Below are 43,254 nucleotides of genomic sequence, written 5' to 3'. Positions count from 1 at the left end.
GTCCTGGTTACGGTAGGTCGCGACGCCGTTAGCACGTTGCTGCAGGAAGTTGTCAGCGCCGTAGGTATCGCCGCCAAATTCTGGCAGAACGTCAGTCCAGGAAGTTACGTCGTAGATTACGCCGTAGTTACGACCGTAATCAAAGGAGCCAGCTTCAGCAAACTTCAGACCTGCAAACGCAACACGGGTCCAGGACTTGTTGTCGCCTTCTTCCTGGTTGCCCTGAATCTGGTATTCCCACTGGCCGTAGCCGGACAGCTGATCGTTAACCTGGGTTTCACCCTTGAAGCCGATACGCATGTAGGTTTTATCGCCATCTGCGCCTGCGTCATCAGAGAAATAGTGCAGACCTGTTACTTTACCGTACAGATCCAGCTTGTTACCGTCTTTGTTGTAAATTTCGGCAGCGTTAACAACGCCTGCTGCCAGCATGGAAGTGACTGCCACTGCAACTAATTTAAGTTTCATCTTAAATGTTCCTTATAATTTTTTTCAGTATTTCCTGAACCACTGTGAACGATTTCTAAACGAGGCTGCTCGTCAATGGCATGCTATTTTTAAAAATCTCGTAGTCTTATTTCAATAATAAGTTTCAAATTATTAAAGGTAATTTCAATTAGTGTGATCTCGATCGTGTGAAAAGGCGATTATTCAAACAAAGCGCCCGAATTTTATACGATTATTAATTATGTTATCTGCGGGACTATTGCCATCGCTATAATTTCTGTGAGTTTTAGTATATTAAGTTAGATTTCGGTATTCCCGATGTGTTGAGGGGGTGCCATTAGTTTTTGGGCTTAATAACAGTGAGTTAGGGGAGGGTTTAAACGTATATTGCGAATATTTGCATGGATGTGTCAGAATTGAATTATTACATTCAACGCTATCCATAGTGTTAATATTCATGGTTGACTAGTTTCATGTCGTTGTCAGTTTGTGTCAATTATCTTGTTGAGCGTTTACAGAAGGTGCCAAATATAAACCGAAATTAAACAGACATCCTATTATTAGGATAAATATTCTGAGGTGCGATCACACTTTAAATTTATGTTAATTATGTTGCCGGGTTGAAATTTACCCGGCCGTGCGAGAAAGCATTATTTTCTTGTTGCGTACCAGCAGAGTAACGACCCGGCGCAGACCATCAGGGCGCCTTGCCAGAACGAGAATGAGAGGGGGGAACTCAGCACTGCGGCGGCAAGCGCGGCTGAAAGGACCGGGGTAAAATAGGATACGGCAGCCAGAACCGTGACGTTACCGTGCAGGATGCCAATATTCCATGTGGCGTACCCAAACCCAAGGGCAATGCCGCACATGACGAGTTTCACCACCACCGGAAGCGTGAACACCATCTCTGGCTGATCGCTCAGGGTATATTTCACCCACAGACTCAGCGCGGTCAGTAAAACAAACAGGGTGATGCCGTTTTGTCCTTTCGCAAATTTGCTGGTGACCGTGCAGTAGGCGGCCCAGATAAAGGCCCCGGCAAACGCCAGCGCGTAGCTCAGCGGGCTGGAAACGATATTGCGGGTTATTTCATCAAGATGTAAACCCTGTTCACCGCCCAATACCCAGCAGACGCCCAGCAGCGAAATGACCAGGCCGGGGATCACCCACAGGGTAGATTTCTGTCCGTTGAACAAAATGGCAAACACAATGGTCAGGCTTGGCCAAAGGTAATTCACCATACCGACTTCAATCGCCTGCGATCGCGTTGCGGCATAGCCCAGCGACAGCGCCAGGCATATTTCGTAGCTGACAAATAAAACGCTGCCCGCAATAAGATATCGCGGTGAAAACCGTCTGATATCAGGAAATCCTACCGTCACCAGACACAGTAATCCGCTGAGGGTGTAGATCATCGCCGCACCGCCTACCGGCCCCAGTCCCTCACTCACGCTGCGAATAAGGCCGACCATGGTGCTCCATAACAGTATTGCCGCCAGCCCAATAAGCGTTGCCTTTTTTCTGTCCATTACTTCGCCATTGCAATAAAAATCAAAGGAAAAATGTATCGCATTACGCCTGTCGCTGTCGTGAATTATTCTCTTAAGCCTTTAATCAAAAAGGGGTAATGAAATGTACCGGGGGTGACTATTAAGGGGGGGAAGACAGATGACCTTGATTTGACGCAAAAAAATCAGGGGCTTTGCTGTTAGTTTGCGGCGCGAAATGTTTTCAGATAACGAGGACAACAATGGACGTCAGCCGCAGACAATTTTTTAAAATCTGCGCGGGCGGTATGGCCGGAACAACGGCAGCCATGCTGGGATTTGCTCCCAAAATGGCGCTGGCTCAGGCACGCAACTATAAGCTGCTGCGCGCGAAAGAGATCCGTAACACCTGCACATACTGCTCCGTAGGTTGTGGGCTTTTGATGTATAGCCTGGGCGATGGCGCAAAGAACGCCAGAGAAGCGATTTACCATATTGAAGGGGATCCGGATCATCCGGTGAGCCGCGGGGCGCTTTGCCCGAAAGGGGCGGGGCTGCTGGACTATGTTCACAGCGAAAATCGCCTGCGTTACCCGGAATACCGCGCGCCGGGTTCTGATAAATGGCAGCGTATCTCCTGGGATGAGGCCTTCTCCCGTATTGCCAAATTAATGAAAGCCGACCGCGACGCCAACTTTATAGAAAAGAACGCGCAGGGCGTAACGGTTAACCGCTGGCTTTCCACCGGGATGCTGTGCGCGTCTGCGGCAAGTAATGAAACCGGCATGCTGACGCAAAAATTTGTGCGCTCTCTCGGCATGCTGGCGGTAGACAACCAGGCGCGCGTCTGACACGGACCAACGGTAGCAAGTCTTGCTCCAACATTTGGTCGCGGTGCGATGACCAACCACTGGGTTGATATCAAAAACGCGAACGTCGTGGTGGTGATGGGCGGTAACGCCGCTGAAGCCCATCCGGTGGGGTTCCGCTGGGCGATGGAGGCGAAAAACAACAACGATGCGACGCTTATCGTCGTCGATCCGCGCTTTACGCGCACGGCATCGGTGGCCGATATCTATGCGCCAATTCGCTCCGGTACGGACATTACGTTCCTGTCCGGCGTGCTGCTGTACCTGATCGAAAACAACAACATTAACGCGGAATACGTTAAGCACTACACCAACGCGAACCTGTTGGTGCGGGATGACTTTGCCTTCGATGACGGACTGTTTAGCGGCTATGACGCCGAAAAACGGCAGTACGACAAAGCGTCCTGGAACTATCAGTTCGATGATAACGGCTATGCGATGCGGGATGAAACCCTGACGCATCCGCGCTGCGTGTGGAACCTGTTGAAGCAGCACGTTTCCCGCTATACGCCGGACGTGGTGGAAAACATCTGCGGCACGCCGAAAGCGGATTTCCTGAAGGTGTGTGAAGTGCTGGCCTCAACCAGCGCCGCCGACAGAACCACCACGTTCCTGTACGCGCTGGGCTGGACGCAGCATACCGTTGGCGCGCAGAACATCCGCACCATGGCGATGATCCAGCTGCTGCTCGGCAACATGGGCATGGCGGGTGGCGGCGTGAACGCGCTGCGCGGTCACTCCAACATCCAGGGGCTGACCGACCTCGGTCTGCTCTCGACCAGCCTGCCGGGCTACCTGACGCTGCCGTCTGAAAAGCAGACGGATCTGCAAAGTTATCTGGCGGCGAATACGCCAAAAGCGACGCTGCCGGACCAGGTGAACTACTGGAGCAACTATCCGAAGTTCTACGTCAGCCTGATGAAATCCTTCTACGGCGACGCGGCGCAGAAAGAGAACGACTGGGGCTATGAGTGGCTGCCGAAGTGGGACCAGGCTTACGATGTCATCAAGTATTTCAACATGATGGATAAGGGCAACGTCACGGGCTACATCTGCCAGGGCTTTAACCCGGTGGCCTCCTTCCCGGACAAAAACAAGGTTGTGCGTAGCCTCAGCAAGCTGAAGTACATGGTGGTGATCGATCCGCTGGTGACCGAGACCTCCACCTTCTGGCAGAACCACGGGGAATCGAACGATGTCGACCCGGCATCGATTCAGACCGAAGTGTTCCGCCTGCCGTCCACCTGTTTTGCGGAAGAGGACGGCTCGATAGCCAACTCCGGCCGTTGGCTGCAGTGGCACTGGAAAGGCCAGGACGCCCCGGGCGAAGCGCGTAACGATGGCGAAATCCTTGCCGGGATTTACCATCGCCTGCGCGAGATGTACCGCACCGAAGGCGGTAAAGGCGCTGAGCCGCTGCTGAAGATGAGCTGGAGCTACAAGCAGCCGGATCGTCCCGAGTCTGAAGAAGTCGCGAAAGAGAACAACGGCATGGCGCTGGCGGATCTCTATGATGCTAACGGCAATCTGGTGGCGAAGAAAGGCCAGCTGCTGAACAGCTTCGCGCTGCTGCGCGACGACGGCACGACGGCGTCGTCCTGCTGGATCTACACCGGCAGCTGGACGGAGCAGGGTAACCAGATGGCCAACCGTGACAACGCTGACCCTTCCGGGTTGGGCAATACGCTGGGCTGGGCATGGGCGTGGCCGCTGAACCGTCGCGTGCTGTACAACCGCGCGTCTGCAGACGTAAACGGCAAGCCGTGGGATCCGAAGCGCATGCTGATCCAGTGGAACGGGGCGAAATGGACGGGGAACGATATCCCGGACTACAACACCGCCGCGCCGGGCAGCAACACCGGGCCGTTTATCATGCAGCCGGAAGGGCTGGGGCGCCTGTTTGCGCTCAACAAGCTGGCGGAAGGGCCGTTCCCGGAGCACTACGAGCCGATGGAGACGCCGCTGGGCACCAACCCGCTGCACCCGAACGTGGTCTCCAGCCCGGTGGTGCGTATCTACGAAGACGACGCGCTGCGTCTGGGCAAAAAGGACAAATTCCCGTACGTGGGGACGACCTATCGCCTGACCGAGCATTTCCACACCTGGACCAAGCACGCGCGGCTGAACGCCATCGCGCAGCCGGAGCAGTTTGTGGAGATCAGCGAGACGCTGGCGAAGGCGAAAGGCATTGCCAACGGCGACCGCGTGAAGGTCAGCAGCAAGCGCGGCTTTATTCGCGCGGTGGCGGTGGTGACCCGTCGTTTGCAAAGTCTGAACGTGTACGGGCAGCAGGTGGAAACCGTCGGTATCCCGCTGCACTGGGGCTTTGAAGGTGTGGCGCAGAAAGGCTACATCGCTAACACCCTGACGCCAAACGTCGGCGATTCCAACTCGCAAACGCCGGAATACAAAGCGTTTCTGGTCAACATCGAGAAAGCGTAAGGAGCGATTCAATGGCAATGGAAACACAAGACATTATCAAACGCTCCGCGACTAACCCGATAACGCCCGCGCCTCGCGCGCGGGACTACAAGGCAGAAGTCGCCAAGCTTATCGACGTCTCCTCCTGCGTGGGCTGCAAGGCCTGCCAGGTAGCGTGCTCAGAGTGGAACGATATCCGCGATGAGGTCGGGCACTGCGTGGGTGTCTACGACAATCCGGCGGATCTGAGCGCCAAATCCTGGACGGTGATGCGTTTTAGCGAAACCGACCAGAACGGCAGGCTGGAGTGGCTGATCCGCAAAGATGGTTGCATGCACTGTGAAGATCCGGGCTGCCTGAAGGCGTGCCCTTCAGCGGGCGCGATTATTCAGTACGCCAACGGGATCGTCGACTTCCAGCAGGACAACTGCATCGGCTGTGGGTACTGCATCGCGGGCTGTCCGTTTAATATTCCGCGCCTCAATAAAGAGGATAACCGGGTATACAAATGCACCCTGTGCGTGGACCGCGTCAGCGTCGGGCAGGAGCCTGCGTGCGTGAAGACATGTCCCACCGGGGCGATCCACTTCGGCACCAAAAAAGAGATGCTGGACGTGGCGCAGCAGCGCGTCGATAAGCTCAAAGCACGGGGCTACGACAACGCGGGCATTTACAACCCGCAGGGCGTGGGCGGTACCCACGTGATGTATGTGCTGCACCATAGCGACCAGCCGGAGCTGTACCACAATCTGCCGAAGGATCCGGCGATCGACACCTCCATTAACCTGTGGAAAGGGGCGCTTAAACCGCTCTCGGCGGCGGGCTTTATCGCGACCTTTGCGGGGCTGATTTATCACTACATCGGTATTGGGCCAAACAAAGAGGTGGATGACGACGAGGAGGAGCATCATGAGTAAGTCGAAAATGATAGTGCGCACGAAGTTTGTCGATCGCGCCTGTCACTGGACGGTGGTGATCTGCTTCTTCCTGGTGGCGGTGTCGGGGATTTCGTTCTTCTTCCCGACGCTGCAGTGGCTGACCGAAACCTTCGGTACGCCGCAGATGGGGCGCATTCTGCACCCATTCTTCGGCGTGCTGATCTTTGTGGTGCTGATGTTTATGTTCGTGCGTTTTGTTCATCACAACATCCCGGACAAGCAGGATATCCCGTGGGTGAAAGGGATTGTTGAAGTCCTGAAAGGTCACGAGCATAAAGTGGCGAAGGTGGGGAAATACAACGCCGGCCAGAAGATGATGTTCTGGACCATCATGAGCATGATTTTTGTGCTGCTGGTGACCGGAGTCATTATCTGGCGTCCGTACTTTGCCCACTACTTCCCGATTCAGGTGGTGCGTTACGCGCTGCTTATCCACGCCACGTCGGCCATCATCCTGATCCACGCCATCCTGATCCATATGTATATGGCCTTCTGGGTGAAAGGCTCGATTAAAGGGATGATTGAAGGGAAGGTGAGCCGCCGCTGGGCGCAGAAGCATCATCCGCGCTGGTATCGTGATGTGGAGCGTCTGGAAGCGAAACAGGAAAGTACGGAAGGATTGAAGTAAACCCTGCGCCGTCGGCTCTGCCCGGCGGCGCTGCGCTTGCGCGGGCCTACTCTTCAAATCAAAACCGCTCTTCCACATACCGGAATGGGTATTTTGTGGGTTTGACTTTGCCGATTTTGCGTTTCGGTAAATCCACCTTGTCGACGTGTATTTCTTTATACGGGATCTGCGAAAGCAGGTGCGAAATAATATTCAGTCGCACGCGTTTTTTATCTTCTGAACGTGCCACAAACCACGGCGCCCAGGCGGTATCGGTGGCTTCAAACATGGCGTCGCGCGCGAGGGTATACTCGTCCCACAGGTTAAAGGATTTAATATCCATCGGCGATAGCTTCCAGATCTTACGACCATCGTTAATACGGTCGCGCAGGCGACGCTCTTGCTCTTTAGGCGTCACCTCCAGCCAGTACTTCAGCAGGATAATCCCGGCATCGACCATCGCTTTTTCCATCACCGGTGCGCCATCCAAAAATTTCTCCACCTGTTCCTCCGTGCAGAACCCCATAACCCGCTCAACGCCCGCGCGGTTATACCAGCTGCGATCGAATATCACGATCTCGCCTGCCGAAGGCAGGTGCGGCACATAGCGCTGGAAGTAGAGCTGGCTTTTTTCTTTTTCAGTTGGGGCAGGGAGCGCAACAACGCGAAACACGCGAGGGCTGACTCGCTCGGTGATCGCTTTGATGGTGCCGCCTTTACCGGCACCGTCGCGTCCTTCAAAAACAATACACACTTTGAGTCCTTTAGCGACGACCCACTGCTGGAGCTTAACCAGTTCAACGTGCAGGCGACGAAGCTCTTTTTCGTACTCTTTGGTCTTAAGCGGTGCATTCGTTACGACATCTACAGCGACATTGGTTTTCTTTTTGCTTCCCATGATTGTCATCCTCAGGTTGTCCGGCGCGGAAAAAGCGAGGCCGCACCATGAAGTGTAATCCACCTGATATTAAACGTATTGTTTTTAGGTAATTAATTTCACGACACTTTTTTAAGCCGATAATGAGGTATTCACGAAGGTGCTAAGCACCTATTCCCCTATTAGAAAGCAGCGGATGCAATAAAATCAGCATTTTTAATCCCTTTCTCTATTCATGGTTAATGTAATAATTGATTTTTATTTACTTACTTAAAGGAACTAAGAATGAGTTGGAATAAAGAAACTGCGGTTTCGTATCTACGTTCACACGCTCTGGGGCGCTCTCATAGTGAATGTGCTAAGTTTACCCGCCTGGCCATTCTGGCTGGCGGTGTTAAGGTAGCAAACACAGATTATGCAAAAGATTATGGGGCGGAATTATTACGTGCTGGATTCAGTGAGCTGCCGCCCGGTTCAACGTTAATTTCTGGCGATGTGGCTGTGATACAGCCATACCCTGGTGGAAATGGCATAGGTCACATGACTATGTATGACGGTAAGCAGTGGATTTCTGATTTTGTTCAAAAAAGCATGTATCCAGGGCCAGGTTACCGCAAAATGCAACCATCCTTTAAAATTTACAGGATGCATTGATGAAAAGAATATTTCTATCATTCGTTATATTGCTGGTGGGGTGTAGTTCGGCTGCCAATCAAGATCATAGCGCGCAAGACGTTACCGAATCATTTTATAAATCCTATCTTTCCGTATTCGGCAGCGATGAAGCCAGGCCTTATCCTGTCGACGAACTGCGTAAATATGTTTCTGCTGATACTATTGCTCGCATTAATGTCATTCAGGAAATCTCAGAACAAGAGTTAATAGAGTCTGACTATTTTACGTATACCCAGGATTACTCTCGCGAATGGATACCTTCGTTACGAGTTGAAAACGCCAGGCCATTTTTAAACGGTGAAGTAGTCCAGGTCATTGAGGGCGCGGGTAACGGGAGAAGCATCCACCTTGAGGTTTTTCTTCGTCGTGAAGATGATGCATGGAAAATCTACCGCGTCCGAGACATAACGAACAATCACGAGCACCCTATTTTCAGCGCTGGTGCTATTACACGCGCTAAAGCAACGGCAGAAAGCGCACTGTAAAAGCTACACCTCAAATCCTTTCAAGCCCTGACACATGCCGGGGCTTTTTGTTTTCCATTCCCACGGCGTAGCAGTTGGAGAAAATTCCTGAATCAATGGATGAACCTGTCAGCCAGCTGATTTGAACTGGCTCACCATACAAGATTATTCAATAATGCCCGCTGCGAGTGATTAACCCGTGGTTGAGGTATGAAAAAGACAATATTATCGTTGGCGCTTGGCACATTTGGCCTGGGCATGGCCGAATTTGGCATTATGGGCGTGTTAACCGAGCTGGCGCATGACACCGGTATTTCGATTCCCTCCGCCGGGAATATGATCTCGTTTTATGCCTTCGGCGTGGTGATTGGCGCCCCGATTATGGCGCTGTTCTCAGGCAAGTTCTCGTTAAAAACGACGCTGCTGTTTCTGGTTGCCCTGTGCGCGGTGGGGAACGCCCTGTTTACCTTTTCGTCATCATATTTCTGGCTGGCGACGGGACGCTTAATTTCCGGTTTTCCGCACGGCGCGATTTTCGGCGTCGGGGCGATTATCCTCTCTAAAATTGCGCCGCCGGGGAAGGTGACGGTCGCAGTGGCGGGAATGATCGCCGGGATGACCGTGGCCAACCTGGTAGGCGTCCCGCTCGGCACCTGGCTGGGGCACCAGTTCAGCTGGCGTTATACCTTTTTCCTGATTGCGGTGTTCGACGCGCTGGTGATCCTCTCGGTTCTGCTCTGGGTGCCGGACATCCACGACACATCAGAAATCAAATTGACCGAGCAGTTCCACTTTCTGAAAAAACCAGAACCCTGGCTGATTTTTGCCGCCACCATGTTTGGCAACGCCGGGGTGTTCGCGTGGTTCAGCTTCGTTAAACCGTTTATGGTCAACGTTTCAGGCTTCACCGAAGGCGTGATGACGATCATCATGATGCTGATGGGGCTTGGCATGGTGCTGGGCAACCTGTTGAGCGGCAAACTCTCGGGGCGTTTTAGCCCGCTGCGCATTGCGGCGACCACCGACATGGTGATTGTCGCCTCGCTGCTGCTGCTTTTCGCCTGTGGTGAACTCAAAACGGCCTCGCTGATCATGGGCTTTATCTGCTGTGCCGGGCTGTTCGCGCTCTCTGCGCCGCTGCAGATCCTGCTTCTGCAAAATGCGAAGGGCGGCGAAATGCTGGGGGCGGCAGGGGGGCAGATGGCGTTTAATCTCGGCAGCGCGATCGGGGCGTACTTTGGCGGGATGATGATTACCCTCGGCTTTAGCTGGCGCTACGTCACGCTGCCTGCGGCGATACTCTCGTTCTCGGCCATGAGCGCGCTGTTGATCTACGGTTACCTGCGGGCCAGACGGGCTCAGGCTAACGCGCGTGCGCTAGCCTGATTGAATTCAGGCAAGCCAGGGCTCACCCAGGGTCAGCATCAGGCGGTTGGCCCAGGCGAAGAATGCGGCGGACTGCACCAGATCAAGCTGGGCTAAGGTGTCCAGCCCCTCTTTTTCCAGCGCGGCAAGGTGCAGCGGCGTGGCGGCAGGCGGGGTAACCGACAGCGCCGCTGCAAAATCGATTTCTGACTGCCAGCGCGCAGATTGTCCCTCGCTCAGGGATTGTCCCGGACGCACGGCCAGCAGGGCCTCTACCGCCGGGTCATCCTTTGACAGCTGGCTGGCTTTCCGCGCATGGACAGATGCGCAGTAGATGCAGCCGTTAATTTTACTGGTGACCGTTGCCGCCAGCTCGCGCTCGGCGCGCGGCAATCCCCCCGGCGTATAAAAAATCCCTTTATCCGTTAGCGTACGCTGTTCAAGCACCGGCAGGTTGCGCCCCAGCAGGCGGAAATAGTCGGAATCGGTATGGCCAAATTTTGCAAGGATGGCAACCTCATCGTCACGAAAATCCGCCAGCGGTTTTGCTGCTATCCATGGCTCCCATCCCAGCTCCTGCTGGGTAAACGCGACGGGAGCCGCCTTCCCGGTGGCCGTGGTTGCGGTCGTGTGCCAGACGCCTGCCGCCACCGGCGCTTCGCTTTTGGCGACGGGTTTGTCGTTCAGCAGCCGCAGCCCGGCAATCAGTCGGCTCTGGAAGCTGACAAACGCGATAAGCTGCGCCAGGGTCACGATACCTTCCTTGCTCCATCCCGCCTGGGTCAGCGCCCTTAACGATGTCGGCGTGGCTTCGACGGGGGAGAAGGTCAGCAGGCGCGCGAAATTGAGCGCCGGGGTCAGACGTTCAGAGGTGGGGTCGGCCAGACCAAACCCCGCATAGTGTGCGGCCAGCGCCTCCGCGCCGTGCCACCTGGCGACTTTTGCCGCCACGGCGAAGCGCTCGTCGAGTGCAATATCATCATCCTGCTGGCTAAACAGGATTTCGTAGCTGCCCTGCGCGTGGCGAGTGGCGGCATCACGCGTGGCGCGCGCCTCTGCCAGAGGGGAACCGGGTTTAATTTCCGCCAGCTCGGCGAGAATGTCGTGACTTAATGACATAGGTATCTCCTCAACGTATATGGGGGGCAATATGTTCAGCGATCAGTTCGATGGAGCGCAGGGTGTCGCGATGGGTGGGCTCGACCGAATGGACCTGGAATGAGATGTCCGTGGCGCGCCGGAGAACGGAATCGGCCTGCAGCGAGCGCAGCACCGTCTCGGGCGAACCGATATGGGCGTCGAACTGGTGACGAAAATCGGTGACGGTGTCACCTTTAACCGCGTGCCCGGCGGCGCGATGCTGCTGGGCTTGTTTCGTCAGACCCGGTGTGGCGACCTTGAGCGCATAGTCGTCGCTGTCGGCGACGAATGCCGTACGGGAAGCCAGAATGCGCGGTGCGATGCCCGCGGGCAGCGCCTCAAGGTAGGCATCCACAATAGGGTTCTGGATCGCGTCGAGCGTTAAATCCAACTGGTCTGCCGGGCGCGGCTGCGTGCGGGAGAGCATTAAACCGTGTCCGGCCCGCGCGGCGCGAACGGCACCGTCGACCGAAAAGGTGGCAATCCAGATACGGTCGGCCAGCTGTGGCGCTGGCGGGTAAAGGTGGTTATCCGGATGGGTGAGCGAATCCCCGCGCCAGGCGCTCTGGATCACATGCAGATGGTCGGCAAAGGCCGCGCCACGCGCCTCAAACGTCAGGCCGAACGGCAGAAATGAGGTCGGCGTGCCGCCCGAACCAAAACCGACTTCAAGACGGCCATTGGCGAGTAAATCGAGCACGGCGGCATCTTCTGCGACGCGGAGCGGGTTTTCCATCGGCAGGGTAATGATGGCCGTACCCAGGCGGATGGTTTCGGTATGTGCGGCTACGTGCGCCAGAAACAGCAGCGGCGACGGCAGTCCGCCTTCAGTTTCGTGGAAGTGGTGCTGCGCAATCCAGGCGCTGTCAAAACCGTGGCGTTCGGCGTGGCGGATCTGTTCAGTTGCCAGACGATAGCGCTCCTTCGGCGTAGCGTCGTCAAGCAGGCGGGTGAAAAATCCCAGGCGTTTTCGCGTCATGCGAACTCCTCCGTAGCGGGTGAAAAATGGGGAATGGCGTCAATCAGCTCGCGGGTATAATCGTTCTGCGGCGATGCGAATAAGGTTCCGACGTCGCCCTGTTCGACCACCTGACCGCTGCGCAGCACCGTGACGCTGTGGGCGATCCGGCGGACGGTAGACAGATCGTGCGTGATAAAGAGGTAGGTCAAACCCAGCTGCTGCTGCAGCTGCTGAAGCAGAGCCAGAATCTGCGCCTGCACGGTGACGTCCAGCGCGGAGGTGGCTTCGTCCAGCACCAGAATGGTCGGCTCCAGGATCAGCGCCCGGGCGATGGCCACGCGCTGACGCTGTCCGCCTGAAAGTTCCCGGGCGGTGCGGCCCAGGAGTTCGACGGGCAGGGCAACCCGCTGGGCCACGGTCTCCACCCGAACCTTTCGCTCAGCCTTACCGAGGCGAGAAAAGTTCTTCAGGGGCTCTTCGATGATGTCAAACAGCGTCTGACGCGGGTCGAGAGAGGCAAACGGGTTCTGGTAGACAAACTGGATCTTCTGGCGCAGCTGACGACGGGCCTCGCGGCTGAGTGTGGTGGCATCGATATCGTCAATGATGACCTGTCCGCTGTCGGCCTGTTCAAAACCCAGCAAAATACGGGCGAGGGTGGTCTTCCCGGAGCCGGATTCACCGACCAGCGCATGCGTACTGCCGCGCCTGACGTCAAACGTCACCCGATCCAGCGCCTGAAGCTGATGACCTTTGCCCAGCGAAAATTGTTTGCTGATGGCGCGAGCGCGAATGGCCGGTGACGCGAGCGGAAGACCTGATACCGGGGCAATGGTCAGGCGCTGGCCCTGGAGATCGCTCAGCAGCTGACGGGTGTAGGCGTGCTGCGGCGTACGGACAATATCGACGGTGCTGCCTTGCTCCTGAATTTCGCCATCGCGAAAAACCAGCAGCCTGTCCGCGCGCTGGGCGGCCAGGGCCAGATCGTGGGTGACAAACAGAACGGCAGTGCCCGATTCCCGCCGCAGGATATCCAGCAGATCGAGAATGCGTTTTTGCACCGTCACGTCCAGCGCGCTGGTGGGCTCATCGGCAACGATTACGTCCGGGCGCAGGGCAATGGCGATGGCAATCAACACGCGCTGTTTCATACCGCCGGAGAGCTGATGGGGATACTGCGTCATGCGCTGTTCGGGGTGGCTCAGTCCGACCTTTATCAGCAGGGCGAGCACCTGCTCGTCGCGCTCGGCGCGGGCCACTTTCTGGTGTAGCTGAATAATCTCCCCGACCTGCGCGCCGATGGTCTTCACCGGGTTGAGTGAATTACCCGGATCCTGCGGAACCAGGCTAATTCGCGCCCCGCGAAGGGTATCGAGACGCTTAGCGGACCACCGGCTAATCTCCTCGCCGTTGAGCACGATTTTTCCCGCATCACGGCGGGCGTTATCGGCCAGCAGACCAATGATCGCCTGTGCCGTGGTCGTTTTACCGGATCCGGATTCACCGACAAACGCCAGCATTTCCCCTCGCCCGAGCGTGAAGCTGACGTTATGCACCACCTCTCTCCACTGGCGTGCGGTGCGGTAGCTGATCGTCAAATTTTCCACTGAGAGAACGGTCATTAGCGACCTCCGCTGAACTGTTGGCTGATACGGTTGGTGGCCAGCACCACGGCGATGACGACGACGCCGGGGAAGGTGGTTAACCACCAGGCGGTAGAGAGATAGTTACGGCCTTCGGCAATCAATAAGCCCCATTCCGGCACGGGCGGCGGGGTACCGTAACCGAGAAAACTCAGCGTGGAGAGCGCCAGGATGGCCTGACCAAACTGCAGCGTGGCAAAGGCGAGGACGGCGGTTAACGCGTTGGGCAGGATGTGTCGCCACAGCACGGCGAAAAACGTCCCACCGCTGCCAAACGCCGCCTCGACATAATCCGTGTGCCGGATGCGCACGACTTCACCGCGCGCGAGGCGGGCGAAGCTGGCAATGGAGGCAACGCCCACGGCAATCGCGGCGTTAACGGTGCCAAACCCGAGCAGAATAATGACCGTCAGCGAGAGCAGCAGAGACGGGATGGACAACAGCACGTCGACAAAACGCATCAGCAGAGACTCGACGCGTCCGGCGAACGCCCCGGCGATGACCCCCAGGCCGGTGCCTACCACCAGCCCCATCGTGACGGCAGCGAGCGCCGCGCTCAGGGAGTGGGACGCACCGTAGACAATACGGGTGTAAACATCGCGGCCAAGCTGATCGGTGCCGAGCCAGTGGCCCGCCTGAGGCGCCAGGCGCTGTGCGCCGGCGATGCCCTCAATCGGGCTGTAGTGGGTTAACAGGCCGGGCGCCACGGCGGCAAAAAGAGCGATAATAATCACCGCCCATGCCAGCCACAGTCCGGGCTGCCATTCCACTCCCTGCCACGCTGGAACGCGTTTTCGCGCGGCGGCAGCGTAATCGACCAGACTCATGATGCACCTCCGGTAACGGTTTGCAGGCGGGGATCCAACAGAGGCATCAGCAGATCCACCAGCAGATTGATCAGGACAAAACCGAGGGCGGAAATCATCACGACCGCCTGAAGCACGGCGATATCCTGGTTATTCACCGCCTGCTGGGTCAGCTGCCCGAGCCCGCTGCGGCCAAAAACGGTTTCCGTGATCAGCGCCCCGGCAATCAGCTCGCCCAGCAGCAATCCGGCAATATTCAGGACCGGCAGCAGGGCGTTGCCGGTAACGTGACGCCACAGGACGGCGGTTTCACTCAGCCCTTTGGCCCGGGCGACGGCGACAAACGGCTGCGTCGCCACCTGGTCCAGGCTGCGCATCAGAATTTGCGCCAGCGGGGCGGAAATCGGGATCGCGACGGTCACAATCGGCAGGATCAGCCCCTGCAGCGGCGTCGGGTTAATCACCGGAATCAGCCGCAGCTGGAAAGAAAAGAGCTGGATGAGGGCAATCCCCAGCCAGAACGTCGGTAAAGAGATAAACAGGACCGGCAGCGACTGCAGGGTATTACTCAGCCAGCGCAGACCCGGCAGGCGCGATGCAAAGGCCAGCGCAAACGCCAGCAGGACCGCCAGTACAAACGCAGGCAGGGCGAGGCTCAGGGTATCTGGCAGATTGCTGGCAATCAGCTCGCTGACCGGCACCCCGGCCTGTAACGAATAGCCGAAATCCCCGCGCAGCATCGCCAGCAACGTATGGCCGTATTGCTGCCACAGCGGGCTGTCCGCGCCGTAGGCCACGCGCATCTCCTCGATTTGCGCCGGGCTCAAGCCCAGGTCCGGGTTCTGAAATTTAATCAGCACCGCGTCGCCCGGCAGCACCTGGAGCAACACGAACGAGAGGGTAAAGGCGGCCCACAGTACCAGCAGCCCGTGCACAAAGCGTTGAAGAAGTGCGTGGCGCATCGTCAGCTCCTCAGTGTTTCTCAATCCACGCGCCGTAGAACGACGGGCGGCCGACCGCTTCAAAATTGACGCCTTTCAGCCACGGCGCACCGGCAAAGACCTGCGGCTCTTCGAAAATTGGAATGACGTAGGCGTTATCCAGCAGGTAGCGCTGGGCATCGCCGGTCAGCTGCAGGCGTTTTTTCGGATCGACTTCAGCAGAAATGTTCACCAGCAGTTCATTCAGCTTGTCGTCACGGAAGCTTTTGACCTTGTCGCTGGAGCCGCCTTTTTGCAGCAGCGCGTCGCGGTTAGCGGGGTAGAACATGCTTTTCACCACGTCCGGATCGGCGCGGCCAACTTCGGAGACGGTTAACGGGGTTTTCAGCGGATCAAGGTTATCCAGCGTGCGGCTGCCTGCGTCACCGGCTTTAACGCTCAGCGCCACGCCCACCTGTCGCCACTGCTGGGCAACCAGCTGCAGCACCTCTTTATTTTGTGGCTGCGGCAGGGATTCATACACCGTCAGCGCCAGCCGCTGGCCGTCTTTGGCGCGGATCCCGTCGCCACCCGCTTTCCAGCCCGCCTCGTCCAGCAGCTGGTTGGCTTTAGCCGGGTCAAAGGTCAATTTATCGCTGAGATCGACAAAGCCAGCGGCGGAATCGGCAATCACCGACTTCGCCTGCGGATAGTTGGCCGAGAAGAGGGTCTCGACCACCTGCTTTGCATTGGTGGCATGCAGCAGCGCCTGGCGTACGCGAATATCAGAGACCAGCGGGTTATCCGGGCGGAAGCTGATGCTGTCATTCACCCCGCGCGTCGGGGCGGCGTAGATTTTATAGCCCTGGTCTGTCGCCTGCTTTTCGTCATACGCCTGCACCTGGCGAATAAAGTCGGCCTGACCGGCCAGCAGGGCGCCGACGCGCACGCTGTCTTCCTGAGTCACGATAAACTTGATGCCGTCAAGATTGGCTGGCCCCTGCTGCGCCAGATTTTTCGGCCCCCACTGGTAGTCCTTACGCGCTTCCAGCGTCACTTCGCGACCCAGCTTCTCGTCCTTCACCACAAACGGGCCAGAGCCAATGATATGCCGGGCGTCACCCAGCTCTTCAAAGTTGCGCTTCAGCGTGCTGAGCGAGACCAGGCCCGACCCGATTGTGGCGGTGCCCTGCAGGAACCCAGGCGACGGTTTTTTGAAGTAGAACTTCACGGTCAGCGGATCGACCACTTCGCTGCGATCGTAGTTATTGATCACTTCTGACACCGGCAGTCGCTGCGCCTTGTTACCTAAGCCGTAGGTATCAAAGTTTTTTGCTACGGCGTTGGCGTCCAGCGGCGTGCCGTCGGAGAAGGTGATGCCGGGGCGAATTTTAAAGGTGTATTCGGTTTTATCGGCGTTGGTGGTCCAGCTTTCGGCTACCCACGGTTCCACCTGCAGCGTCTTTGGGTTCTGCCACGTCAGTTTGTCGGTGATCTGGTTCAGAATGCCGCCGTTCGGGTAAAAGCCACCGGCAGGCGGATAGAGGTTGGTGTGCGCCTGTTGCTCCAGATAAATCAGCGTGCCGCCTTTGACGGGCGCATCCGCGGACCAGGCTGCGGTTGTCGTCAGAATCAGCGCCGTCAGCAGCGGCAGACGAAATGGGGTTTGCATGGTGAATTCCTTTGTTATCTTCTTGTTAGCGTCGGATTCATCATCGGGCGCGGGGGAAAACAAGGGAACAAAGGAATTAAGATAAGGATTGCCGGAAAATGGCTATAAAAAAACCGCCCCTGTCAGGAGCGGTAATTGAACGGTGGGTGATTATGAACGCAGGTCAATCACCATACGGCCGCGGATCTGGCCCTGTTCCATCTCTTTAAAGATGGCGTTGATGTCCTCGATCGGGCGCATCGTGACTTTCGGCACGACCTTGCCTTCAGCGGCGAACTGGAAGGCTTCCTGCAGATCCTGACGGGTGCCAACCAGCGAACCCACTACCTGAATGCCGTCCAGCACCAGGCGCGGAATGTCGAGGCTCATGGCTTCCGGCGGCAGGCCAACGGCGACCACGCGGCCACCGGCACGCACGGCATCAACGGCTGAGTTGAAGGCGGCTTTTGCGACGGCAGTGACAACTGCGGCATGCGCGCCGCCGGTTTTCTCCTGCACAATTTTAGCGGCATCTTCGCTGCGGGAGTTGATGGTGAGATCCGCACCCATGCTGGCCGCCAGCTTCAGCTGTTCGTCGTTAACGTCAAGGGCGATGACTTTGGCGTTAAAGACGTTTTTGGCGTACTGCAGCGCGAGGTTGCCCAGCCCGCCCAGCCCGTAAATCGCAATCCACTGGCCCGGTTTAATACCCGACACCTTCACTGCTTTATAGGTGGTGACGCCAGCGCAGGTGATGCTGCTGGCCGCCGCCGAATCCAGACCGTCCGGTACTTTTACCGCGTAATCTGCGGTGACGATGCACTCTTCCGCCATCCCGCCGTCAACGGAGTAACCGGCGTTTTTCACGTCACGGCACAGGGTTTCGTTGCCGGTATTACAGTATTCGCAGTGGCCACAGCCTTCAAAGAACCAGGCCACGCTTGCGCGGTCGCCGACTTTCAGCGACTTCACGCCAGGGCCGACTTCTTTTACGATACCAATCCCTTCATGGCCCAGGATAACCCCGGTTTTATCGCCGAAATCACCGTTCTTCACGTGGAGGTCGGTATGGCATACGCCACAGCACTCCATCTTCAGCAGGGCTTCCCCGTGCTTTAGCGGGCGTAAGGTTTTTTCGGTAACGTTGACCTGGTGATCCTGAGTGACAACAGCAGCCTTCATGTGTATCTCCTTGTTCATGATAAGAATCTGCATAGCAGGTGTAGTACCTCTTAAGGATTAATACATTAGCCTGGTAATGCAAGGCTGCGGCAACATAATGTCATCATTTGATTCGATTTCAGATTAAGAATACGGCGTTCCTCTAATAATTAAGGGGGAAAATTCTGGCCCGGCGAGATGATCGCCGGGCGCAGACTTACAGCTGTGCTTCTATCTCCTCTATCTCTTTACGCCATTGCGCCTGTAGCTGCGGCTTTTGATGCTTCGGCTTACGCGCCAGATCGTCTTCCAGCAGCGTTTCCAGCGCGACCAGCCGCTCCAGCAGATCGTCATACGGCGAGGATTGAATCGTCGCGGCGACAGCGGGCGCAGCGGATGTCATAAGCCCCGCGCTTTCACGCAGACGCTCAAACACCGCTTCTGCATCGTGCCACTCGCTCAGCTTTCCCTCTTCAATCAGCCAGAAACGGTTGCAGCTTTGGCTAATTAATTGACGATCGTGGCTGACCAGCAGGACGCCGCCTTCGAACTGCTGAAGAGTGTGCGCCAGCGCCTCTTTGCCTTCCATGTCGAGGTGGTTGGTCGGCTCATCCAGCATCAGCAGGCTATAGCGGGCGAGCGTCAGGCCAACGAACAGCAGGCGCGAACGTTCACCACCGCTGAGCGTGCTGACCGTTTGCCCGTGACGCGCCCACGGGAAACCGGCGCTTATCAGGGCCATTTTGCGGTTCTGCGGATCCGGCGCGAAAGGTTCCAGCGCGTCGAGCAGCGTGGCGTCATCCGGCAGCTGATGAAGCGTCTGGTCGTAATAGCCTGGCGACACGCGCGGATGGATTTTCAACCCGCTGTCTGCGGACTCATCAGCAAATTGTTGCCAGATAAGCCTCATCAGCGACGATTTGCCGCAGCCGTTACGCCCGACAATCGCTACGCGATCGCCGCTTTTCAGCCGCGCCATGTCGATGTTAAACAGCGGCGGTAGCCCGGGCGCAGGCGGGACGCTGAGATTTTCCATCTCCAGCAGACGGTCAGCCCGCAGCGCGTCGCCGCGCAGAGTTAACGTCCACGGGCTGCCTGCCGTGAGCGCCGTCTGGCTCTCCTTCAGCCGTTCGACCTGTTTTTCCATCTGTTTGGCTTTGCGGGCCAGGTCTTCGTTGTCGTAAACCTTGCCCCAGGTCGCCAGCCGCTTCGCGCTGGCGGTCACGCGATCGATCTCCTTTTGCTCGGCCTTGTGGCGCTGGGCATCGCTTTCATCCTTTGCTTCAAGCGCCTTGCGGGCGGCCGTGCAGGGAAGGGCAAAGTAGTGCAGCGTTTTATCGCGCAGGATCCAGCTGCCGTTGGTGACGGCATCCAGCAGCTGTCTGTCATGCGAGACCAGCACAAAGCTGCCCGACCAGTTCTGTAGGAAGTGTTCCAGCCAGAGCATGGTCGGGAGGTCCAGGTGGTTGCTGGGTTCATCCAGCAGGAGCAGGTCCGGCTCGTGAATCAGTGCCCGTGCCAGCAGCAGGCGGGTGTGCTGTCCGCCGCTCAGCGTGGCGGATTGCAGCATCATATCCTGCGGCGTGAAGCCCATGCTTGCCAGCAGCGTTTCGGCTTTCCAGCGCAGACTGTCCCGTTCAGTTGAGGGCAACTGGGCCAGGACGGCATCCAGCATGGTCAGCGGAAAAATAGCGTCCGGGAGATGTTGCTCCACGCGCGCCATCAGGCAGTGCCCGGCCAGTGCTACCGTTCCGGCGGCAGGGGAATCCGTGCCGTCCAGCACCTTCAGCAGCGTACTTTTGCCGCAGCCGTTGTCGCCCAGCAGGCCAATGCGGTCGCCTTTTTTCAGCGTAAAGGAGAGTGAGTCGAAGAGCGTGCCAAACGCCGTATCAACGCGTAAAGATTGTGCAGTGAGTAAAGTGCTCATTGTTGCTTACCCAAGAGTTACAGGCATGTTTATGCCTCGTCAAACATCGCTGACGATAACTCAGTAAGCCCGAGAGAAGGGATTTCAGGGGTTGGTGTCTTCGCTCAAGCAGAAGTTATCGCAGCACGATACCGATAACGCTTGAGCTGGTGCGATCACCAAATGTATGTGAAACATTGAAAATTTCACAGTACAGCATAATTGGCCTCCTTATATATTCAGTGGGTTGATGGATGAAGGGAGTGTAGCGGGGGAAAAGGGGTTTGGCTAGTGGGTATTCGATGGTGCGGTCTGGTGCCCTCACCCTGACCCTCTCCGGTGGGGAGAGGGTTAGGGTGGTGCGGATTAAATCGACGTACGGCGATAGCTACGGTATTCAGGCTTCCAGAAGTTGTCGTCGATGGCCTGCTGCAGCGCGTCGGCAGAGGTTTTCACCGCCACGCCCTGCTGCTGCGCCATTTTACCTACCGCAAACGCGATGGCGCGGGACACCTTGTGAATGTCTTTCAGTTCCGGCAGCACCAGCCCTTCTCCGTCATTGACCAGCGGAGAGTAACCCGCAAGGGTTTCGCTCGCCGACATCAGCATTTCGTCGGTAATGCGGGACGCGCCGGATGCGATCACCCCCAGACCAATGCCCGGGAAGATGTACGAGTTGTTGCACTGGGCAATCGGATAGGTTTTATCCTTCCACACCACCGGATCGAACGGACTGCCAGTCGCGACCAGCGCGTTACCTTCGGTCCAGGCGATGATGTCCTGCGGCGTCGCTTCCACGCGGGAAGTCGGGTTAGACAGCGGCATCACGATAGGGCGCTCACAGTGCTTGTGCATCTCGCGAATGATCTCTTCGGTAAAGAGACCGGTTTGCCCGGAAACGCCGATCAGAATATCCGGCTTCACGTTGCGCACTACGTCCAGCAGGGAAAGGACTTCGTTGTCGGTATCCCAGTTTTTCAGGTTTTCGCGCTTCTGCACCAGCTTGGTCTGGAACGGCAGCAGGTTTGGCATACCGTCGGTCAGCAGGCCGAAACGGTCAACCATAAAGACGCGGGAGCGGGCCAGCTCTTCGCTTAACCCTTCACGCTGCGTCTGGGCGATAATCTGCTCGGCAATACCGCAGCCCGCAGAGCCTGCGCCCAGGAAGACGATTTTCTGGTAGCTCAGCTGGCTGCCGGCTGCGCGGCTGGCGGCGATAAGCGTACCCACGGTCACGGATGCGGTGCCCTGGATGTCATCGTTAAAGGAGCAGATCTCATCGCGATAGCGGTTCAGCAGCGGCATCGCGTTTTTCTGCGCGAAGTCTTCAAACTGCAGCAGAACGTCCGGCCAGCGGTGCTTCACGGCCTGAATGAAATCGTCGACAAACTGATAGTACTCATCGTCGGTAATGCGCGGGTGGCGCCAGCCCATATAGAGCGGATCGTTGAGCAACTGTTGGTTGTTGGTGCCAACGTCCAGCACCACCGGCAGGGTATACGCCGGGCTGATGCCGCCACAGGCGGTGTAAAGAGAGAGCTTACCGATGGGGATCCCCATCCCGCCAATGCCCTGGTCGCCGAGGCCGAGAATACGTTCGCCGTCGGTCACCACAATCACTTTGATATTGTGGTTCGGCACGTTCTGCAGAATATCGTCCATGTTGTGACGGTTCTGATAAGAGATGAATACCCCGCGGGAGCGTCGGTAGATCTCTGAGAAACGCTCGCACGCCGCACCTACCGTTGGGGTGTAGATCACCGGCATCATCTCTTCGAGATGGTTTTGCACCAGGCGATAGAAGAGGGTTTCGTTGGTGTCCTGAATGTTACGCAGGTAGATGTGTTTGTCGATTTCGGTTTTGAAACCCTGGTACTGGATCCACGCGCGCTCTGCCTGTTCTTCAATGGTTTCAACCACTTCGGGCAGTAAGCCCAGCAGGTTAAAGCTGCTGCGCTCTTCCATGCTGAAGGCGCTGCCTTTGTTGAGCAGGGGAAACTCAAGTAAAACCGGTCCGGCGTATGGGATGTATAAGGAACGATGTTTTTTCAGTTTGTTGTCCATGTCACTCACTCTTTTTATGAAGATCCGTCCCTGACACTGCTGTTTGTCATCTTTCTGGCCTGTGCGATGGGATGCGGTCAGGCGGTATTATAAAGGAGCTAAATATTAATTACCGCAACACATAAACAAAAACACCATCGGGATTACCGATGGTGTTCTGGATCTCAGTCTGGAACTTACTTGCCCGCGTGGCGTTTTCTGCCGGTGGCGTGAGTGACCTGCGTTTCATGGTCGCCTTCAATCACCACTTTGCGCTGATTAGAAAGCTTGTAGTTCAGTCCCAGAATATGGCGTGCCTGACGGTTCGATTTCATGTTAACTCCTCAATCCTGTTGATAGTTTTAAGGACCAGTTTGCTTACGCAAACGAAATGTAACCCCTTAGGTTGCTGATCCAGCTTAGCAGGTTTTTACAAAGGTGCGTTTTGCCCGCTGACAACGTAGTTAATGGTCTGCTGGTAGATGTCACTGAGGATGTCATTATCTGTGGATTCCACCCACCTGGTCAGTTCCATCAAAATGTCATCTTCAGTCACAGCACCATGCTCGGCGTGAAGACCCTGCGCAATCGCGTTAACGAGTTCAGGTTGTGCTGCTGCGGTATTAGCCGGGTAATAAGTAAACATGCTGCCTCCGTGTCGTTGTCTGTTTAATGGTACGGCTCGCAAAAAATTTAATTCATAAACAGAATGGCAAATATTTTCCCGGTTGTGGCTCAGATTCATCTTAGAAATAAAAATGACATAAGTGTATGCTTTTGTGTGCTTTTGAAATGTGGGGGGAAATTGAAGTGGCGTTGAGAAGATATTATGACGGTGCTCCTGCTATCACGAAATATAGCAGGAGCAGAGTTTACATTACCACTTCATTTCGCCGGTATTCACCTTAGCGCTTAATTCCAGCGAGCTCTCTTCGGCCAGATTCGGATACTGTTTTTTCAGGGTGCTGATGACGCCTGCAGAATCTTTATGAACGGATAAGGCCTTTTCAAAGCGCTGCAGATAGTCGCGGGTAAAATCAATCGCACCCGCTCCGGCTGGCGGGGTACCCAGATAGTGACCCGGGATTACGCGCTCGGGTTTGTGCGCCGCCATATTTACCAGCGTTTCCTGCCACTGCTTACGGCTTGCCGCCGTCTGGGTGTCAGCCGTCCAGACGTGGATCCCCCAGGCTACCCCGGTGCCGCCGAGGATGGTTTTCGCTGACGGGATCCACACATAGGCCGCGTAGCTGTCAGGCTCTTCGATATCGATCTTTTCCCCGTCCACCATAAACGTGGTGGAGGCGAGCACCTGCGGGACGACCAGCTCCGTTGGCGCGCCGTCTTTCATCTGCGGACCCCAGAAGGCGAGCTTGGCGTCTTTGGTGGCCTTGATGTGGTCAACCACGTGCTGCGTGGCCACCACTTTGGCGTTCGGGAAGGCTTTGACCAGCGGCTGCAGGCCAAAATAGAAATCCGGATCGCCGGAGGTGATCACAATCTTGTTCAGGGTCTTACCGCTTTGACGAATTTTCTCTACCAGCGCTTCGCCATCCTTCACGCTGAACTGCGCGTCAAACAGCACAGCCTCTTTCGGGCCGGAAACCAGCGTGGAGGAGACCGCGAAAATGCCTTTCTCCTGCGGGTTATAGGTATCAATGCTCAACGGCGCGGCAAAAACAGCCGGAGTGAAAAGCGTGGAAAGCAGGGCAAGGTGAGTGAATTTCATGCTGTTGTCTCTGTTGTTCAGGAATGTCTCTATTGTACGGATATTCGCATTTGCCAGAATTCCTGAAACAGGACATGCTTAGTTTCATAAATCGAGCAAATGGAGCTTATATGGATCGCGTTATCGCCGCTCAGGTCTACAACCGGATATGCGAGCTGGGAAGCTTGAGCGCGGCGGCCCGCGCGCTGGGCATTTCCCGACCGATGGTGAGCCGCTACCTTGAACAAATGGAAAAGTGGGCGGGAACGCGGCTGGTAAACCGCTCCACGCGCAAGCTGACGCTGACCGCGGCAGGGGAAAAGGTGCTGCAAAAAACGCGGACGCTCTCGCAGATTTCGCAGGAAATTGAAGGCCAGTCGGAGAAAGATCTCCCGTCCGGCACGCTGCGGGTGGCCTGCGCGCACTTTACCGCCATGCACCTGATTGCGCCGGTACTGCCCGGTCTGCTCTCGCGCTACCCACAGCTGCGCATTGAGCTGGACGTGAATAACCACCCGGTCAGCCTGGTGGGAGAGCGCATCGACGTCGCCGTGCGCATTACGGATAACCCTGAACCCGGCATGATTGCCCGCCGGCTGGGGGAATGTCGCTCGGTGCTTTGCGCCTCGCCGGACTATCTGGCGCAGCACGGTACCCCCGTCAGCCCCGAAGAATTAGCGCAGCACAACTGCCTGCACTACAGCTTTTTCGCCGGGCAGTCCTGGCACTTCCTGACGCCGGAAGGCGAAAGCCTGAGCGTGGCCGTCAGCGGTAACCTGAGCGCCAGCATCTCTTCGCTGCTGATGGACGCGGCGATTAAGCACTGCGGCATCGCCATGCTGCCGGAGCGCGAAGCGTCTGCCGCGCTGGAGCAGGGATTACTGGTGCCGGTACTGGCGGCCCTGGAGCCGAAACCGCTTGCCATCCATGGCATTTATCAGTCCCGTGAATACCAGCCTGCCGCGCTGCGGGTGTTCCTTGACGCGCTGGCGCACCATTTACTCAGTGACTAAGACTCGTCTGTCTTGCCCGCAGAATCCGGACAGCCTTCTATACTTAACCCTTTGTAAGCCAAAAGGAGAGCAAGAATGACTATTCATAAGCACGGTTCGGCACACTGGTCTGGCGACATTAAGCGCGGTAAAGGGACGGTTTCCACCGAGAGCGGCGTTCTCAATCAGCAGCCTTATGGTTTCAATACCCGCTTTGAGGGTGAAAAGGGGACCAACCCGGAAGAGCTGATCGGCGCGGCACATGCGGCCTGTTTTTCGATGGCGCTGTCGCTGATGCTCGGCGAAGCGGGTTATACCGCTGACTCTATTGATACCACTGCGGACGTCTCTCTGGATAAGACCGACGGCGGCTTTGCTATTACGAAGGTTGCCCTGAAAAGCAAGGTAACCGTCCCGGGCATCGCCCCACAGCAGTTCGACGGTATTATTCAGAAAGCCAAAGCGGGCTGTCCGGTATCGCAGCTCCTGAAGGCTGAGATTACGCTGGATTATAAACTTAACTAAGCCACAGCCGGGTTTACGCCCGGCTATCCCTTAAGCGCGGCGGGAAACACCTCCGCCAGCCAGGCAATAAACACCTTAAGACGGTGCGTCAGATGCCGGTTCTGAGGGTAAACCACATGAAACGGGTAGGCGGCGGGGCGCCAGTCGCTCAGGATCGCCGTCAGCGTACCCGCCTGTAAATACGCGTTTGCCGAATACTCAAAGGTCTGCACAATGCCCAGCCCCGCCGCGGCAGCCGCCAGATGGGCATTACTTTCGTTTACGCCGAGATAATGCGGAATATTGATTTCCAGCGCCTCGCCGTTTTTTCTGAAGCGAAACGGAAATGCCCGCCCGGTGACGGGCGAAAGGTAGCTGATAAGCTTGTGGCCGTTGCACAGCTCCTGCGGATAGGCCGGAACGCCATGGTTTTTCAGGTAGCCCTGCGTCGCGCAGGTGACCATCTCAGCGTTGCCAATATGGCGCGCGATGAGGGTCGAGTCGTTCAGCGGGCCGCCGCGGATGACGCAGTCTACGTTACCGCTAATGAGATCCACCGGCCGGTCGGCTACCCCAAGGTCGATGCGGATTTCCGGATAACGCTGCATAAAATCCGGAAGCCGAGGGATAAGAACGTCCCGGGCGGTGGAGCCGCCCACGTCAACCCGCAAATGCCCTTTGGGCGTCGAGCGTGAAACGCGAAACGCGGTGTCGATATCTTCGATATCGATCAGCACCCTGAGCGCTTTTTCATAGTAATCCATCCCTTCCGGCGTCGCGACCACCCGACGAGTCGTCCGGTGCAGGAGTCGTATCTCCAGATGCGCCTCAAGCGATTTCACCAGCTTGCTCAGGGTGGCGATGGGCATGTTCAGCGAGTCCGCCGCGCGGGTAAAGCTGCCGGTTTCCACCACCCGGGTAAAAGCGCGCATCGCCATGAGCTGGTCCATTAGGCTCCCCTGATTATTTCTGTGTGTGAATAGTCATTTTCATTTTTTCCGGTTTTTCACTAATCCCGCAAGGGCTAAAGTTTGTCCAACGCAAACCCACTAAAAGGTAAATGACATGAACACGACTCTCTCAGGAAAAATCGCACTGGTCACCGGCGGCAGCACCGGCATAGGTCTTGCCACGGCGCAGGAGCTGGCGGCCCAGGGCGCGAAGGTGTACATCACCGGACGACGTCAGGCCGAGCTGGACGCGGCGGTGGCTGAAATCGCTTCAACAGCAGTGGGCATTCGCGCTGACGTGTCAAAACTGGCGGACCTGGACGAGGTCTATGCCCGGATAGCCAAAGAAGAAGGCCGCCTCGATATTCTTTTCGCCAATGCGGGTGGCGGCGATATGCTGCCGCTGGGCGCGATAACCGAAGAGCAGTTTGACCGGATTTTCGGCACCAACGTCCGCGGGGTGCTGTTTACGGTACAGAAGGCGCTGCCGCTGCTGTCCGCCGGATCCTCGATTATTCTGACCGGCTCGACGGTGTCCATTAAGGGGACGGCCAACTTCAGCGTCTACAGTGCCAGCAAAGCCGCCGTGCGCAATTTTGCCCGCTCCTGGGCGCTGGATTTGCAGGGCCGTGGGATCCGCGTCAACGTGGTAAGCCCGGGCCCGATCAAAACCCCTGGTCTCGGCGATCTGGTGCCGGAAGAACATCGTCAGGGGCTGTACGACGCGCTGGCCGCTCAGGTGCCGCTGGGGCGTTTAGGCGCGCCGGGTGAGGTGGGTAAAGCGGTGGCGTTTCTGGCCTCCGACGCGGCCAGCTTTATTAACGCCACCGAGCTGTTCGTGGACGGTGGGATGGCGCAAATTTAACCCACACTGCGCCAGCAGCGGACGTCACGGCCCTCGTGAGAGGGCTGTAACGGCTGGGGACGCTCACACCCCTGCGTTGCCATTGGACAACGGTCGCGGAAGAAACAGCCTTCGGGCAGGCGGCGATTGCCGGGAAGCTCCGTTTTGCGTAAGGTCAGCGTCTCATCCAGCGGTTCACCGGTGCGGGGAACAGAGTCGAGCAGCAGACGGGTGTAAGGATGGCGCGGCTCGCCAAGCACCTGCGCGGCGCTACCCAGCTCCACAATCTGCCCAAGGTACATCACCGCCACGCGGTCGCTCATGTGCCTGACCACCGAGACGTTATGTGAGATCAACACGTAGGTCAGATTACGCTGCTGTTGCAGGGTCACCAGCAGGTTGAGGATTTGCGCCTGCACGGAGATATCCAGCGCGCTGGTGGGTTCATCGAGCACGATAATATCCGGATCGGACGAGAGCGCCCGGGCGATGGCAATGCGCTGGCGCTGCCCGCCGGAGAAGGCGTGCGGGTGCCGGTCGAGATATTCCGGGCGAATGCCCACCTGCAGCGCCAGGTTTTCAGCCAGCTGACGGCGCTCGCGCTCGCTGCTGCGCTTTTGCACCCATACCGGCTCGGTGATGATGCGCCAGACCGGCAGGCGCGGGTCGAGCGAGGAGAGCGGATCCTGAAACACCATCTGCATGCCGCCCGCGTGGTGCGCCCGCTGGCAGGCGCCGGTGCTGGGCTTAAGCATGCCCATCAGCAGCTGGGCCAGCGTGCTTTTCCCGCAGCCGGATTCCCCGACAATGCCAAGCGTTTCTCCCCGACGGATCTCAAGGTCGAGCCCGTTGAGCGCATGGACCTGTTCCGTCACGCGGCCCAGCCAGTTTTTACGTGCCGCAAAATTCACGTGCACGCTATCCAGTTCCAGCAGTACATCAGACATGGTGTTTCTCCCGTTGTGGATACCAGCAGGCAGCCTGTTGGCCTTCTGCGCCATGGGGCTGCAGGCGCGGCGTTTCGCTGCATTTCGCCCCGGCGGCAAAGCAGCGTTCGCGGAACGCGCATCCCTGCGGAAGCTGGCTGAGGTTGGGGACCGTGCCGGGGATGGCGGGAAGCGGGGCGCGCGGCTGGCCGTTTTCCGGCGCGCACTGCAGCAGGCCGATGGAATAGGGATGAACAGGCTGATGGATCAGCGTTTGCGTGGCACCGCTCTCGATCACGCTGCCCGCATACATCACGTACATTCTGTCGCAGAGCTGGGACACCACGGCCATATCGTGGCTGATAAACAGCACCGAGGTGCCGCTGGCCCGCGCCTTGTGCTTCAGCAGGCGCAACACCTGCAGCTGGACGGTGACGTCCAGTGCGGTGGTCGGTTCGTCGGCGATAATCAGCTCCGGCTCGCAGGAGAAGGCAAGGGCGATCATCACCCGCTGGCGCATCCCGCCGGACAGCTCAAACGGATAGCGCGCCATGACCTGTTTCGCGTCCGGGATTTGCATCTCTTCCAGCAGGGTAATCGCCTTCTGCTGTGCCTCATGCCGGGAAAGCGGCTGATGCTGGCGGATCACCTCCACCATCTGTTTGCCAATTCGCCGCGTCGGGTTGAGGGCAGTCATCGGCTCCTGAAAAATCATCGCGACCTTTGCGCCGCGCCACTGGCGAAGCTGCTTCTCGGACGCCGTCAGGACGTTTTCGCCGAGTAACTTCACCTGACCGTGATGAATGCGGTAGCTGCCCTCCGGCAGCAGGCGCATGGTGAGCATGGCGGTCACCGACTTACCCGAACCGGATTCGCCCACCACGCCGACAATTTCACCCCTGCCGATCTCCAGCGAGACGTGGTTCAGCGCGTGGACCTCGCCGCGAAAAATCGGGAAGCTCAGATGCAGGTCTTCAATCTTGAGTACCGGGTCGGTCATCACTGTTTCCCTCCCGATTTCGGATCCAGCAGATCGCGGATACCGTCGCCAAACAGGTTAAAGCCCACGGCGGTAATCAAAATCGCCGCACCGGGAAACGCGCAGTACCACCACTGGTCCAGGACGTAGTTACGGCCAACGGCCACCATCGCCCCCCATTCGGCGGTGGGCTGCTGCGCCCCCAGGCCAATAAACCCCAGCGTGGCGGCCATCAGGATGGCGCTGCCGATGTCCAGCGACGCCTGCACAATTAGCGGCGGCAGGGCGTTGCGCAGGATATGCCAGCGGATCAAATGCCAGCGGGACGCGCCAAAGGTGCGGGCGGCCTGCACGTAGGTAAACTGGCGCACCACCAGAGTTTGCCCGCGCGCCAGGCGGACGTAAAACGGAATGCGGACAATCGCAATCGCCAGCATGGCGTTAAACAGGCTCGGCCCGAGCGCGGCGGCCAGCGCCATGGTCAGCACCAGGGAGGGAATCGAGAGCATAATGTCCATCACCCGCATGATGATGGCGTCGCCGCGCCCGCCGAGCACGCCGGACAGACAGCCCAGCAGCGAGCCAATGCCGCCCGCAATCACCACCACCGCCAGCCCGGCAGTAATCGACTGCTGGCTGCCCGTCAGCACGCGGCTGAACAGGTCGCGGCCCACCTCGTCGGTACCAAACCAGTGCTGCGCAGAAGGCGCCTGCAGGCGGGCGGTCAGATCCAGCGCGTTCGGGTCATGCGGCACAATCCACGGTGAGGCCACCATCAGGAAGAGCATCGCAATCATAATGACGCCGCCAACGATCGTGAGCGGGCTTTGACGCAGCATCCAGAACAGCTTTGCCCAGTTGATGCGTTGTCTGGCGGTTTTAACCGGGACGGGCGTTTCCTGCGTTAACATCATTCGGCACCTCCGCGCCCGATTCGCGGGTCAATCCACAGGTAAAGCAGATCGACCACCAGATTAACCAGCACGTAGGCCAGCGAAACAACGACGGCAAAGCCCATCACGGCAGGGAAATCGAGCGCCTGAATGGAGGTCACCACCCAGGCGCCCATGCCCGGCCAGGCAAAGACGGTTTCGGTCAGCACGGCGCCGTACAGCAGATCGCCCAGCGCCAGCCCGAGTACGGTAATGGACGGGATCATCGCATTCGGCAGGGCATAGCGCAGGACGATATACCAGCCGGGCAGGCCGCTGGCGCGGGCCGTGCGAATGTAGTCTTCGCTAAGCTGCTCCAGCATCGCGGAACGGACCTGACGCGCCACGATGCCCAGGTGAACAAACGCCAGCGTCAGCGAGGGCAAAATTAGGTGCTGCAGCGCATTGAAAAAGACCTCTCCGTTACCTTCCAGCAGCGCGTCCAGCAGATAAAAGCCGGTGACGTGGGCAGGCGGGTCGAGCCAGTCGTCCAGCCTGCCGCCGCCCGGCAGGATCTGCAGGTGCCCATAGAACAGGACAATGACGCCCAGACCGAGCCAGAAGGCCGGCGTGGAGATCCCGGTCATCGCCATTAAACGCACCAGGTGATCCAGCCAGCGGTTGCGGTAAACCGCCGACAAAATCCCCAGCGGCACGCCGATGACCAGCGCCAGCATCAGAGAACAAAAGGCCAGCTCCAGCGTGGCGGGGAAAAAGGCCTTCAGGTCTTCAGCGACCGGACGCCCGGTACGGATGGAGGTGCCTAAATCACCGTGGGCCAGAGCGTCCACGTAGCGGCCAAACTGTATATACAGCGGCCGATCCAGCCCTAACTGCTGGCGGATGTTCTGCACGATTTCGTCGCTGGCGCGATCGCCGGCCAGCAGACGGGCCGGATCGCCGGGGATCAGGTGTGAAATAATAAAAGTGATAATACAGACACCGGCCACCACCAGGAGTAACCCCCAACAGCGCTGGCGCACTATGCTCCAGAACGTCATACACTTTCCCCCGGCGAGAACCGTTATTTACTCATGGTGGCGATGTTGAACACCTGCTCGAGCATCGGATTAAAGGTGAAGCCTTTGACCTCTTTGTTCATCGCCAGCTGGTAGTTCTTCTGGAACAGATAAACGTAGGCCGCCTCGTCGATGACCACCTTTTGCGCCTGCTGGTAATCTTTGGTGCGTTCCGCCTGGTCGGTGGTTTTCAGCGCCGCCTGCAGCAGGGAATCGACCTCTTTGTTCTCATAGAACGACCGGTTGCCCGGCAGCCCTTTTTTGTCCGATTCGAACCAGTAGTTCATGAACATGTACGGGTCGGCAAAGTCCGGGCTCCAGTTGCCGATGGCAATGTCGTAATCGCCTTTGCCGACGCGGTCGCGCATGGTGGCGTTGGCCAGTTTTTCCAGCTTGACGTTAATGCCGATCTTGCCAAGGCTGGCCTGCGTCGAGAGGGCGATAGGCTCCCAGTTCGGATCGTTGTCCGAGTAGAGGAAGGTCAGGCTGGCGGGCTTATCTTTGACCTTCTCCAGCGCCGATTTAGCTTTGGCCTCATCGAAGCTGTACTGCATTGCCGTGGCGTCAAAGCCCCACATGCCTTCCGGGATCGGGCCGCGCATCTGCTTGCCGTTGCCGCTCAGAATGCCTTTCACCATCCCCTGATAGTCCGTCGCCCAGGAGACCGCGCGGCGTAAATCGACCTGATTGAGCGGCGCTTTGCTGTTGTTGAGATAGAGGTAAGTCACGCGCAGGGACGGGTATTCGGCGACGGCCACTTTCCCTTCCTGCTTCAGGGCCGCAAGCTGATCGACCGGAAGTGAGTCGGCAATGTCCAGGTCACCGCGGGAAAGCTGCAGACGACGCGATGCGCTCTCACCGATAATTTTCACCGAGACGCGCTTGAAGTGCGGCTTGTCGCCCGACCAGTGCGGGTTTGGCACCAGCACCAGCTGCTGGCCTTTCTGCCAGCTCTTCAGCATAAACGGCCCGGACCCGGCGGTGTTTTGCGCCAGATAGCCGCGCGCGTCGTCCGCGGCATTGGCCTTCAGCACCGCAGGGTTAATGATGGAGGCGCCGTCGTTCGCCAGGGTGTAGAGGAAAGGCGCGAACGGCTGGCTGAGGGTGAATTTCACCGTGTGCTCATCAACGGCCTCCACTTTCAGATCTTTCGGGAAGGCCTCAGACGGCCCCTGGCCGAGCTTCAGCAGGCGCTCAAAGGAGAGTTTGACCGCCTCGGCGGTGACCGGCGTGCCGTCGGAGAATTTGGCGTTATCCGCCAGGGTGAAGGTCCACTCTTTCTGGTCGTCGGACGCTTTCCAGCCCGTCGACAGATCGCCTTCCACCTCGGTAGAGCCTGGCTTGTACTTGACCAGACGCTGGTAGGACGGATAGGTGACGGTCCAGTCGTTGTTATCAATGGTGATGGCCGGATCGAGCGTTTGTGGGTCAGCGGCTTTGCCGATCGCCAGCATGTCTTTCGGGACGGCAGCCAGCGCCAGCGGGGCACTCAGGGCCAGCGTGGCGGCGATCAGAGTCGAGATAAGCGATGTTTTCATGGCAGTGCTCCAGGTTTAAAGAGGGGTGTGCGTCAGTGGAAAACAGGCAAAACGGTCGTCAAGCAGCGGGTAGCTGGCTGCATTCGGCAGTTCAAAGTGCCACCATTCGCTGCTGATACCCACAAAACCGCCGCCAAACATGATGGCGTTCAACAGCAGACGGTTGCGCTGGGCGTGCGGCGGCACGGAGGGGTGATACGGATGCGATCGGTCATGCATTTCATCAAAACCGGCCCCCATATCCAGCACGGCGTTATGTTCATCCATCAGGGTCACGTCGATGGCCGTGCCGCGGCTGTGATTGGAGCCAATCGCCACGTCGACCACGTATTCCGGGTTCGGACAGGCATCCCACAGCTGAGCCTGCGCCTGCTGCGGCCGATAGGCGTCGTAGACCACCAGCTTCAGACCGGCCAGAGAGGCAATGCTGATGGCTTTTGCCAGGGCGGTGGCCGCGTCGGTATGCAGCAGGCACAGCGCCTCCTGATAGATCGGGCGGCCGGTGATGTTGTCGGCGGTGGCGTACTTCAGATCGATATGCAGCGTGGGAAACGTCTTCACCACATCAATCAGTTCACTCTCTTCGGGCATAGCTCCGCTCCTTTAGCGTTCGAATTGACCAAACTCTTGTTGTAATTGTCGGTTTACCGCCAGACGCGCCGGGAGCGCCTCACCCAGCGCTTCCACCACGCCCGACAGCAGCAGGTTGAACAGACAGCTCACGGGGGCAAGTGAATCCCAGAAATGACCGGTATCGGTTTTCACCTGCAGTAAATCAATCGGGTAATCCCGCGCCCACGGGCACCAGATGTCGGTGATTAAGGCCAGCGGAATGCCTTTCTCGCTCGCGACGCGGCAGTACTGGCGGGCCATCGTGGAGTAGGTGCGCGTGTCGGTCAGCACGACATAAGGGTGCGCAAACCCGGAGTTCAGGGATTCCACCCAACTGCCGGAAGCGCCCTCCGAATAGCTCACGCGCGGGCGGAGGTATTCAAGGTGGCTGAAGAAGGCATTGGCAATCCCGCGCGTGGACTGGATCCCCAGCACAAAAACCGCGTCCGCGTGGGCGAGGTTGTGCACCACCTGACGAAAGGCATCCGTTTGTGCCAGCTGGTACACCTGTGTGATGGCATCCACCTCCAGCGACAGGGCATGCTGAAGGCGGTTGGGCAGGGGGCGCTGCTGCTGCCAGGAGTCGAGGCGCTCGTTCATGCCCCAGGGCTGGTACGGATCGCGCAGGCTCTTTTTGGCATCCTCCAGGTTGCGATACCCCAGCTTGCGCAGGAAGCGACCGACGGTAATTCCGCTGGTCCCGCTTGCCAGCCCGACGCTCTCCGCCGTTTCAAACGGGATTTGCGCGGCGTGCGCCAGCAGCCAGCTCCCGACCCGCTTTTCGCTGGGTGTCAGCTGGCTGAAGGTCGCTTCGATACGGCTCAACATCTCAGGTTTCGTCGTCATACCGCCTCGCTGTTAACTGGCTGTCAATGGCCGAAAATGTGTTACCTGGTTAACAATGCATGACGCGTGCCATGTTCACAGGCGGGTGAAACCCCGCTGCGCAGTAAACTTCATGCAATATTTGGTTAACCAATGATCAACATTTGTGCAGCGTAGTTCACTTTTGGTGCACTGTCTGACCGTGCAGGTATGAATTTGGTGAATACGTCAGCCTGTTCACATTTTTGATAAGATAGAAGCACTGAGAACATAAAAGGATCCCTCATGGCGAATTTGCCCTGGCGAGTCAGCGTGCGCCTGATCGCGCTTGCAAAGAAAACAGGAATGGTCGTGGGGATCGTTCTGGTCGTTCTGCTGGCGGTGCGGGTGTATCTCTCGCAGCAGGGGCCGGAACTGCACCTCTGGCACACCTGGCGGGCCGATGAGATGTCCGTGCGCGAGCTGGATAACGCCGACTTTGCCGGGTACCTCGCGCGGGAAAAGGCGATTTTCACCGATCTGGATAACGCGGTGACGGCGAAAACAGCGGGCGAGGAACAAACCCCGTTAAACCGCTATTACCGTCATAGCCTGGTGTGGCCCGGTCAGTTTGCCCCCGATGCCAACCGCTCCTTTGTGCTGATGCCAGCCGGCAAGCCCCGCGGCGCGGTGGTGCTGCTGCACGGGCTGACGGATTCGCCATACAGCGTCAGGCGCCTTGCCGTGAACTATCAGCAGCACGGCTTTGTGGCCGTAGTCCCGCGTCTTCCCGGACACGGCACCGCGCCCGGCGCGCTGACGGACGTTGACTGGGAAATGTGGCTGGCGGCCACGCGCCTTGCCGTACGGGAAGCTACGCGTCTCGCGGGTGAGGCTGTACCTCTGCATCTGGTGGGCTACTCCAACGGCGGGGCGCTGGCGATGAAATATGCCCTCGATGCGCTGGACGCGCCTGCGCTGCGTAAACCGCAGCAGGTGATACTGCTCTCACCGATGATCGGCGTGACGGCCTTTGCGCGGTTCGCCGGTTTCGCCGGGCTACCGGCGCTGCTGCCGCCGTTTGCCAAAGCGGCCTGGCTGAATATCTCCCCGGAATATAATCCGTATAAATACAATTCGTTCCCGGTGAACGCCGCCCGCCAGTCGTGGTTATTGACAAAGGCCCTGCAGGAGCAGATTGGCCGCGCGGCGCGGGAAAACAGGCTGGCGAATTTGCCGCCGGTGCTGGCGTTCCAGTCGGTGATGGACTCCACGGTCAGTACCCGCGCGGTGGTCAGTGGCCTGTTTGACCAGCTTCCGGCAAACGGCAGCGAGCTGGTGATGTTCGATATCAACCAGGCGGCGAGCTTCCGTCCGCTCTTCAAACCGTCGTCCTGGACGGCCACCACGGCGCTGCTGCCGGTCGCGCAGAGACGTTACGGTGTCACGATTATCACCAATGCCAGCGAGCACACTTTCTCGACGGTGGCGAAAATAATCCCGGCAGGCAGAACGCAGGAGACGGTGGTGCCGCTTGCCCAGTCCTGGCCGCAGGATGTCTATTCCCTGTCGCACGTTGCGGTGCCGTTCCCGCCGGATGACGATCTCTATGGTCGCGAACCTGGGGTGAAAAATCGCTACGGTATCAGCCTGGGGACGATTGCGCTCTGGGGAGAAACGTCCGTATTAAGCGTCGGAAAAGAGGCGCTGATGCGGGTCACCTCGAACCCGTTTTACGACTACATGCAGGAGAGGATTAACAGCCGGATCGGGGACGCGAAAAAGTAACGTTCCCCTGTAGCGTGAATATGTTAGGTCGCATTGATTAAGTATGTTACATAGTAGCTTCAAGGCACCTCTCTTTCTCATTGGAACCCCTTTTTGTGCTGACGACTCTGATCTACCGAAGCCAGTTGAATTTATCCCGCCCGTCCACTGAACTGCGGGAGCTGGTGGCGCGCGCCAGGGGCCGCAACACAAAACTGTCTATTACCGGCGTCCTCCTGGCTAATGGGAATGAGGTTCTGCAGGTCCTCGAAGGGTCGGAAGAGAGTGTGGTCAAACTTTTCCATACCATCCGTGAGGACAAGCGGCACAGTGGGGTGGTAGAACTGCTGCGGGACTATGGTCCGCGCAGACGCTTCGAAAACGTCGGGATGCTGCTGTTCGATCTGCAGACGCAGTCACCGAAAGAGGTGCTGCAGTCGGTCCTGCATTACAGCAAGCTGGACAGCTATCTCACCTCTGACGATCGGGTGTTCAAATTTATTCAGACGTTTATCATGGGCAAACGTCCGGCCCCATCGGGCGCGCGCTACACCCCTGAAAAATGGACGCTTTCACCCGAGGCGTTACCCTTTGGCGAACATCTGGGCCTGTTTACCGGACAAACCTGCCAGTTTGCGCTGCAGCCTATTGTCGAGCCCTCGGAAGGGAAGATCAGCTCCCTTGAGGCCCTTATCCGCGGCAACGACGGCGGCAGTCCGGAGCATTTCTTCAGCACTGTCGACCCGGACAACGTCTACGAAGTTGATCTCCAGACGAAAGCGTATGCCTTTGCGCTGGCGGAAAAGCTGGGCATTGGCAGCCATAAAATAGCGGTAAACCTGCTGCCCATGTCGCTGGTGAATGTCCCCGGCGCAGTGGAATTTCTGGTCGATCAGATTAAACAACATGGGCTTCAGCCGGAGCAGGTGGTCATTGAAGTCACGGAAAACGAGATGATCTCCGGGTTCAACCAGTTTAATAGTGCCATCAAGCAGCTTCGCGGTGAGGGGATTGGCCTGGCGATCGATGATTTTGGCTCGGGCTATGCCGGACTTTCGCTTCTGACCCGGTTCCAGCCTGATAAAATTAAAATCGACCGGGAAATTGTCAGCAACATTCACCTCAGCGGCCCGAAGCAGGCGATCGTGCGCTCCATCGTCAGCTGTTGCTCCGATCTTGAAATTACCCTGGTAGCCGAAGGCATCGAGAAAATAGAGGAGTGGTGCTGGCTCGAATCTGCCGGGATCCGCCGTTTCCAGGGCTTTCTGTTTGCCCGTCCGCAGATTAATGGCGTCGGCGATATCCACTGGCCGCATCTGGTGCGTTAAGTCAATTTTCCCTCCCGTTATTTCCCCTTTGTCCAGCCTGTGCTTAAATAGCTAAAACGGTTTAACATGGTTTAGCTGAGAGGGTTACATGAAAAAAATCTGGGTACTTGGCGATGCGGTAGTGGATTTGCTGCCCGATGGAGAAGGCAGATTACTGCAGTGTCCCGGCGGCGCACCGGCAAACGTCGCGGTCGGCGTTGCCCGGCTGGGCGGCCAGAGCGCCTTTATCGGCAGGGTTGGCGACGATCCTTTTGGGCGTTTTATGTCTAAGACATTAGCCGACGAGCGGGTCGACGTGAAGTTTATGCGCCTTGACCCGGTGCACCGCACCTCAACGGTGGTGGTCGATCTGGATGACCACGGCGAACGCTCGTTTACCTTTATGGTGCGCCCGAGCGCCGATCTGTTTCTGGAATCTGCCGATCTGCCGACGTTCAGCGCCGGGGAGTGGCTGCACGTCTGCTCCATCGCCTTAAGCGCCGAGCCGAGCCGTTCTGCGACCTTTCAGGCGATGGCCGCCATCCGGGAGGCGGGCGGTTACGTCAGTTTCGACCCCAATATTCGCCCGGACCTCTGGCAGGATGAGAACGAACTGCGTCGCTGCCTGGATCAGGCCCTGCAGAGTGCAGACGTGGTGAAACTCTCTGTCGAAGAGCTGGCGTTTTTAACCGGAGATGTGCAGGTAAACGTCGGTCTGGACACGCTGATGGCGCGCTGCCCGGCGCGTCTGGTGCTGGTCACCCAGGGTAAAGAGGGGGTGATCGCCTGGCATGAGGGCACTGTGAAACATTATCCGGCCACCCCCGTTCAGTGTGTCGATACAACCGGCGCGGGCGACGCCTTCGTCGCGGGGCTGCTCTACGGCCTGGCCGACGGTCAGGCACTGCCTCCGGTTATCGCGCTCGCCCAGCGCTGCGGCGCGCTGGCCACCACGGCCAAAGGGGCGATGACCGCGTTGCCCTGGCAGCACGACCTGTAATTTCTCCTCTCCTGGCCGCCATCCGGCGGCCTGAATTGTCGCCTCGATCACACTTACTAAATCGGTTTAGCAAAAAAGATTGCCGATCCAAAATCCAGAGGTTTAGTATCAGCAACCTAAACCGGTTTAGCAATTTAGCACGTTTAATGACTTCTTTTAGGGATGCGACAAAATGTATAAAAAACGCAGACTTGCCGTGATGATAGGCATGCTGGCCGGAAGTACCTCTGTTTTTGCCCAAACGGATATGACAAGTATCGAAGCGCGTCTTGCCGCAATGGAGCAACGCCTCCAGGCGGCGGAAACGCGTGCGCAGGTGGCTGAGAAGCGCGCCACCGATGCAGAACAAAAAACGCAGCAGCTGGTTGCCGCCCAGCAGCAGGCGCAAACGACGACCCAGGAGGTGGCGCAGCGCACCACCGCGCTGGAGAAGAAGGCGGATCAGACCGGCGGGTTTGAGTTCCACGGCTATGCTCGTTCTGGCCTGCTGATGAACGATGCGGCTTCCAGCAGCAAAAGCGGTCCTTATCTGACCCCGGCCGGTGAAACCGGCGGTGCGGTAGGGCGTCTGGGTAACGAAGCCGATACCTACGTGGAGCTAAATCTGGAGCACAAGCAAACCCTGGACAACGGGGCGACCACACGCTTTAAAGCGATGCTGGCCGACGGTCAGAGAACCTATAACGACTGGTCAGCTGATACCAGCGATCTCAATATTCGCCAGGCTTTCGCGGAGCTGGGCAACCTGCCTGATTTTACCGGCGCGCTGAAGGGCAGCACCTTCTGGGCGGGTAAACGCTTTGACCGCGACAACTTTGACATTCACTGGCTGGATTCCGACGTGGTGTTCCTCGCCGGTACCGGCGGCGGCGTCTATGACGTGAAGTGGAACGATTCGCTGCGCAGCAACTTCTCGATTTATGGCCGCAACTTCGGCAGCGTGGAGCAGACCGACAACAACGTTCAGAACTATATCCTCAGCATGAACCACTTCGCCGGCCCGTTCCAGCTGATGGTGAGCGGCCTGCGGGCGAAAGATAATGACGACCGTAAAGATACCAATGGCGATCTCATCAAAACGGATGCCGCCAATACCGGCGTTCATGCCCTGGTGGGTTTGCATAATGATAGCTTCTACGGCCTGCGCGAAGGGACCGCCAAAACGGCGCTGCTTTATGGTCACGGGCTGGGTGCGGAGGTGAAAAGCATCGGCTCCGACGGCGCGCTGCTGTCTGAGGCGGATACCTGGCGCTTCGCAAGTTACGGTGTCACGCCGATCGGCGGTGGCTGGAGCGTTGCGCCAGCCGTACTGGCACAGAGCAGTAAAGATCGCTACGTCAAGGGCGATAGCTATGAGTGGGTAACGCTCAACACTCGCCTGATTAAAGAGGTGACGCAGAACTTCGCGCTGGCGTTTGAGGGAAGCTATCAGTACATGGATTTAAATCCGGAAGGTTATAAGGACCGCAACGCCGTGAACGGCAGTTTCTACAAGCTGACCTTTGCGCCAACGTTAAAAGCGAGCAAAATCGGCGATTTCTTCAGCCGTCCGGAGCTGCGCCTGTTTGCCACCTGGATGGACTGGAGCAGCAAACTGGATCATTACGCCAGCGATGATGCCTTTGGCAGCAGCGGCTTCAACGCCGGCGGGGAATGGAACTTTGGGGTCCAGATGGAAACCTGGTTTTAACCCATCACGCTCCCGCCTGGCGGGAGCGTTTCGCACATCATAAAAAGAAGTCAGGCAGAGGTATCTATGGATTTTAATCAAATCGCCCGCGAGCTTATTCCACTGCTCGGTGGCAAGGAAAATATCGCCAGCGCGGCGCACTGCGCAACGCGTCTTCGTCTGGTGCTGGTTGATGACGCGCTGGCGGATCAGCAGGCTATCGGCAAGGTCGACGGCGTGAAAGGCTGCTTCCGTAACGCCGGGCAGATGCAGGTGATTTTTGGCACGGGCGTGGTTAACAAGGTGTACGCCGCGTTTATTCAGGCGGCGGGGATCAGCGAATCCAGCAAATCGGAAGCCGCGGACCTGGCGGCGCGCAAGCTCAACCCGTTCCAGCGCATTGCCCGTCTGCTCTCCAACATCTTTGTGCCGATTATCCCCGCCATTGTGGCGTCCGGTCTGCTGATGGGCCTGCTCGGCATGGTGAAAACCTACGGCTGGGTCAATGCGGATAACGCCATCTACATCATGCTGGACATGTGCAGCTCGGCGGCGTTTATCATTCTGCCTATTCTGATTGGCTTTACCGCCGCGCGCGAATTTGGGGGTAACCCGTACCTCGGCGCGACGCTGGGCGGGATTCTGACCCACCCGGCGCTGACCAACGCCTGGGGCGTGGCCTCCGGCTTCCACACCATGAACTTCTTCGGCCTTGAGATCGCGATGATTGGCTATCAGGGTACGGTATTCCCGGTGCTGCTGGCCGTCTGGTTTATGAGCATCGTGGAGAAAAACCTGCGCCGCGCGATCCCGGATGCGTTAGACCTGATCCTGACGCCGTTCCTCACCGTCGTTATCTCCGGATTTATCGCCTTGCTGATTATCGGTCCGGCGGGGCGCGCCTTAGGGGATGGTATCTCCTTCGTTCTGAGCACGCTGATCGCCCACGCTGGCTGGCTGGCCGGGCTGCTGTTCGGCGGACTTTACTCGGTGATTGTGATCACCGGTATTCACCACAGCTTCCACGCGATTGAAGCCGGGCTGCTGGGTAACCCGTCGATTGGCGTTAACTTCCTGCTGCCTATCTGGGCCATGGCGAACGTGGCGCAGGGTGGCGCCTGTCTGGCTGTGTGGTTCAAAACCAAAGATGCCAAAATCAAAGCCATTACCTTACCGTCGGCGTTTTCTGCGATGCTGGGCATCACCGAAGCGGCCATTTTTGGTATCAACCTGCGCTTCGTTAAGCCGTTTATCGCCGCATTGATTGGCGGCGCGGTGGGCGGGGCCTGGGTGGTCTCGGTTCATGTCTACATGACCGCCGTTGGGTTGACCGCCATTCCGGGCATGGCCATCGTGCAGGCCAGCTCGCTGCTCAACTATATTATCGGCATGGTGATTGCCTTCGGCGTGGCGTTTACCGTCTCACTGCTGCTGAAATATAAAACGGACTCTGAATAATGACGTTGCCTTCCCGCTGGCCTGCGATCCTGCAGGCCGTTATGAAAGGTCAGCCACGGGCGCTGGCGGATAGCCACTATCCGCAGTGGCACCCCGCGCCGGTGACGGGGCTGATGAACGACCCGAACGGGTTTATCTGGTTTGCCGGCCGCTACCATCTGTTCTATCAGTGGAACCCGCTGGACTGCGAGCATCGCTTTAAGTGCTGGGGGCACTGGAGCTCTGCGGACCTGGTGCACTGGCGGCATGAGCCGCTGGCGCTGATGCCTGACGAAGCGTATGACCGCAACGGCTGCTACTCCGGTAGCGCCGTGGATAACCAGGGTGTTCTGACCCTGTGCTACACCGGAAACGTTAAGTTCGATGACGGCAGCCGCACGGCCTGGCAGTGCCTGGCAGTGGAACAGCCGGACGGAACCTTTACGAAGCTGGGGCCGGTGCTGGCGCTGTCGGAAGGCTACACCGGCCACGTGCGCGACCCGAAGGTGTGGCAGCACGACGGGGAGTGGTACATGGTGCTCGGCGCGCAGGATGTGCAGAAGCGCGGCAAGGTGCTGCTGTTTAAATCTGCCGATCTGCACGCCTGGACGTCCTGCGGGGAGATCGCTGGTCACGGGGTTAACGGCCTGACGGACGCGGGTTATATGTGGGAGTGTCCGGACCTGTTCGCTCTCGACGGGACGCACGTCCTGATCTGCTGCCCGCAAGGGCTGGCGCGCGAGCCGCATCGCTACCTCAATACCTATCCGGCCACCTGGATGAGCGGGGAGTTTGATTACGCCAGCGCCGCATTCGATCACGGCGAGCTGCACGAGCTGGACGCGGGGTTTGAGTTTTACGCGCCGCAAACTGCGCTGGCGGAAGATGGACGCCGCATTCTGATCGGCTGGATGGGCGTACCGGACGGGGAAGAGATGCTTCAGCCAACCCGGGCGCACGGCTGGATGCACCAGATGACCTGCCCGCGCGAATTACGCTATCGCGACGGCAGGCTCTGGCAGACCCCGGCGCGCGAGCTGACGGCGCTGCGTGAAGATGAGCAGCGCTGGCAGGGGCACGCCAGCGACGCGCCGGACCTGGACGCGACGCGCCTGGAGTTTGAGCTGGGCGCATCGCATGTGAATGTCGATTTTGGCGGTGCGCTGCGTCTCACGCTCGATGAGCAGGGTATACGCCTGGAACGCGCGAGCCTGAAAACCGGTGAAACGCTGACCCGCTACTGGCAGGGCGACGTCCGTCATTTGCGCGTTCTGTGCGACCGTTCCAGCGTTGAAATTTTCATCAATCACGGTGAAGGGGTGATGAGCAGCCGCTATTTTCCTGACCATCCGGCCCGGATGCGATTCGAAGGTGCGTCCGATATCACATTACGCTACTGGTCGCTGCGCGCCTGCATGATAGAATGAGGGTTTTGGCAGCCGGATCTAAGTCGTTGTGAGAAAAACAAAACGCGTCACCATTAAAGACATCGCGGAGCTGGCGGGTGTGTCAAAAGCCACCGCCAGCCTGGTCCTGAACGGGCGCAGCAAAGAGCTACGCGTGGCGGAAGAGACGCGCGAGCGCGTGCTGGCGATTGCAAAAGAGCACCACTATCAGCCCAGCATTCACGCCCGGTCGCTGCGGGATAACCGCAGCCACACCATTGGTCTGGTGGTCCCGGAGATCACCAACTACGGTTTTGCCGTTTTTTCTCATGAGCTGGAAACGCTGTGCCGCGAGGCGGGCGTTCAGCTGCTGATCTCCTGCAGCGATGAAAACCCGGGGCAGGAGACGGTGGTGGTGAACAACATGGTGGCGCGCCAGGTGGACGGGCTGATTGTGGCCTCCAGCATGCTCAACGACGCGGACTACCATAAGCTGAGCG

39 protein-coding genes (1 of these 39 running past the window's edge) are annotated in these 43,254 nt (G+C 58.0%); 16 read left to right on the top strand and 23 right to left on the bottom strand.

Features of this window, described 5'->3' with window-relative positions:
- Nucleotides 1-468 (bottom strand): porin (locus AC0TNG_RS18780; protein ID WP_473712933.1); only part of this gene is annotated, 468 nt, incomplete at its 3' end.
- A 629-nt stretch (nucleotides 469-1,097) separates the two neighbouring features.
- Nucleotides 1,098-1,976 (bottom strand): aromatic amino acid DMT transporter YddG, encoded by an 879-nt coding sequence (gene yddG / locus AC0TNG_RS18775; RefSeq protein ID WP_157189237.1) that lies wholly within the window; start codon nucleotides 1,974-1,976, stop codon nucleotides 1,098-1,100.
- A gap of 221 nt (nucleotides 1,977-2,197) precedes the next feature.
- Here yddG and fdnG point away from each other — a divergent pair, with 221 nt between their 5' ends.
- The 3 genes from fdnG to fdnI are packed head-to-tail and all read left to right on the top strand — an operon-like array spanning nucleotide 2,198 to nucleotide 6,790.
- Nucleotides 2,198-5,245, top strand: a complete 3,048-nt coding sequence (gene fdnG, locus AC0TNG_RS18770) for a formate dehydrogenase-N subunit alpha (protein WP_473712932.1) — start codon at nucleotides 2,198-2,200, stop codon at nucleotides 5,243-5,245.
- A gap of 11 nt (nucleotides 5,246-5,256) precedes the next feature.
- Nucleotides 5,257-6,141: a formate dehydrogenase subunit beta gene (gene fdxH, locus AC0TNG_RS18765; RefSeq protein WP_024909566.1), complete on the top strand. Its 885-nt coding sequence runs from the start codon at nucleotides 5,257-5,259 to the stop codon at nucleotides 6,139-6,141.
- A complete protein-coding gene (gene fdnI, locus AC0TNG_RS18760; RefSeq protein ID WP_032645492.1) occupies nucleotides 6,134-6,790 on the top strand; it encodes a formate dehydrogenase-N subunit gamma in 657 nt (218 codons plus the stop codon). Before fdxH ends, fdnI begins: the two co-directional genes overlap by 8 nt.
- A 58-nt stretch (nucleotides 6,791-6,848) precedes the next feature.
- On the opposite strand, the gene ppk2 is transcribed toward fdnI, so the two are convergent.
- Nucleotides 6,849-7,667 carry a polyphosphate kinase 2 gene (gene ppk2, locus AC0TNG_RS18755; RefSeq protein WP_024909564.1) on the bottom strand — a complete coding sequence of 273 codons (819 nt, stop codon included), beginning with the start codon at nucleotides 7,665-7,667 and terminating at the stop codon, nucleotides 6,849-6,851.
- A gap of 264 nt (nucleotides 7,668-7,931) precedes the next feature.
- Between ppk2 and AC0TNG_RS18750 the strand changes: the two genes are divergently transcribed.
- From AC0TNG_RS18750 to araJ, 3 genes are all read left to right on the top strand, one after another.
- Nucleotides 7,932-8,300 (top strand): hypothetical protein, encoded by a 369-nt coding sequence (locus tag AC0TNG_RS18750; RefSeq protein WP_024909563.1) that lies wholly within the window; start codon nucleotides 7,932-7,934, stop codon nucleotides 8,298-8,300.
- Nucleotides 8,300-8,806: a YqhG/Tai3 family protein gene (locus AC0TNG_RS18745; protein WP_024909562.1), complete on the top strand. Its 507-nt coding sequence runs from the start codon at nucleotides 8,300-8,302 to the stop codon at nucleotides 8,804-8,806. Before AC0TNG_RS18750 ends, AC0TNG_RS18745 begins: the two co-directional genes overlap by 1 nt.
- 189 nt (nucleotides 8,807-8,995) lie before the next feature.
- Nucleotides 8,996-10,171, top strand: coding sequence for an MFS transporter AraJ (gene araJ, locus AC0TNG_RS18740; protein ID WP_473702520.1), 1,176 nt, complete (start codon nucleotides 8,996-8,998; stop codon nucleotides 10,169-10,171).
- Between the two features lie 6 nt (nucleotides 10,172-10,177).
- On the opposite strand, the gene AC0TNG_RS18735 is transcribed toward araJ, so the two are convergent.
- The 12 genes from AC0TNG_RS18735 to AC0TNG_RS18680 form a co-directional block, all read right to left on the bottom strand.
- Entirely contained in the window at nucleotides 10,178-11,269 is a 1,092-nt protein-coding gene (locus AC0TNG_RS18735; RefSeq protein ID WP_473712931.1) for an alkylhydroperoxidase domain protein, read from the bottom strand.
- A 10-nt stretch (nucleotides 11,270-11,279) separates the two neighbouring features.
- Nucleotides 11,280-12,269, bottom strand: coding sequence for a putative FMN-dependent luciferase-like monooxygenase (locus tag AC0TNG_RS18730; protein ID WP_473712930.1), 990 nt, complete (start codon nucleotides 12,267-12,269; stop codon nucleotides 11,280-11,282).
- The gene (locus tag AC0TNG_RS18725; RefSeq protein ID WP_473712929.1) at nucleotides 12,266-13,873 is read right to left on the bottom strand and encodes a dipeptide ABC transporter ATP-binding protein; all 1,608 of its coding nucleotides are present in this window, start codon (nucleotides 13,871-13,873) and stop codon (nucleotides 12,266-12,268) included. Before AC0TNG_RS18725 ends, AC0TNG_RS18730 begins: the two co-directional genes overlap by 4 nt.
- A complete protein-coding gene (locus tag AC0TNG_RS18720) occupies nucleotides 13,873-14,721 on the bottom strand; it encodes an ABC transporter permease (RefSeq protein ID WP_024909557.1) in 849 nt (282 codons plus the stop codon). Before AC0TNG_RS18720 ends, AC0TNG_RS18725 begins: the two co-directional genes overlap by 1 nt.
- Nucleotides 14,718-15,662: an ABC transporter permease gene (locus AC0TNG_RS18715; protein WP_473712928.1), complete on the bottom strand. Its 945-nt coding sequence runs from the start codon at nucleotides 15,660-15,662 to the stop codon at nucleotides 14,718-14,720. The genes AC0TNG_RS18720 and AC0TNG_RS18715 overlap by 4 nt, the downstream gene beginning before the upstream one ends.
- A gap of 10 nt (nucleotides 15,663-15,672) precedes the next feature.
- A complete protein-coding gene (locus AC0TNG_RS18710) occupies nucleotides 15,673-17,292 on the bottom strand; it encodes a TIGR04028 family ABC transporter substrate-binding protein (RefSeq protein WP_248164737.1) in 1,620 nt (539 codons plus the stop codon).
- 150 nt (nucleotides 17,293-17,442) lie between these two features.
- Nucleotides 17,443-18,453, bottom strand: coding sequence for an alcohol dehydrogenase AdhP (adhP, locus tag AC0TNG_RS18705; RefSeq protein ID WP_032647362.1), 1,011 nt, complete (start codon nucleotides 18,451-18,453; stop codon nucleotides 17,443-17,445).
- A gap of 196 nt (nucleotides 18,454-18,649) precedes the next feature.
- Complete coding sequence (locus tag AC0TNG_RS18700) at nucleotides 18,650-20,359, bottom strand: ABC-F family ATP-binding cassette domain-containing protein (RefSeq protein ID WP_473712926.1); 1,710 nt, start codon at nucleotides 20,357-20,359, stop codon at nucleotides 18,650-18,652.
- Nucleotides 20,360-20,704: 345 nt separating this feature from the next.
- Nucleotides 20,705-22,402, bottom strand: coding sequence for an NAD-dependent malic enzyme (locus AC0TNG_RS18695; RefSeq protein ID WP_024909550.1), 1,698 nt, complete (start codon nucleotides 22,400-22,402; stop codon nucleotides 20,705-20,707).
- Between the two features lie 176 nt (nucleotides 22,403-22,578).
- Nucleotides 22,579-22,716, bottom strand: a complete 138-nt coding sequence (gene sra / locus AC0TNG_RS18690; RefSeq protein WP_008501714.1) for a stationary-phase-induced ribosome-associated protein — start codon at nucleotides 22,714-22,716, stop codon at nucleotides 22,579-22,581.
- 95 nt (nucleotides 22,717-22,811) lie between these two features.
- Nucleotides 22,812-23,027, bottom strand: coding sequence for a biofilm-dependent modulation protein (gene bdm, locus AC0TNG_RS18685; protein ID WP_008501713.1), 216 nt, complete (start codon nucleotides 23,025-23,027; stop codon nucleotides 22,812-22,814).
- 231 nt (nucleotides 23,028-23,258) lie between these two features.
- Complete coding sequence (locus AC0TNG_RS18680; protein ID WP_148768744.1) at nucleotides 23,259-24,110, bottom strand: Vmh family MBL fold metallo-hydrolase; 852 nt, start codon at nucleotides 24,108-24,110, stop codon at nucleotides 23,259-23,261.
- A 110-nt stretch (nucleotides 24,111-24,220) separates the two neighbouring features.
- On the opposite strand from AC0TNG_RS18680, the gene AC0TNG_RS18675 reads away from it, so the two are divergent.
- Together AC0TNG_RS18675 and AC0TNG_RS18670 are read left to right on the top strand one after the other, a co-directional pair.
- The gene (locus tag AC0TNG_RS18675) at nucleotides 24,221-25,102 is read left to right on the top strand and encodes a LysR family transcriptional regulator (protein ID WP_061715076.1); all 882 of its coding nucleotides are present in this window, start codon (nucleotides 24,221-24,223) and stop codon (nucleotides 25,100-25,102) included.
- 75 nt (nucleotides 25,103-25,177) lie between these two features.
- Entirely contained in the window at nucleotides 25,178-25,606 is a 429-nt protein-coding gene (locus AC0TNG_RS18670) for an OsmC family protein (RefSeq protein WP_023311893.1), read from the top strand.
- A gap of 23 nt (nucleotides 25,607-25,629) precedes the next feature.
- On the opposite strand, the gene AC0TNG_RS18665 is transcribed toward AC0TNG_RS18670, so the two are convergent.
- Complete coding sequence (locus AC0TNG_RS18665) at nucleotides 25,630-26,535, bottom strand: LysR family transcriptional regulator (RefSeq protein ID WP_473712925.1); 906 nt, start codon at nucleotides 26,533-26,535, stop codon at nucleotides 25,630-25,632.
- A 115-nt stretch (nucleotides 26,536-26,650) separates the two neighbouring features.
- On the opposite strand from AC0TNG_RS18665, the gene AC0TNG_RS18660 reads away from it, so the two are divergent.
- The gene (locus AC0TNG_RS18660) at nucleotides 26,651-27,400 is read left to right on the top strand and encodes an SDR family NAD(P)-dependent oxidoreductase (protein WP_008501706.1); all 750 of its coding nucleotides are present in this window, start codon (nucleotides 26,651-26,653) and stop codon (nucleotides 27,398-27,400) included.
- On the opposite strand, the gene AC0TNG_RS18655 is transcribed toward AC0TNG_RS18660, so the two are convergent.
- From AC0TNG_RS18655 to AC0TNG_RS18625, 7 genes are read right to left on the bottom strand one after another with little or no spacing between them, the layout of a single operon-like run.
- Complete coding sequence (locus AC0TNG_RS18655) at nucleotides 27,397-28,326, bottom strand: oligopeptide/dipeptide ABC transporter ATP-binding protein (RefSeq protein WP_473712923.1); 930 nt, start codon at nucleotides 28,324-28,326, stop codon at nucleotides 27,397-27,399. The genes AC0TNG_RS18660 and AC0TNG_RS18655 overlap by 4 nt on opposite strands.
- The gene (locus AC0TNG_RS18650; RefSeq protein ID WP_473712921.1) at nucleotides 28,319-29,305 is read right to left on the bottom strand and encodes an ABC transporter ATP-binding protein; all 987 of its coding nucleotides are present in this window, start codon (nucleotides 29,303-29,305) and stop codon (nucleotides 28,319-28,321) included. Before AC0TNG_RS18650 ends, AC0TNG_RS18655 begins: the two co-directional genes overlap by 8 nt.
- Nucleotides 29,305-30,198, bottom strand: coding sequence for a D,D-dipeptide ABC transporter permease (gene ddpC, locus AC0TNG_RS18645; protein ID WP_047647662.1), 894 nt, complete (start codon nucleotides 30,196-30,198; stop codon nucleotides 29,305-29,307). Before ddpC ends, AC0TNG_RS18650 begins: the two co-directional genes overlap by 1 nt.
- Nucleotides 30,195-31,217, bottom strand: a complete 1,023-nt coding sequence (locus tag AC0TNG_RS18640) for an ABC transporter permease (RefSeq protein WP_417927439.1) — start codon at nucleotides 31,215-31,217, stop codon at nucleotides 30,195-30,197. The genes ddpC and AC0TNG_RS18640 overlap by 4 nt, the downstream gene beginning before the upstream one ends.
- A gap of 23 nt (nucleotides 31,218-31,240) precedes the next feature.
- The gene (locus AC0TNG_RS18635; protein ID WP_417927438.1) at nucleotides 31,241-32,773 is read right to left on the bottom strand and encodes an ABC transporter substrate-binding protein; all 1,533 of its coding nucleotides are present in this window, start codon (nucleotides 32,771-32,773) and stop codon (nucleotides 31,241-31,243) included.
- 15 nt (nucleotides 32,774-32,788) lie between these two features.
- Complete coding sequence (gene ddpX / locus AC0TNG_RS18630) at nucleotides 32,789-33,364, bottom strand: D-alanyl-D-alanine dipeptidase (RefSeq protein WP_061715081.1); 576 nt, start codon at nucleotides 33,362-33,364, stop codon at nucleotides 32,789-32,791.
- A gap of 12 nt (nucleotides 33,365-33,376) precedes the next feature.
- Nucleotides 33,377-34,231: a MurR/RpiR family transcriptional regulator gene (locus tag AC0TNG_RS18625; protein WP_032647349.1), complete on the bottom strand. Its 855-nt coding sequence runs from the start codon at nucleotides 34,229-34,231 to the stop codon at nucleotides 33,377-33,379.
- A 264-nt stretch (nucleotides 34,232-34,495) separates the two neighbouring features.
- Here AC0TNG_RS18625 and AC0TNG_RS18620 point away from each other — a divergent pair, with 264 nt between their 5' ends.
- From AC0TNG_RS18620 to AC0TNG_RS18590, 7 genes are all read left to right on the top strand, one after another.
- The gene (locus tag AC0TNG_RS18620) at nucleotides 34,496-35,977 is read left to right on the top strand and encodes an alpha/beta hydrolase (protein ID WP_473712920.1); all 1,482 of its coding nucleotides are present in this window, start codon (nucleotides 34,496-34,498) and stop codon (nucleotides 35,975-35,977) included.
- A 95-nt stretch (nucleotides 35,978-36,072) separates the two neighbouring features.
- Nucleotides 36,073-37,284, top strand: coding sequence for a diguanylate phosphodiesterase (locus AC0TNG_RS18615; protein ID WP_473712918.1), 1,212 nt, complete (start codon nucleotides 36,073-36,075; stop codon nucleotides 37,282-37,284).
- An 88-nt stretch (nucleotides 37,285-37,372) separates the two neighbouring features.
- On the top strand, nucleotides 37,373-38,263 hold the full coding sequence (locus AC0TNG_RS18610) for an aminoimidazole riboside kinase (RefSeq protein ID WP_473712917.1): 891 nt from the start codon (nucleotides 37,373-37,375) through the stop codon (nucleotides 38,261-38,263).
- Between the two features lie 172 nt (nucleotides 38,264-38,435).
- Nucleotides 38,436-39,953, top strand: a complete 1,518-nt coding sequence (locus AC0TNG_RS18605; RefSeq protein WP_024909535.1) for a carbohydrate porin — start codon at nucleotides 38,436-38,438, stop codon at nucleotides 39,951-39,953.
- Nucleotides 39,954-40,019: 66 nt separating this feature from the next.
- Complete coding sequence (locus AC0TNG_RS18600) at nucleotides 40,020-41,390, top strand: sucrose-specific PTS transporter subunit IIBC (protein WP_024909534.1); 1,371 nt, start codon at nucleotides 40,020-40,022, stop codon at nucleotides 41,388-41,390.
- On the top strand, nucleotides 41,390-42,796 hold the full coding sequence (locus tag AC0TNG_RS18595) for a sucrose-6-phosphate hydrolase (RefSeq protein WP_473712915.1): 1,407 nt from the start codon (nucleotides 41,390-41,392) through the stop codon (nucleotides 42,794-42,796). Before AC0TNG_RS18600 ends, AC0TNG_RS18595 begins: the two co-directional genes overlap by 1 nt.
- Before the next feature lie 28 nt (nucleotides 42,797-42,824).
- On the top strand, nucleotides 42,825-43,254 hold the beginning of the coding sequence (locus tag AC0TNG_RS18590; protein ID WP_024909532.1) for a LacI family DNA-binding transcriptional regulator. It continues 578 nt past the right edge of the window; only the first 430 of its 1,008 coding nucleotides appear in the window; the start codon lies at nucleotides 42,825-42,827; its stop codon lies off the right edge, out of view.

The organism is Enterobacter sp. PL_is514 (assembly GCF_055816715.1).
Note: the sequence above shows the minus strand (reverse complement) of the source record. Positions and strands in the feature narration are given on the sequence as shown.

What these genes read in the sequence shown, in the direction of transcription:
- yddG (WP_157189237.1), bottom strand. Translation starts at nt 1,976, where the DNA reads ATGGACAGAAAAAAGGCAACGCTTATTGGGCTGGCGGCAATACTGTTA.
- fdxH (WP_024909566.1), top strand. Translation starts at nt 5,257, where the DNA reads ATGGCAATGGAAACACAAGACATTATCAAACGCTCCGCGACTAACCCG.
- fdnI (WP_032645492.1), top strand. Translation starts at nt 6,134, where the DNA reads ATGAGTAAGTCGAAAATGATAGTGCGCACGAAGTTTGTCGATCGCGCC.
- ppk2 (WP_024909564.1), bottom strand. Translation starts at nt 7,667, where the DNA reads ATGGGAAGCAAAAAGAAAACCAATGTCGCTGTAGATGTCGTAACGAAT.
- AC0TNG_RS18750 (WP_024909563.1), top strand. Translation starts at nt 7,932, where the DNA reads ATGAGTTGGAATAAAGAAACTGCGGTTTCGTATCTACGTTCACACGCT.
- AC0TNG_RS18745 (WP_024909562.1), top strand. Translation starts at nt 8,300, where the DNA reads ATGAAAAGAATATTTCTATCATTCGTTATATTGCTGGTGGGGTGTAGT.
- araJ (WP_473702520.1), top strand. Translation starts at nt 8,996, where the DNA reads ATGAAAAAGACAATATTATCGTTGGCGCTTGGCACATTTGGCCTGGGC.
- AC0TNG_RS18735 (WP_473712931.1), bottom strand. Translation starts at nt 11,269, where the DNA reads ATGTCATTAAGTCACGACATTCTCGCCGAGCTGGCGGAAATTAAACCC.
- AC0TNG_RS18730 (WP_473712930.1), bottom strand. Translation starts at nt 12,269, where the DNA reads ATGACGCGAAAACGCCTGGGATTTTTCACCCGCCTGCTTGACGACGCT.
- AC0TNG_RS18725 (WP_473712929.1), bottom strand. Translation starts at nt 13,873, where the DNA reads ATGACCGTTCTCTCAGTGGAAAATTTGACGATCAGCTACCGCACCGCA.
- AC0TNG_RS18720 (WP_024909557.1), bottom strand. Translation starts at nt 14,721, where the DNA reads ATGAGTCTGGTCGATTACGCTGCCGCCGCGCGAAAACGCGTTCCAGCG.
- AC0TNG_RS18715 (WP_473712928.1), bottom strand. Translation starts at nt 15,662, where the DNA reads ATGCGCCACGCACTTCTTCAACGCTTTGTGCACGGGCTGCTGGTACTG.
- AC0TNG_RS18710 (WP_248164737.1), bottom strand. Translation starts at nt 17,292, where the DNA reads ATGCAAACCCCATTTCGTCTGCCGCTGCTGACGGCGCTGATTCTGACG.
- adhP (WP_032647362.1), bottom strand. Translation starts at nt 18,453, where the DNA reads ATGAAGGCTGCTGTTGTCACTCAGGATCACCAGGTCAACGTTACCGAA.
- AC0TNG_RS18700 (WP_473712926.1), bottom strand. Translation starts at nt 20,359, where the DNA reads ATGAGCACTTTACTCACTGCACAATCTTTACGCGTTGATACGGCGTTT.
- AC0TNG_RS18695 (WP_024909550.1), bottom strand. Translation starts at nt 22,402, where the DNA reads ATGGACAACAAACTGAAAAAACATCGTTCCTTATACATCCCATACGCC.
- sra (WP_008501714.1), bottom strand. Translation starts at nt 22,716, where the DNA reads ATGAAATCGAACCGTCAGGCACGCCATATTCTGGGACTGAACTACAAG.
- bdm (WP_008501713.1), bottom strand. Translation starts at nt 23,027, where the DNA reads ATGTTTACTTATTACCCGGCTAATACCGCAGCAGCACAACCTGAACTC.
- AC0TNG_RS18680 (WP_148768744.1), bottom strand. Translation starts at nt 24,110, where the DNA reads ATGAAATTCACTCACCTTGCCCTGCTTTCCACGCTTTTCACTCCGGCT.
- AC0TNG_RS18675 (WP_061715076.1), top strand. Translation starts at nt 24,221, where the DNA reads ATGGATCGCGTTATCGCCGCTCAGGTCTACAACCGGATATGCGAGCTG.
- AC0TNG_RS18670 (WP_023311893.1), top strand. Translation starts at nt 25,178, where the DNA reads ATGACTATTCATAAGCACGGTTCGGCACACTGGTCTGGCGACATTAAG.
- AC0TNG_RS18665 (WP_473712925.1), bottom strand. Translation starts at nt 26,535, where the DNA reads ATGGACCAGCTCATGGCGATGCGCGCTTTTACCCGGGTGGTGGAAACC.
- AC0TNG_RS18660 (WP_008501706.1), top strand. Translation starts at nt 26,651, where the DNA reads ATGAACACGACTCTCTCAGGAAAAATCGCACTGGTCACCGGCGGCAGC.
- AC0TNG_RS18655 (WP_473712923.1), bottom strand. Translation starts at nt 28,326, where the DNA reads ATGTCTGATGTACTGCTGGAACTGGATAGCGTGCACGTGAATTTTGCG.
- AC0TNG_RS18650 (WP_473712921.1), bottom strand. Translation starts at nt 29,305, where the DNA reads ATGACCGACCCGGTACTCAAGATTGAAGACCTGCATCTGAGCTTCCCG.
- ddpC (WP_047647662.1), bottom strand. Translation starts at nt 30,198, where the DNA reads ATGATGTTAACGCAGGAAACGCCCGTCCCGGTTAAAACCGCCAGACAA.
- AC0TNG_RS18640 (WP_417927439.1), bottom strand. Translation starts at nt 31,217, where the DNA reads ATGACGTTCTGGAGCATAGTGCGCCAGCGCTGTTGGGGGTTACTCCTG.
- AC0TNG_RS18635 (WP_417927438.1), bottom strand. Translation starts at nt 32,773, where the DNA reads ATGAAAACATCGCTTATCTCGACTCTGATCGCCGCCACGCTGGCCCTG.
- ddpX (WP_061715081.1), bottom strand. Translation starts at nt 33,364, where the DNA reads ATGCCCGAAGAGAGTGAACTGATTGATGTGGTGAAGACGTTTCCCACG.
- AC0TNG_RS18625 (WP_032647349.1), bottom strand. Translation starts at nt 34,231, where the DNA reads ATGACGACGAAACCTGAGATGTTGAGCCGTATCGAAGCGACCTTCAGC.
- AC0TNG_RS18620 (WP_473712920.1), top strand. Translation starts at nt 34,496, where the DNA reads ATGGCGAATTTGCCCTGGCGAGTCAGCGTGCGCCTGATCGCGCTTGCA.
- AC0TNG_RS18610 (WP_473712917.1), top strand. Translation starts at nt 37,373, where the DNA reads ATGAAAAAAATCTGGGTACTTGGCGATGCGGTAGTGGATTTGCTGCCC.
- AC0TNG_RS18605 (WP_024909535.1), top strand. Translation starts at nt 38,436, where the DNA reads ATGTATAAAAAACGCAGACTTGCCGTGATGATAGGCATGCTGGCCGGA.
- AC0TNG_RS18600 (WP_024909534.1), top strand. Translation starts at nt 40,020, where the DNA reads ATGGATTTTAATCAAATCGCCCGCGAGCTTATTCCACTGCTCGGTGGC.
- AC0TNG_RS18595 (WP_473712915.1), top strand. Translation starts at nt 41,390, where the DNA reads ATGACGTTGCCTTCCCGCTGGCCTGCGATCCTGCAGGCCGTTATGAAA.